Annotated in this window: 57 protein-coding genes and 1 riboswitch (2 of these 58 cut by a window edge); of the genes, 21 read left to right on the top strand and 36 right to left on the bottom strand. The window is 38.2% G+C overall.

Going from position 1 to position 57,671, the window contains the following annotated elements:
- The 3 genes in view from MHH44_RS04950 to pdhA are tightly spaced (at most 18 nt apart) and all read right to left on the bottom strand, a layout consistent with a single transcriptional unit that may run on beyond the window.
- On the bottom strand, nucleotides 1-855 hold the 5' portion of the coding sequence (locus tag MHH44_RS04950) for a dihydrolipoamide acetyltransferase family protein (RefSeq protein WP_339263920.1). It extends 525 nt beyond the left edge of the window; 855 of the gene's 1,380 nt are visible here — the first part of the coding sequence; its start codon is at nucleotides 853-855; its stop codon lies off the left edge, out of view.
- Between the two features lie 18 nt (nucleotides 856-873).
- Nucleotides 874-1,851, bottom strand: a complete 978-nt coding sequence (locus tag MHH44_RS04945) for an alpha-ketoacid dehydrogenase subunit beta (protein WP_008403467.1) — start codon at nucleotides 1,849-1,851, stop codon at nucleotides 874-876.
- 3 nt (nucleotides 1,852-1,854) lie between these two features.
- Nucleotides 1,855-2,970 (bottom strand): pyruvate dehydrogenase (acetyl-transferring) E1 component subunit alpha, encoded by a 1,116-nt coding sequence (gene pdhA / locus MHH44_RS04940; protein WP_008403469.1) that lies wholly within the window; start codon nucleotides 2,968-2,970, stop codon nucleotides 1,855-1,857.
- 383 nt (nucleotides 2,971-3,353) lie between these two features.
- Between pdhA and def the strand changes: the two genes are divergently transcribed.
- Nucleotides 3,354-3,911 carry a peptide deformylase gene (def, locus tag MHH44_RS04935; protein ID WP_008403471.1) on the top strand — a complete coding sequence of 186 codons (558 nt, stop codon included), beginning with the start codon at nucleotides 3,354-3,356 and terminating at the stop codon, nucleotides 3,909-3,911.
- A gap of 332 nt (nucleotides 3,912-4,243) precedes the next feature.
- Here the strand turns inward: def and MHH44_RS04930 are convergent, their stop codons facing one another.
- Nucleotides 4,244-5,014, bottom strand: coding sequence for a Cof-type HAD-IIB family hydrolase (locus tag MHH44_RS04930; protein ID WP_340797964.1), 771 nt, complete (start codon nucleotides 5,012-5,014; stop codon nucleotides 4,244-4,246).
- A gap of 340 nt (nucleotides 5,015-5,354) precedes the next feature.
- Between MHH44_RS04930 and MHH44_RS04925 the strand changes: the two genes are divergently transcribed.
- Together MHH44_RS04925 and rnjA are read left to right on the top strand one after the other, a co-directional pair.
- Complete coding sequence (locus MHH44_RS04925) at nucleotides 5,355-5,564, top strand: DNA-dependent RNA polymerase subunit epsilon (protein WP_008403475.1); 210 nt, start codon at nucleotides 5,355-5,357, stop codon at nucleotides 5,562-5,564.
- 5 nt (nucleotides 5,565-5,569) lie between these two features.
- Entirely contained in the window at nucleotides 5,570-7,237 is a 1,668-nt protein-coding gene (gene rnjA, locus MHH44_RS04920) for a ribonuclease J1 (RefSeq protein WP_008403476.1), read from the top strand.
- Nucleotides 7,238-7,336: 99 nt separating this feature from the next.
- Here rnjA and MHH44_RS04915 read toward each other — a convergent pair whose 3' ends face one another.
- Complete coding sequence (locus tag MHH44_RS04915; protein WP_008403478.1) at nucleotides 7,337-7,999, bottom strand: potassium channel family protein; 663 nt, start codon at nucleotides 7,997-7,999, stop codon at nucleotides 7,337-7,339.
- A 60-nt stretch (nucleotides 8,000-8,059) separates the two neighbouring features.
- Complete coding sequence (locus MHH44_RS04910; protein ID WP_039966277.1) at nucleotides 8,060-8,488, bottom strand: TlpA family protein disulfide reductase; 429 nt, start codon at nucleotides 8,486-8,488, stop codon at nucleotides 8,060-8,062.
- A 226-nt stretch (nucleotides 8,489-8,714) separates the two neighbouring features.
- Here MHH44_RS04910 and MHH44_RS04905 point away from each other — a divergent pair, with 226 nt between their 5' ends.
- From MHH44_RS04905 to MHH44_RS04885, 5 genes are read left to right on the top strand one after another with little or no spacing between them, the layout of a single operon-like run.
- The gene (locus MHH44_RS04905) at nucleotides 8,715-9,257 is read left to right on the top strand and encodes a helix-turn-helix domain-containing protein (protein WP_008403480.1); all 543 of its coding nucleotides are present in this window, start codon (nucleotides 8,715-8,717) and stop codon (nucleotides 9,255-9,257) included.
- A gap of 16 nt (nucleotides 9,258-9,273) precedes the next feature.
- A complete protein-coding gene (locus tag MHH44_RS04900) occupies nucleotides 9,274-10,374 on the top strand; it encodes an ABC transporter ATP-binding protein (protein ID WP_340797963.1) in 1,101 nt (366 codons plus the stop codon).
- On the top strand, nucleotides 10,367-11,170 hold the full coding sequence (locus MHH44_RS04895; RefSeq protein WP_014824570.1) for an ABC transporter permease: 804 nt from the start codon (nucleotides 10,367-10,369) through the stop codon (nucleotides 11,168-11,170). Before MHH44_RS04900 ends, MHH44_RS04895 begins: the two co-directional genes overlap by 8 nt.
- Nucleotides 11,170-11,970, top strand: coding sequence for an ABC transporter permease (locus MHH44_RS04890; RefSeq protein ID WP_014824571.1), 801 nt, complete (start codon nucleotides 11,170-11,172; stop codon nucleotides 11,968-11,970). The genes MHH44_RS04895 and MHH44_RS04890 overlap by 1 nt, the downstream gene beginning before the upstream one ends.
- Complete coding sequence (locus tag MHH44_RS04885) at nucleotides 11,967-13,043, top strand: ABC transporter substrate-binding protein (protein ID WP_014824572.1); 1,077 nt, start codon at nucleotides 11,967-11,969, stop codon at nucleotides 13,041-13,043. The genes MHH44_RS04890 and MHH44_RS04885 overlap by 4 nt, the downstream gene beginning before the upstream one ends.
- Before the next feature lie 36 nt (nucleotides 13,044-13,079).
- Here the strand turns inward: MHH44_RS04885 and MHH44_RS04880 are convergent, their stop codons facing one another.
- Nucleotides 13,080-13,541, bottom strand: coding sequence for an 8-oxo-dGTP diphosphatase (locus tag MHH44_RS04880; protein WP_008403489.1), 462 nt, complete (start codon nucleotides 13,539-13,541; stop codon nucleotides 13,080-13,082).
- 14 nt (nucleotides 13,542-13,555) lie between these two features.
- The gene (locus MHH44_RS04875) at nucleotides 13,556-14,116 is read right to left on the bottom strand and encodes a TetR/AcrR family transcriptional regulator (protein WP_340797962.1); all 561 of its coding nucleotides are present in this window, start codon (nucleotides 14,114-14,116) and stop codon (nucleotides 13,556-13,558) included.
- A gap of 141 nt (nucleotides 14,117-14,257) precedes the next feature.
- On the opposite strand from MHH44_RS04875, the gene MHH44_RS04870 reads away from it, so the two are divergent.
- Nucleotides 14,258-15,187 carry a DsbA family protein gene (locus MHH44_RS04870; RefSeq protein WP_340797961.1) on the top strand — a complete coding sequence of 310 codons (930 nt, stop codon included), beginning with the start codon at nucleotides 14,258-14,260 and terminating at the stop codon, nucleotides 15,185-15,187.
- A gap of 181 nt (nucleotides 15,188-15,368) precedes the next feature.
- Nucleotides 15,369-16,556 carry an MFS transporter gene (locus MHH44_RS04865; RefSeq protein WP_008403494.1) on the top strand — a complete coding sequence of 396 codons (1,188 nt, stop codon included), beginning with the start codon at nucleotides 15,369-15,371 and terminating at the stop codon, nucleotides 16,554-16,556.
- A 50-nt stretch (nucleotides 16,557-16,606) separates the two neighbouring features.
- Here the strand turns inward: MHH44_RS04865 and MHH44_RS04860 are convergent, their stop codons facing one another.
- The 12 genes from MHH44_RS04860 to MHH44_RS04805 all read right to left on the bottom strand — a co-directional run bounded on the left by MHH44_RS04860 (nucleotide 16,607) and on the right by MHH44_RS04805 (nucleotide 28,258).
- Complete coding sequence (locus MHH44_RS04860; RefSeq protein ID WP_340797960.1) at nucleotides 16,607-17,728, bottom strand: N-acetyldiaminopimelate deacetylase; 1,122 nt, start codon at nucleotides 17,726-17,728, stop codon at nucleotides 16,607-16,609.
- A gap of 15 nt (nucleotides 17,729-17,743) precedes the next feature.
- Nucleotides 17,744-18,457, bottom strand: a complete 714-nt coding sequence (gene dapD, locus MHH44_RS04855; protein WP_008403496.1) for a 2,3,4,5-tetrahydropyridine-2,6-dicarboxylate N-acetyltransferase — start codon at nucleotides 18,455-18,457, stop codon at nucleotides 17,744-17,746.
- 75 nt (nucleotides 18,458-18,532) lie between these two features.
- Nucleotides 18,533-19,432: a LysR family transcriptional regulator gene (locus MHH44_RS04850; protein ID WP_008403497.1), complete on the bottom strand. Its 900-nt coding sequence runs from the start codon at nucleotides 19,430-19,432 to the stop codon at nucleotides 18,533-18,535.
- Nucleotides 19,433-19,505: 73 nt separating this feature from the next.
- The gene (gene cbpB / locus MHH44_RS04845) at nucleotides 19,506-19,949 is read right to left on the bottom strand and encodes a cyclic-di-AMP-binding protein CbpB (protein WP_008403498.1); all 444 of its coding nucleotides are present in this window, start codon (nucleotides 19,947-19,949) and stop codon (nucleotides 19,506-19,508) included.
- Nucleotides 19,950-20,163: 214 nt separating this feature from the next.
- The gene (locus MHH44_RS04840) at nucleotides 20,164-20,442 is read right to left on the bottom strand and encodes a short-chain dehydrogenase (protein WP_340797959.1); all 279 of its coding nucleotides are present in this window, start codon (nucleotides 20,440-20,442) and stop codon (nucleotides 20,164-20,166) included.
- A 40-nt stretch (nucleotides 20,443-20,482) separates the two neighbouring features.
- Nucleotides 20,483-21,250: a 2,4-dienoyl-CoA reductase gene (gene fadH, locus MHH44_RS04835; RefSeq protein ID WP_340797958.1), complete on the bottom strand. Its 768-nt coding sequence runs from the start codon at nucleotides 21,248-21,250 to the stop codon at nucleotides 20,483-20,485.
- Between the two features lie 423 nt (nucleotides 21,251-21,673).
- A complete protein-coding gene (locus MHH44_RS04830; RefSeq protein ID WP_065216492.1) occupies nucleotides 21,674-23,848 on the bottom strand; it encodes an RNA degradosome polyphosphate kinase in 2,175 nt (724 codons plus the stop codon).
- 1 nt (nucleotide 23,849) lies between these two features.
- Entirely contained in the window at nucleotides 23,850-25,391 is a 1,542-nt protein-coding gene (locus MHH44_RS04825) for a Ppx/GppA family phosphatase (protein ID WP_340797957.1), read from the bottom strand.
- Nucleotides 25,392-25,581: 190 nt separating this feature from the next.
- Nucleotides 25,582-26,487 carry a chemotaxis protein gene (locus tag MHH44_RS04820; protein WP_008403503.1) on the bottom strand — a complete coding sequence of 302 codons (906 nt, stop codon included), beginning with the start codon at nucleotides 26,485-26,487 and terminating at the stop codon, nucleotides 25,582-25,584.
- A gap of 93 nt (nucleotides 26,488-26,580) precedes the next feature.
- Nucleotides 26,581-27,447, bottom strand: a complete 867-nt coding sequence (locus MHH44_RS04815) for an NAD(P)-dependent oxidoreductase (RefSeq protein ID WP_340797956.1) — start codon at nucleotides 27,445-27,447, stop codon at nucleotides 26,581-26,583.
- Between the two features lie 346 nt (nucleotides 27,448-27,793).
- Nucleotides 27,794-27,979 carry an aspartyl-phosphate phosphatase Spo0E family protein gene (locus MHH44_RS04810; protein WP_008403505.1) on the bottom strand — a complete coding sequence of 62 codons (186 nt, stop codon included), beginning with the start codon at nucleotides 27,977-27,979 and terminating at the stop codon, nucleotides 27,794-27,796.
- 90 nt (nucleotides 27,980-28,069) lie between these two features.
- Nucleotides 28,070-28,258 (bottom strand): hypothetical protein, encoded by a 189-nt coding sequence (locus MHH44_RS04805; RefSeq protein WP_008403507.1) that lies wholly within the window; start codon nucleotides 28,256-28,258, stop codon nucleotides 28,070-28,072.
- Between the two features lie 184 nt (nucleotides 28,259-28,442).
- Here MHH44_RS04805 and MHH44_RS04800 point away from each other — a divergent pair, with 184 nt between their 5' ends.
- The 3 genes from MHH44_RS04800 to MHH44_RS04790 all read left to right on the top strand — a co-directional run bounded on the left by MHH44_RS04800 (nucleotide 28,443) and on the right by MHH44_RS04790 (nucleotide 30,117).
- Nucleotides 28,443-28,628 (top strand): YkvS family protein, encoded by a 186-nt coding sequence (locus tag MHH44_RS04800; protein ID WP_008403508.1) that lies wholly within the window; start codon nucleotides 28,443-28,445, stop codon nucleotides 28,626-28,628.
- Nucleotides 28,629-28,713: 85 nt separating this feature from the next.
- The gene (locus MHH44_RS04795; RefSeq protein ID WP_008403510.1) at nucleotides 28,714-29,325 is read left to right on the top strand and encodes a CPBP family intramembrane glutamic endopeptidase; all 612 of its coding nucleotides are present in this window, start codon (nucleotides 28,714-28,716) and stop codon (nucleotides 29,323-29,325) included.
- 63 nt (nucleotides 29,326-29,388) lie between these two features.
- The gene (locus MHH44_RS04790; RefSeq protein WP_340797955.1) at nucleotides 29,389-30,117 is read left to right on the top strand and encodes a chemotaxis protein; all 729 of its coding nucleotides are present in this window, start codon (nucleotides 29,389-29,391) and stop codon (nucleotides 30,115-30,117) included.
- A 44-nt stretch (nucleotides 30,118-30,161) separates the two neighbouring features.
- Here the strand turns inward: MHH44_RS04790 and MHH44_RS04785 are convergent, their stop codons facing one another.
- Entirely contained in the window at nucleotides 30,162-30,608 is a 447-nt protein-coding gene (locus MHH44_RS04785; protein ID WP_014824582.1) for a MarR family winged helix-turn-helix transcriptional regulator, read from the bottom strand.
- A gap of 308 nt (nucleotides 30,609-30,916) precedes the next feature.
- A complete protein-coding gene (locus MHH44_RS04780; protein WP_065216495.1) occupies nucleotides 30,917-32,377 on the bottom strand; it encodes an ATP-binding protein in 1,461 nt (486 codons plus the stop codon).
- Nucleotides 32,378-32,542: 165 nt separating this feature from the next.
- Between MHH44_RS04780 and MHH44_RS04775 the strand changes: the two genes are divergently transcribed.
- Nucleotides 32,543-34,276, top strand: a complete 1,734-nt coding sequence (locus tag MHH44_RS04775) for a B12-binding domain-containing radical SAM protein (RefSeq protein WP_339263904.1) — start codon at nucleotides 32,543-32,545, stop codon at nucleotides 34,274-34,276.
- Between the two features lie 59 nt (nucleotides 34,277-34,335).
- Here the strand turns inward: MHH44_RS04775 and MHH44_RS04770 are convergent, their stop codons facing one another.
- Nucleotides 34,336-34,503 carry a hypothetical protein gene (locus tag MHH44_RS04770; RefSeq protein WP_008403517.1) on the bottom strand — a complete coding sequence of 56 codons (168 nt, stop codon included), beginning with the start codon at nucleotides 34,501-34,503 and terminating at the stop codon, nucleotides 34,336-34,338.
- Between the two features lie 125 nt (nucleotides 34,504-34,628).
- On the opposite strand from MHH44_RS04770, the gene MHH44_RS04765 reads away from it, so the two are divergent.
- The 3 genes from MHH44_RS04765 (at nucleotide 34,629) to MHH44_RS04755 (ending at nucleotide 35,918) form a co-directional block, all read left to right on the top strand.
- Complete coding sequence (locus MHH44_RS04765; protein WP_014824585.1) at nucleotides 34,629-34,916, top strand: hypothetical protein; 288 nt, start codon at nucleotides 34,629-34,631, stop codon at nucleotides 34,914-34,916.
- 205 nt (nucleotides 34,917-35,121) lie between these two features.
- Nucleotides 35,122-35,379 (top strand): hypothetical protein, encoded by a 258-nt coding sequence (locus tag MHH44_RS04760; RefSeq protein WP_008403520.1) that lies wholly within the window; start codon nucleotides 35,122-35,124, stop codon nucleotides 35,377-35,379.
- A gap of 116 nt (nucleotides 35,380-35,495) precedes the next feature.
- A complete protein-coding gene (locus MHH44_RS04755) occupies nucleotides 35,496-35,918 on the top strand; it encodes a ferritin-like domain-containing protein (RefSeq protein ID WP_008403521.1) in 423 nt (140 codons plus the stop codon).
- 581 nt (nucleotides 35,919-36,499) lie between these two features.
- Here MHH44_RS04755 and MHH44_RS04750 read toward each other — a convergent pair.
- The 5 genes from MHH44_RS04750 to MHH44_RS04730 form a co-directional block, all read right to left on the bottom strand.
- On the bottom strand, nucleotides 36,500-37,156 hold the full coding sequence (locus MHH44_RS04750; protein ID WP_014824586.1) for a potassium channel family protein: 657 nt from the start codon (nucleotides 37,154-37,156) through the stop codon (nucleotides 36,500-36,502).
- A 23-nt stretch (nucleotides 37,157-37,179) separates the two neighbouring features.
- The gene (locus tag MHH44_RS04745) at nucleotides 37,180-38,517 is read right to left on the bottom strand and encodes a TrkH family potassium uptake protein (RefSeq protein ID WP_340797954.1); all 1,338 of its coding nucleotides are present in this window, start codon (nucleotides 38,515-38,517) and stop codon (nucleotides 37,180-37,182) included.
- A gap of 180 nt (nucleotides 38,518-38,697) precedes the next feature.
- Nucleotides 38,698-38,838, bottom strand: a riboswitch (cyclic di-AMP (ydaO/yuaA leader).
- Between the two features lie 226 nt (nucleotides 38,839-39,064).
- A complete protein-coding gene (locus tag MHH44_RS04740; protein ID WP_008403524.1) occupies nucleotides 39,065-40,414 on the bottom strand; it encodes a TrkH family potassium uptake protein in 1,350 nt (449 codons plus the stop codon).
- Between the two features lie 104 nt (nucleotides 40,415-40,518).
- Entirely contained in the window at nucleotides 40,519-41,283 is a 765-nt protein-coding gene (locus tag MHH44_RS04735; RefSeq protein WP_014824588.1) for a TerC family protein, read from the bottom strand.
- A gap of 386 nt (nucleotides 41,284-41,669) precedes the next feature.
- Nucleotides 41,670-44,717 (bottom strand): efflux RND transporter permease subunit, encoded by a 3,048-nt coding sequence (locus tag MHH44_RS04730; protein ID WP_340797953.1) that lies wholly within the window; start codon nucleotides 44,715-44,717, stop codon nucleotides 41,670-41,672.
- A 202-nt stretch (nucleotides 44,718-44,919) separates the two neighbouring features.
- On the opposite strand from MHH44_RS04730, the gene MHH44_RS04725 reads away from it, so the two are divergent.
- A complete protein-coding gene (locus MHH44_RS04725; RefSeq protein ID WP_008403527.1) occupies nucleotides 44,920-45,684 on the top strand; it encodes an NRDE family protein in 765 nt (254 codons plus the stop codon).
- A gap of 634 nt (nucleotides 45,685-46,318) precedes the next feature.
- On the opposite strand, the gene MHH44_RS04720 is transcribed toward MHH44_RS04725, so the two are convergent.
- The 3 genes from MHH44_RS04720 to MHH44_RS04710 all read right to left on the bottom strand — a co-directional run bounded on the left by MHH44_RS04720 (nucleotide 46,319) and on the right by MHH44_RS04710 (nucleotide 50,063).
- Nucleotides 46,319-47,890 (bottom strand): peptide chain release factor 3, encoded by a 1,572-nt coding sequence (locus MHH44_RS04720; protein ID WP_014824591.1) that lies wholly within the window; start codon nucleotides 47,888-47,890, stop codon nucleotides 46,319-46,321.
- Nucleotides 47,891-47,956: 66 nt separating this feature from the next.
- The gene (locus MHH44_RS04715) at nucleotides 47,957-48,517 is read right to left on the bottom strand and encodes a VanZ family protein (protein ID WP_340797952.1); all 561 of its coding nucleotides are present in this window, start codon (nucleotides 48,515-48,517) and stop codon (nucleotides 47,957-47,959) included.
- A gap of 76 nt (nucleotides 48,518-48,593) precedes the next feature.
- Entirely contained in the window at nucleotides 48,594-50,063 is a 1,470-nt protein-coding gene (locus MHH44_RS04710; protein ID WP_340797951.1) for a UDP-N-acetylmuramoyl-L-alanyl-D-glutamate--2,6-diaminopimelate ligase, read from the bottom strand.
- 353 nt (nucleotides 50,064-50,416) lie between these two features.
- On the opposite strand from MHH44_RS04710, the gene MHH44_RS04705 reads away from it, so the two are divergent.
- Entirely contained in the window at nucleotides 50,417-51,994 is a 1,578-nt protein-coding gene (locus tag MHH44_RS04705) for a two-component system sensor histidine kinase NtrB (RefSeq protein ID WP_340797950.1), read from the top strand.
- 46 nt (nucleotides 51,995-52,040) lie between these two features.
- Here MHH44_RS04705 and MHH44_RS04700 read toward each other — a convergent pair whose 3' ends face one another.
- Nucleotides 52,041-53,429, bottom strand: a complete 1,389-nt coding sequence (locus MHH44_RS04700; RefSeq protein ID WP_340797949.1) for an aldehyde dehydrogenase — start codon at nucleotides 53,427-53,429, stop codon at nucleotides 52,041-52,043.
- Between the two features lie 319 nt (nucleotides 53,430-53,748).
- Here MHH44_RS04700 and MHH44_RS04695 point away from each other — a divergent pair, with 319 nt between their 5' ends.
- Together MHH44_RS04695 and MHH44_RS04690 are read left to right on the top strand one after the other, a co-directional pair.
- Nucleotides 53,749-53,901 (top strand): hypothetical protein, encoded by a 153-nt coding sequence (locus tag MHH44_RS04695; protein WP_008403534.1) that lies wholly within the window; start codon nucleotides 53,749-53,751, stop codon nucleotides 53,899-53,901.
- Nucleotides 53,902-54,150: 249 nt separating this feature from the next.
- Entirely contained in the window at nucleotides 54,151-54,516 is a 366-nt protein-coding gene (locus MHH44_RS04690; RefSeq protein ID WP_340797948.1) for a hypothetical protein, read from the top strand.
- A gap of 133 nt (nucleotides 54,517-54,649) precedes the next feature.
- Here the strand turns inward: MHH44_RS04690 and MHH44_RS04685 are convergent, their stop codons facing one another.
- The 4 genes in view from MHH44_RS04685 to MHH44_RS04670 are tightly spaced (at most 13 nt apart) and all read right to left on the bottom strand, a layout consistent with a single transcriptional unit that may run on beyond the window.
- Nucleotides 54,650-55,474 (bottom strand): EfeM/EfeO family lipoprotein, encoded by an 825-nt coding sequence (locus MHH44_RS04685; protein WP_340797947.1) that lies wholly within the window; start codon nucleotides 55,472-55,474, stop codon nucleotides 54,650-54,652.
- Nucleotides 55,475-55,487: 13 nt separating this feature from the next.
- On the bottom strand, nucleotides 55,488-56,171 hold the full coding sequence (srtB, locus tag MHH44_RS04680) for a class B sortase (RefSeq protein WP_065216505.1): 684 nt from the start codon (nucleotides 56,169-56,171) through the stop codon (nucleotides 55,488-55,490).
- A gap of 1 nt (nucleotide 56,172) precedes the next feature.
- Nucleotides 56,173-56,943 carry an ABC transporter ATP-binding protein gene (locus tag MHH44_RS04675; RefSeq protein ID WP_340797946.1) on the bottom strand — a complete coding sequence of 257 codons (771 nt, stop codon included), beginning with the start codon at nucleotides 56,941-56,943 and terminating at the stop codon, nucleotides 56,173-56,175.
- 8 nt (nucleotides 56,944-56,951) lie between these two features.
- Nucleotides 56,952-57,671, bottom strand: the 3' portion of a protein-coding gene (locus MHH44_RS04670; RefSeq protein ID WP_008403539.1) for a FecCD family ABC transporter permease. It continues 234 nt past the right edge of the window; 720 of the gene's 954 nt are visible here — the last part of the coding sequence; its start codon lies off the right edge, out of view; its stop codon occupies nucleotides 56,952-56,954.

Raw genomic sequence — 57,671 nt, 5'->3', positions numbered from 1 at the left:
CGTTAATTTAACACCTTGCTCTGCTGCAATATCTTTGAATTGCTTACGATGTGCAACAAGTTCTGTTACGTCCACTTCATCCATTAACGTTACGTGCGGAGCCGTATGTTTTGAATGAACCATCGCTTTTGCAATTGCCTTGCGGATACCGCTCATTTTTTCGCGTGTTTCAGGGAATTCGCCTTCAAGTGCAACTGGTGCAGCTTGTTTTGTTGCTGCTTGTTTTTCTTCTGCTTGTGTCTCTTTCACTTCTTCTGTTTCAGAAGCAGACTGTTGACCTCCATTTAGGAAGCTTTCAATATCTTCTTTAAGCACACGGCCATTTTTGCCTGTGCCAGAAACTTGCTGAATCTCGACACCTTTTTCACGAGCATACTTACGTACAGAAGGCATTGCGATAATGCGTTTGCCTGAAGGTTCTGATTCAGATGGTGATGCAGCTTTTTCCGTTTCAGCTGGAGCTTCCGGCTGAGCAGTGTCTGCATTTTTATCCGATTTAGTTTCTTCTTTTTTCACATCCTGGCCAGCCTCAGCAGTAGACTGTACTTGTGCTTCTGTTTTATTTGATTCATTTGATTCGTGGTGGTCATCACCTTTTAGTTTTAAATCTTCATAGCCTGGTGCATCAAAGCGGATTAAGGCATCCCCGACAATCGCCACCGTTCCTTCTTCTACGAAAATTTCTTCTACTGTACCATCAACTGGTGACGGAATTTCTACGACTGCTTTATCATTTTGAACTTCTGCTAAAATATCGTCTTCTTTTACTTGATCGCCAGGTTTAACGAACCATTTGACGATTTCACCTTCATGAATACCTTCTCCGATATCTGGTAAACGAAACGTAAATGCCATTTATCTCACCCTCAATTCTTAGAATGTTAAGACTTTCTTTGCAGTTTCCATTACATTTTTATACGTCGGTAACCATACACCTTCTGCTTGCGGGAATGAATAGATTGTATCTGGTGCAGCTACACGTAATACCGGCGCTTCCAATGATAGAATCGCACGTTCTGTAATTTCTGCGACAACATTTGCCGCAATACCTGCCTGCTTTTGAGCTTCCTGAACAACAATTGCGCGGCCTGTTTTTTCAACAGATGCAATAATCGTTTCGATATCTAACGGCTGAATTGTACGTAAATCGATGACTTCTACTGAGTAGCCTTCTTTCTCCAACTCTTCTGCCGCTTTTAGACTTTCGTGTACCATTAAGCCGTAAGCAATGATAGAAAGGTCTTTTCCTTCACGCTTCACATCTGCTTTACCCAATTCAATTGTATATGACTCCTCCGGAACTTCTTCACGGAATGAACGGTAAAGTTTTAAATGCTCTAAGAAAATAACTGGATTATCATCACGAATAGAAGCTATTAGCAATCCTTTTGCATCATACGGTGTTGATGGAACAACTACTTTTAATCCAGGTGATTGAGCCATTAACCCTTCTAAAGAATCCGAGTGCATTTCCGGTGTATGAACACCACCGCCAAATGGGGAACGGATTGTTACTGGTGCATTATACGTACCGCCTGAACGATATTTCATACGTGCCATTTGCCCGCTGATTGAATCCATTACTTCGAATACGAAGCCGAAAAATTGAATTTCAGGTACTGGACGGTATCCAGTTAACGCTAAACCAATTGCTAAACCACCGATTCCTGATTCTGCAAGTGGCGTATCAAATACACGATCAACGCCGAATTCTTTTTGAAGACCTTCTGTTGCGCGGAAAACCCCGCCGTTTACACCAACGTCTTCACCGAATACTAAAACGTTCTCGTCATTTTTTAATTCGCAACGTAATGCATCTGTAATTGCTTGAATCATTGTCATTTGTGCCATGGCTTATTTCGACTCCTTCTCTTTATAAATCGCATACTGTTCTTTTAAGTTTGCCGGCATTTCTCCAGCGTACATATTTTCCATTAATTCCGTAACTTTTTGTTTTGGTGCTTGATCTGCTTGTTTAATCGCATCTTTAATCTCTTCTTTAGCACGTTCGATTACTGCTTCTTCTTTTTGCTCATCCCATAGACCTTTTCCTTCAAGGAATGTTCGGAAGCGTACTAATGGATCTTTCGCAGCCCACTCATTGTCGATATCTGTAGTACGGTAACGTGTCGGGTCATCCCCTGCCATCGTATGAGGCCCATATCGGTAACACATTGTTTCGATTAAAGTCGGCCCTTCACCGCGAACTGCACGGTCACGCGCATCCTTTGTTGCTGCATATACTGCTAATGGGTCCATTCCATCTACCAATATACTTGGAATACCTGCTGCTATACCTTTTTGTGCAATTGTTTTAGCGGCCGTCTGTAATTCACGTGGTGTCGAAATTGCATATTGGTTGTTTTGTACGATGAAAATCGCCGGAGATTTGAAAGCACCTGCAAAGTTAATACCTTCGTAGAAATCCCCTTGTGATGAACCACCATCACCTGTGTAAGTAATCGCAACTGTTTTTGAACCACGTTTTTGTAAACCAAGTGCTACACCGGCTGTTTGGATATATTGTGCACCAATAATAATTTGTGGTGCCAATACATTCACGCCTTCCGGTACTTGGTTACCGATGAAGTGGCCGCGGCTGAATAAAAATGCTTTCCATAATGGTAAACCGTGCATAACGATTTGTGGCACATCACGGTAACCCGGCAAAATCCAGTCTTCTTTTTCCAGCGCATAATGCGAAGCTAACTGAGAAGCTTCCTGACCCGCAGTCGGTGCATAGAAACCTAGGCGTCCTTGACGATTTAACGAAATCGAACGTTGATCTAAAATACGTACATATACCATACGTTCCATCAATTCAACTAATTGCTCGTCTGTTAAGTCCGGCATTGCCGCTTCGTTTACTATTTCACCCTGCTCGTTTAAAATTTGGAACATCTCAAACTTACTTTCAATATCCTGTAACGTTCCAGCTGGGTCCAATTGATTTTTCATTTTTTCTGCCATTGTTTACATCCCCTTTGAACTGTATTAAAAAAATTTCGTTTTTTACTAGTACAACGTTTCTATATCCCGAGTATAAAGAATAAAATTCTATCGGTCAATCATTGTTTATCATCTTAATTAAAGATTTTTCCTCACATTCGCCCAAACTAATACAGTTACATTACCTGTATCACACTTGAATCACCTCTGTACTATAATAGAAAAAACAGCTTATAAATATTGTTATTTAATTTATAACTCCTTATCATTTATTCATTCCCTTATAATGAATTGTTAAATCGGAATTTATGATAATTTTCTTTTCGAGAAGGTTTTTTCTTACTTCGATTCCGGAGAGTCGTGTATACTTACACATATAAGTTTGAACTGAAAGGAAGTTTCACATGATTTTAATGGAACATATTATCCGTGAAGGACACCCTACTTTACGCACCCGCGCGGAGGAAGTAACTTTTCCGTTATCAGCAGAAGATCGAAAGCTCGCAGATGATATGCTGCAATATTTAATTAATAGCCAAAATCCTGAAATTGCTGAAAAATATAATTTACGCGGCGGCATCGGCTTAGCTGCAAACCAGGTAAACAGTTTAAAACGCATGTTTGCATTGCATTTGGAAGATGAAAATGGTGAACTGATCAGCTTTGTGGCGGTTAACCCTAAAATTGTAAGCCATTCCGTTGAACAGACTTATATAACAAGTGGTGAGGGCTGCTTATCTGTAGACCGCGCCATTCCCGGTTATGTCTATCGCTATGCACGTATCACTGTGAAATTTATGACAGTGGACGGAGAAGAAAAGAAAATGCGTTTATCTGGTCTTCCTGCAATCGCATTCCAGCACGAATTAGATCATTTAAACGGAGTTATGTTTTACGATCGTATCGATGAAAAAGACCCGTTTGTCCAATTGGAAAACAGTATTCCATTCGGAAGAGACTGACTTCTGCAGATCCCGTTTACGTTAGTAGCGAAAATGGGGTCTTTTTTTGACCTGTTACTATAGAAGAAAGTAGCCACAGCTTTTAAAAGTTCTAATAAAATTGCAACTGTTCTAATATCCTTTTAACCTGTCTAATAAAATTAAAATTTTCTAATATACTTGCCAATTGTTCTAAAACGGCTGCTACATATTTTAAAATCCTTTCTCTATTTTCTAATGTCTGCTTCCGATTTTCCAATAAGCATTCACATTGTTCTAATAAAATCACGTCCATCTTTCAAAACAAAAAAACGCTGCGAAAAGATCCTCTCACAACGCTTTTTCCAACCTGCCTATATCAATTTCAACTTCTTCATTGCGTCAGCTAAACCGTCATTATCCACATGTCCTGTAATCATTGAAGCTACTTCCTTCGCTCGCTCATGTCCATTTTCCATTGCAACACTATAGCCAAACTCTGAAAGCATCTCAATATCATTTAATCCATCGCCAAATGTAATAACATCCTCTACCGGCACATCAATATGTTCCAGCAATTTTCGAATGCCATTTGCCTTTGAACCACCGTCTGGCAGCACATCGCATGAGAAAGGATGCCAACGGATAAATTGGACTTGAGGGAATTGCTGTTCATAAATCGGCTGCTCTTTTTCTTCTATAAATACAAGCGTTTGATAAACCGGTGTATGCAAATAGTATTGCGGATCAATTTGCGGATATGGATATTGAAGTGTTGCTAAACTGCTTTCCACAGTTTCATAATCGCTTTCACTAGCGATCATTTCCTTTTCATTCAGGAAAACTAACGGATGATTTCGCTGTGCACCAAATTCCAGAATTTCCGTTAACGTTTCATTGTCGATTTGATCTGTATAAACGACTTTACCTTTATAAACGACATATTGCCCGTTAAATGTCACATATGTATCGATTTGCAGTTCTTCCATTATATCTTTTATCATAAATGGTGCTCGTCCAGTTGCAATCGCAATTTCGTGACCATTTTCTCGTGCTTTAAATATAGCATCCTTTGCTGAAGCAGGTAATTTTTTATCTGAATTGTATAGTGTGCCGTCTACATCAAAAAATAATATTTTCTTCAATTTATAACACTCCTTTTATTTTATAGCCCTTTACAAAAATCTGAATATTTAGTATAATGAGTGTGAGGAGTGATGACCTATGTTAAAGCGTCTCAAAAAGAAATGGCGGAAACGATTAAATGGCATCCTCGGAAAAAAATTAATTGCCTAACACTTCATTTACAATGGCACGCCCGATTATAGGACGTGCCATTTTTTTTGATTCGTGAACACGTTGATGTTGACGAAATTTGAATGGCTTTTCTTTATTTTAAAGGAGTCCCGTGATAATATAAAGGAAATGCATTTTTCTACAAGTTAGAAGTGCAGTAATAATGTTCGTACTTAAAGGAGAGTAACTATGATTTACAAAGTCTATTATCAAGAAAACATTTCTGAGATTCCAGTTCGCGAAAACACAAAAACACTTTATTTAGAGGCGTCATCTGAACGTGAAGTACGTCACTATTTAAAAGACCGTAACTACAATATTGAACTTGTTCAACTTCTAGAAGGCAACTATTTAGAATATGAACAAAATAGCCCGAATTTCCGTCTGGAGAACGCTTAACAGTTATGAAATTCGTTAAGAATGATCAAGCGGCTGTATTCGCACTCGGCGGACTGGGCGAAATCGGCAAAAACACATATGCAGTACAATTCCAAGATGAAATCATACTAATAGATGCAGGTATTAAGTTCCCTGAAGACGATTTGCTTGGCATTGACTATGTAATTCCAGACTATACGTATTTAGTTCGAAACGTAGACAAAATCAAAGGCTTATTTATAACACATGGTCACGAAGATCATATCGGTGGTATTCCTTATTTATTACGTCAAGTTAACATTCCTGTATATGGAGGGAAACTTGCACTAGGTCTACTTCGCAACAAATTAGAAGAGCATGGCTTATTACGTACAACAAAACTGATTGAATTTAAAGAAAATGATGTCATTAAATTCCGTAAAACAGCTGTTAGCTTCTTCCGTACAACACATAGTATTCCAGATGCATATGGTATTGTCATCAAGACACCACCGGGTAATATTGTGCATACTGGTGACTTTAAGTTTGACTTTACTCCAGTAGGCGAGCCTGCTAACTTGACGAAAATGGCGGAAATCGGCCGCGATGGCGTTCTTTGTTTACTATCGGATAGTACAAACGCCGAAAAACCTGATTTCACAATGTCTGAGCGTACAGTTGGGAAAAGCATTGACGAAATCTTCCGTAAAGTTGATGGACGTATTATATTTGCAACATTCGCTTCCAATATCCACCGTTTACAACAGGCAACAGATGCAGCTGTAAAATATGGCCGTAAAGTTGCTGTGTTTGGTCGATCAATGGATAATGCGATTACAATCGGCCGTGAATTAGGCTATATTACAGCTCCTAAAGAAACATTTGTCGATATTCAAAGCTTAAACCGCTTACCTGCAAATGAAGTGATGATTTTATGTACTGGTTCTCAAGGTGAACCAATGGCTGCTTTATCACGTATTGCTAACGGTACACACCGTCAAATTCAAATCCAGCCTGGTGATACGGTTGTCTTCTCATCTTCTCCGGTTCCTGGTAACACGATGAGCGTAAACAAAATTATCAACTTATTATTCCGTGCTGGTGCAGAAGTTATCCACGGTGCGTTAAACAATATTCATACATCAGGTCACGGTTCTCAACAAGAACAAAAGCTTATGCTTCGTTTAATGAAACCGAAATTCTTTATGCCGATTCATGGTGAATATCGCATGTTGAAAATTCACACTGAATTAGCTGAGGCTTGTGAAGTTCCATTGGAAAACTCATTCGTTATGGAAAATGGGGATGTTCTTGCATTAAGTGCAAATGAAGCACATGTTGCAGGACGAATTCCTTCAGGCGATGTATATATCGATGGTAATGGAATCGGGGATATCGGTAATATCGTATTACGCGATCGTCGAATTCTATCAGAAGAAGGGTTAGTCATCGTTGTCGTAAGTGTCGATATGGCTAAAAACAAAATTGTTTCTGGGCCGGATATTATTTCTCGCGGCTTTGTGTATATGCGTGAATCGGGCATGATGATTAATGAAGCGCAAAAAATGCTGAACCATCATTTAAACAGCACGATTCAGGAAAAAGATACACAATGGAATGATTTGAAAAATGAAATTACCGATGTATTAGGCCCATATTTATACGAAAAAACGAAACGTCGTCCAATGATTTTACCGATCATTATGGAAGTATAAAACGGCACTAGTCCTCAATATAAAGAATCCATCATTTTGCCTTCGCAAGATGATGGATTTTTTTATGTTTGCATTTAATTTCTTCAACAACAGTCTAACTTACTTCTGAATGACCTTCTTTACAAACCGGTTAATATCGACATCTGCGCCGATAATGAGCAGGACATCCCCTACTTGAATGCGTTCTGTTGCATTTGGGGAAATCATAATTTCCTCTCCGCGCGTAATGCCGACGATATTCAAGCCGTATTTTGCACGTACATCGAGTTCAATGAGCGACTGGCCGGCAATACTTTCGTTTGCCTTAACTTCCATGATGGAATGTTCACCCGAAATCTCCAAGTAGTCAAGAACACTATTTGACATCATGTTATTGGCGATCCGGATTCCCATATCACGTTCAGGATGCACAACAAAGTCCGCACCGATTTTCAGCAATACTTTTTCATGGTAGTCGTTTTGCGCCTTCACTGTAATTTGCGGAACGCCGAGCTCTTTTAAAATAAGCGTCGTTAAAATACTCGACTGGATATCTTCTCCAATGGCTACAATGACATGTTCGAAATTCCATAAACCGAGTGATTTGATCGTTTCCTCTTCTGTCGTATCTGCTACTACAGCCTGTGTGGCAATCCGTGCATATTCATCGACACGTTCACTATCTGTATCAATGGCCATTACATTGGCTCCCTGTTTAACGAGTTCACGTACAATACTTCCTCCAAAACGACCAAGACCTATTACTACGAATTCTTTTTTCATACTATTCTCCTCCGAACATCCAGTTGCCACTAGTTTAACGCATACATTCAGTTATTGTCATTAAATTATGCGTTCTATTTTCTGTTGCAATAATTTCAATGCAAAATAGCCCGCCTTAAAAAAGCGCAATTGCTGCTGCTGATCAAATATATAGAATGCAGGTACAAATTTGTTTCCAAACCTGTCGCTTATTTTTAGTTCATTATCCAGATAAACAGGGTATATTATATCCAGTTGCTTTATTTTTTCTTTTACAAGGGTTTCCGAATAGTCCTCTTTCTCTCTGGGCATATGGATTGCGTGAACAGTTAACCGATCCCCAAATATACGTTCCAGTTCCTTCAAATTCTTTATAGACTGGGCACATTCCGAACAGCTCATTGACCAAAAATACACCAATGTTGCTTTAGCACTTTCCTCGTAAGTATTTTTCCGATTTAATATTCTTGTCGCGCCACTTAACGATGGCATTAATGTGCGAATCCTCAATTATACTCACCTCGTTGTAACATATGTATTGACGGTTTTATCGGTACCACAAAAATTATCCCTTACGTATTTCCATACATATTTGGCTTAGACCCTTGAAAATACAGCGATATTATGTATAATTATTAATGCTTTCGTAAACTTAAAGTAATGTAAAAGTAAACTTCCTTACTCAAGGTTTATCAATAGTAAACTATTTGAGAACTAAAATAAAGGGTGTGACTATATGCAAATTGGTTCAAAAATTAAAGCCTTGCGCATAAAAAAGGGGTTAACCCAGGAAGAGCTCGGAGAACGTACCGATTTATCGAAGGGCTATATTTCTCAACTTGAGCGAGACTTAAATTCCCCTTCCATTGAAACATTGTTTAACTTACTGGAAGTTCTCGGGTGTACACCGCGAGACTTTTTTGATGATACGCAAGAAAATGAAAAAATTGTTTTCACAAAAGATGATCAAACATGCTTCATTGATCAGGATAAAAAATATGAAATTGAATGGCTTATTCCTACTTCTAACGAGAAAGAAATGGAGCCTGTTTTCATTACATTGCAAAAAGATGCAGAATTTAAAGCATTTGAGCCGTCACTGGCAGAGACCTTCATCTATGTGCAAAATGGACGGATTCGAGTCGTTTTGGGCAATGATGAATACATAGCAAGTGAAGGTGATGCCGTATATTACGAAGCATCTTCCAACCATCAAATTTTCAATGCGCACAGTGGCATAACAAAATTGCTCCTTGTCGCGACACAATCATATTTATAAATTAGGAGGATGCAAAATGGATAACACAATTATTCGCTTTGAAAATGTCACAAAATCATATGATGACGGAACAGTGGTATTAAAAAATATTAACTTTGAATTGGAACGAGGCAAGTTCTACACATTACTCGGACCATCAGGGTGCGGAAAGACGACAATTTTACGTATTATCGCTGGGTTTACCGAAGCTTCTACGGGGGATGTTTTCTTCAACGGGAAACGAATTAATGATGTACCTGCAAATGAACGCCAAGTAAACACAGTATTTCAGGATTATGCGCTCTTCCCTCACTTGAATGTTTTTGAAAATGTAGCATTCGGCTTACGTATTAAAAAAGTGAAAGAAGTAGAAGTGAAGGAACGTGTGCAGGAAGCACTGAAGTTTGTTAACTTGGCAGGCTACGGCAGCCGCGAAATTTCAGAAATGTCTGGTGGTCAGCGTCAGCGTGTTGCGATTGCCCGTGCGATTGTAAATGATCCGGATGTAATTTTACTCGATGAGCCTTTATCTGCACTTGATTTAAAATTACGTACAGAAATGCAGTATGAGCTTCGCGAACTGCAGCAGCGTCTTGGCAAAACATTTATATTTGTTACGCATGACCAGGAAGAAGCGCTTGCGATGAGTGATGAAATATTTGTTCTTTCTCAAGGTGAAATTAAACAATCCGGTACACCTGTTGATATTTATGATGAGCCAATCAACCGTTTTGTTGCGGACTTTATCGGTGAATCCAATATTGTGGACGGCATCATGATTGAAGATTACCGTGTTAAATTTGCCGGAAAAGAGTTTGAATGTGTCGATGCAGGGATGAAGCCGAATGAAAAAATCGATATTGTCATTCGTCCTGAAGACTTGGAAATAACAACACCTGAAAACGGCAAGCTGATCGTAACAGTAGATACACAGTTGTTCCGTGGCGTGCACTACGAATTATCGACATATGATAAAGACGGCAATGAATGGCTTGTCCATTCATTGAAAAAAGCGGAAGTTGGAGCGGAAATTGGGCTGGACTTTGATCCGGAAGCAATTCACGTAATGCGTTTAAACGAAACGGAAGAAGATTTTGATAAACGTCTGGAAGCGTATGGGGATGAAGAACATGAATAAAACAGCTAAAGGACCGTTAATCCCCTACGTATTTTGGATAATTTTATTCGTTATCGCACCAATTGCGTTAATCGTCTATTATTCTGTTCTTGATTTGAACGGGAACTTTACATTGGCCAACTATGCGAAGTTCTTTACACCGGTTTATTTGAAAATGACATTGAGCAGTTTCTGGTATGCGTTTTTAATAACATTATTCACATTATTATTTGCCTACCCTACTGCCTACTTACTGACAAAAACGAAGCATAAACAGCTATGGCTTATGCTGATTATTATCCCTTCTTGGATTAACCTGCTGTTAAAAACATACGCATTTATCGGCATTTTCGGTTTATACGGTCCGATCAATGCACTGATCGAAGTGTTTGGTTTTGATCCAAAGCAAATTTTATTTACAGACTTTAGTTTCGTATTTGTATCGGTCTATATTTTCATTCCGTTTATGATTATTCCGATTTTCAATTCATTGGACAAAATGAATCCTTCACTTATTTATGCTTCACGTGACTTAGGGGCAAATGCATGGACAACTTTCCGCCGTGTCATTTTCCCGCTGACAATCGACGGCGTAAAATCAGGTATTCAAGTAACGTTCATTCCGGCACTGTCACTGTTTATGATTACACGTTTAATCGCCGGAAACCAGGTCATTACTTTAGGGACGGCGATCGAGCAACAATTCCTCGTTTCCCAAAACTGGGGTATGGGTTCGACAATTGCCGTGTTCTTAATTTTATTCATGGTGCTCACAATGCTGTTCACGAAACAAAAATCTAAAGGAGGACGTGTCTGATGAAAAAGTTGTCCGCTATGTCGAAAGTATATTTACTTTTCGTATTCGCGATCCTTTACGCACCCATATTTTATTTAATTTTCTACTCCTTTAATAGTGGCGGCAGCATGAATAATTTCGAATCATTCACACTTGAGCACTATGCGGCTGTATTTGATGATTCACGATTAATTATTATTTTGCTGAATACAGTACTCGTTGCCCTTTTATCAGGTTTAATTGCAACGATTATCGGAACGCTCGGAGCAGTCGGTATTGTATCATTGAAAGACAAAAAGATGCGCAATACATTGCTTTCGTTAAATAATGTTTTGATTGTTTCACCTGACGTTGTCATCGGTGCAAGCTTCTTAATTTTATTTACGATGATCGGTGTAAAACTAGGATTCGCTTCTGTACTTGTATCGCATATTGCGTTCAGTGTACCAATCGTTGTACTCATGGTTTTACCTAAATTGCTTGAAATGAACACTTCCCTAATTGATGCTGCACGAGACTTAGGTGCAACGAAACGCGATGTCTTAACACGTGTTATTTTACCGTATATTTCACCAGGGATTTTTGCCGGATTCTTTATGGCGTTGACTTATTCTCTAGATGATTTCGCGGTTACATTTTTCGTAACAGGAAATGGCTTCAGTACATTATCTGTAGAAATTTACTCAATGGCCCGTGCCGGCATTTCGTTAACAATCAATGCCATTTCCGGGTTAGTATTTGCTGTAACGGTATTAATAGTAATCGGTTACTACTTTATTAACAAACGTTCAAAATCAGTAGCAACGGGGGGACAACGATGAGAGAATTAGTACAAGCAACGGCTGCCATTGTCATTGTATGTGCCCTACTGTTTTTTACAGTTGACCGTATGCAATCAGCTGGTTCTGCAGGAAGTAAAGATACTTTAACGGTTTATAACTGGGGGGAATATATCGACCCGGAATTAATCGATAAGTTTGAAGAAGAAACAGGAATTAAAGTAACATATGAAACATTTGATTCAAATGAAGCGATGTTGACGAAAGTACAGCAAGGCGGTTCTGCCTATGATATTGCGGTCCCTTCTGAATATACAATCGAATCGATGAAGGAAGATGACCTGCTCATTCCGATTGATCACGGTTTAGTGCCCAATCTGAAAAATATTAATGCAGACTTTATGGATCTGCCGTTCGATCCGGGCAATGAATACTCCATTCCTTATTTCTGGGGAACAGTTGGAGTTGTCTATAATCCGAATTTAATCGAAGACCATTTAACATTCGAAACTTGGGAAGACTTATGGGATCCTTCATTAAAACGAAAAGTATTTCTAGTTGATGGTTCACGTGAAGTAATTGGGATGGGACTGAACTCAATCGGCGAATCGCTTAATGTGAAAGATGAAGATTTATTGCGTGAAGCGACAGATCACTTAATTGAGCTTTCACCAAATATTAAAGCGATTATCGGCGATGAGATTACTCCGCTTATGATAAACAATGAAGCATCTGTAGCATTAACATTCTCCGGTCAGGCCGCAGATATGATGTGGGAAAATGAAGAATTGGAGTTTGCCGTACCGCAAGAAGGCTCCAACTTATGGTTTGATAATATGGTCATTCCAAAAACTTCACAAAATATTGAAGGTGCCCATAAATTTATCAACTTTATGCTTGATCCTGAAAATGCTGCGCAAAACGCGGACTATGTCGGCTATTCAACACCGAATGAAGCAGCATGGGAACTCATGGACGAGGAAGTTATTAACGACGAACGTTTCTATCCGTCACATGACCAACGTGAAACATTGGAAGTTTATGAAAACCTTGGCCTTGAATGGTTAGGTAAATATAACGAATACTTCCTTGAATTTAAGATGAGTTTGAGATAGAACAAAAGCGTGACCAAAATTTTTGGTCACGCTTTTTTATAGCTTATGTATGATTCGCTTATCGATTTGGTTGTTTCGTTCATCCCACATTGTATGAATTTCAAATGTCCCTGGCTCAAAGAATAAATCGAAGCGCACTTGAATGTCTTCCTGCATCGGGTAATTCCTGGCTTCGCTTATTTTTACCCACTCCAGCTCCCCTTCATTGCAGGAGCCTAAAACTTCGCCCGTAAAATGATCCGTCCAATAGTTATAAATAATAAAATGATCGTGCAGTTCCGGATTTGTATAATGGGAGATTCCTTTAAATACTAAAGACTGTACATCCAGTCCTGTCTCTTCTTTTACTTCCCGGATTGCCCCTTCAGCAAAGCCTTCAGGAAAGTCCACTTTACCACCTGGTGGAATATAGCCTTTGAAATGATCATGCTGGCGGTTGAGCAATAACACACGATCCTCTTTTTGTATCATTACAACAGTCCAAAATTTATAATTCATCCATACCTCCCCTTTCACATGCCGCTAATTCCAGACATGATATATGGTATTACTGATTTAATATAGGTTTCCGGTTCAACTTTTTCACCGCTTCTTTTCCACTCCACAGAAGCTCCGTATATCCCCCAGCTCAACATGAGTGCTGTAAGCTTTAATGCTTGCATATCTTCATTGGCACGCTGTTTAAGGAGCATTTGATAAAAAATAATTTCAAGCTGTTCCCTGATAATTCGAGCAATCGTATCTTCATACCCCCGATGGCAGCGAGTAGATAGTGACATTTGGAAATCGGTGATCACTTTGAAAATACTGCTTAACACTTCTTCATTTAATTCACTGCTTTTGTACGTATCACAATCTAAATTAACTAATAGTACTTCCGATAATGATTTATCCAACAGATCATAAATATCTTCAAAATGATAATAGAAAGTGGCACGGTTAATCATAGCTTCAGCTGTAATATCCTTCACCGTTATATCCTTAAATTCCTTCTGACTTGAAAGCTCTATAAAAGCATCCATGATCAGTTTACGTGTACGGCGTATTCTAGGGTCTACTTTTACTTCCTTCATTGTTATCCCTCCTACTTTTTATACAGATTGCCGAATGTGTTGAATATACAACATATCTCCGGAACTATTGGTATTCAATGTATTGAGTATCTTTTACAATTCATTATAGAACAAAGATATCACTTGAGGGAGGAATAAACAGTGAAAAAAAATAATATGGTTTGCGATTTAGAGACAGGGATTTGTGGTGTTGCCGAAGAAAATGAATTGGAACTAATTGATTTTAACAAAACAGAAAAATCTGTTGATCTTTATTATGTAACGGACCCTATTTGCTCACATTGCTGGGCAATTGAACCTGTAATCGGACGTTTTGTAAAACAGTATGGAAAGCATTTCAACTTCCATACAGTAATGGGGGGCTTGCTGGAAAAATGGCATGATGGACCTATTGATCCTGCAAACGGAATATATAAGCCAGCTGACGTTGCAGGGCATTGGCGTGAAGTAGGGCAGTATTCAAGAATGCCGATTGATGGATCTTTAATGGTAGACAATCCTGTTCAATCATCCTATCCGCCATCTCATGTTTTTAAAATACTTCAAAAAAATTATAACGAGAAAATCGCATCTGAATATTTGCGTCGTGCAAGAGAAGCACTTTTTGTATTTAACGAGAATATTTCTGAAAGGTCCGTTTTAGTGGAACTTGTCAATCAGGTTGGCCTTGATGGCGAAATAATTGTAAGTGAAGCAGAGCAACCGATCGGACAACAGTTATTAAATGAAGATTTTGATCTTGTTAAAACACTCGGTGTTAGAGGATTCCCAACGATCATCATAGTGAATAAGGAAAATAAAGGAGTCAAAATTGTTGGTGGTCAGCCATTACAGGCGTATATTGACGGATTAAAACAAGTTATTATTACAGAAGAACTTCGACCAGCAGAACAGCCATCCTTACCAGCGTTTCTAGAAACAGAAAAACTGATATTTTCTAAAGAAATTGAAGTGATGTACGATTTAGATAAATCGGATGTTCATTCTTTTATTGAACAGCAGCTTTCCGCAGATCAATACGAGTTAAAAGAAATTCTTGGCGAAACTTATTTAGTTGCAGCGAATAAATAAATTAATTCGGAATAATGGACCCCCTGCATAAATGAATTATGTGCAGGGGGTTTACTCGTAATCACAAAATGGGAATTATATTCGGTATGAATAAATGCAATTTCAAAAATTTTAGAGTATGATATTCATTATAAATATATATTTCTATTATCGAATTATCTAAAAGGAAGGCTGGCATTATATGACAGAAAAATCCAATAAGTTAGCGCTTTATTTATTAATGTTTAATATGTTCATTACAATGGGCGGTATCGGGATTATTGTTCCTGTTATGCCTTCCTATTTACAAGTATTTGGTGTCGGTGGGCAGGTGCTGGGCTTCTTAGTTGCAGGCTTCGCACTCGCACAGTTCTTATTTTCTCCGATTGCAGGAGACTTATCGGACCGTCACGGACGAAAAATGTTTATTATTTGCGGGCTAATTGTCTATGGTTCTGCACAAATATTATTCGGTCTCGCTTCGGAAGTATGGATATTGTTTTTAGCGAGATTTTTAAGCGGAACAGGTGCGGCATTTATTATGGCTCCGATAATGGCATTTGTAGCTGATATTACGACATATGAAGAACGTGGAAAAGGGATGGGCATGATCGGTGCTGCGATGTCTTTAGGCTTTATGGTCGGTCCGGGTATCGGCGGATTTCTAGCTGAAGTCAACCTGACGTTTCCTTTCTATTTAGCGGGGGTTGTAGCATATATTGCAGCCATTTTATCTGCCATTTACTTACCTAATATAAAAAATGTTCGTGAGGTTATCGCACCAAGGGAAAAATTAGCAAGGCAATTGGCCAAGTCCGTGAAGACATCTTATTTTGTCTTTTTAATCATCGTCTTTACATTCAGTTTTGGTATTTCCAATTTCCAAGCAACTTTAACACTTTATTTAGACCATAAATTCGGTTATTCTCCATCAGAAATCGCCATAATTTTAACAGTCGGAGGGTTTGCGGGTGTAGTGCTGCAAATGTTTGTCGTGAACAAATTGTTTAAACGCTTCGGGGAAATGAAGGTTATTTTAGTCAACTTATTGTTGGCGGCCGCAATGATGCTGCTCGTTATTTACATTAGTGGCTTCTTCATCATTTTAGTTGTCGCTACACTGTTCTCGATTGCCACAACATTTATACGTCCTGCAGTAAATACACTCATTTCTAAGCTTGCTGGTAATGAACAAGGCTTTGCTGCCGGTATGAACAATGCTTATATGAGTCTTGGCAATATGTTCGGTCCAGCACTTGCCGGTGTACTATTTGACTGGAATCCTGATTCGCCATACATTTTAGGTACTTGTGTACTTGTCGGCTGTTTCATGCTTGCCTATTCATGGACAGTCAAAAAAGCACCCCATTTAATGAAAGCTGCTTCTTAAAAATCAAAAAGGGCTATCCAAAATTTAAATTGGATAGCCCTTTTCATATGTTAAACAAGTTGGCGGATAAATTGTTCGATGAAGCGGCAATTAAGAGGAATGAGCGACTCATCCGGTGCCATTTTTGCATGGTGGAGGCCGTAGTTGGAATTGGCTCCTGTCCAGAACATAGCGCCTGGCAAGTCCTTAATGAAATAGCCAAAGTCTTCCCCTGTCATTGCAGCAGGACATTCATAAGCGGTAGTCCCGTCAAACTGTTCAGCAAACTCCAGCAGCGCATTGGCACAATTTGCATTATTATTTACCTCATAATACATCGAGCCGTAATCGATAGCGGTAGCGCATTCAAATGCGGCTTCAATGCCCTTGCAAATTGCTTCAATACGTCGTTTTACCTCTGCCATCGCCTGTGCATTCAACGTCCGAATGGTTCCTTCAAGACGCGCATTTTCCGCGATGACATTTTGAACCGTACCGGAAGTCATTTTCCCGATTGTAATGACTGCACTATCCAATGGATCAACATTCCGGCTAATAATTGTTTGCAGCTGCATAACTAAATTGGCTGCTGCAATAGTCATATCTCTCGTTTTATGTGGATAGGCTGCATGTCCGCCAATCCCTTTCAAGTCAATAAACAGCTCGGAAGTATTGGCGAACAGTAGTCCTGGTCTCGTTGCGATCGTACCTACCGGATATTCCGGGGCAATATGCAATGCATAAATCTCATCTGCAACAAGATGCGGCTGTTCTTCTTTTAGCCATTCCAGCATCGGCTCTGCTCCACCCGGACCTTCTTCGGCTGGCTGAAAGTAGACAACGACATTGTGAACAGGCGGCTGTTTTGAAAACGTCTCGACAAGGCCAAGCGCAATGGCCATATGACAATCATGACCACATGCATGCATAAATCCGTCAACTTCCGATTCAAACGGGAGTCCCGTCTCTTCTTGTACAGGAAGCGCATCTATATCTGTACGCCAACCGATCAGCTTTGACGGATTCGTGCCTTTTATCAATACAACAATACCTGTTTTCCAAGTCGTTATTTGCAAATGCTGCTGATCAAGATTTGATATGAATTGGAGTAAATAGCTTTGTGTTTTAAATTCATTAAAGCCTACTTCAGGAATTTTATGTAGGTCTCGTCTTACTTCAATAAGATGCCTCATGTCGTTCCCGCCTTTTTATAGATTACGCAGTGAATCGATAATCTCTGTTTTCGACTTTGTTTTTTCATCCAATACTTTAATTTGACGAGCTGGTACGCCTGCAACGACTGTATATGGCTCAACATCTTTAATAACGATTGCTCCGGCCGCTACTACCGCGCCTTTACCGATGCGAACACCTTCCAATACAACAGCATTTGCACCGATGACAACATCATCTTCCACAACAACCGGCAACGCACTCGGTGGCTCAACTACACCCGCTAGAACCGTTCCCGCACCAATATGGCAATTTTCTCCTACTGTTGCACGACCACCTAATACCGCGCCCATATCAATCATTGATTTTGCACCAATTTCAGCACCAATATTAATAATGGCACCCATCATAATGACTGCATTGTCACCGATTGTAACTTGATCACGGATAATCGCACCTGGTTCGATTCGCGCATTTACTTTTTTTGTATCCAAAAGCGGTACACCTGAATGACGGCGATCACTTTCTACTACATAGTCTTCAATAAGATCTGCATATTTTTTCAACGATGCTTCAATTTCCGACCATTCGCCAAACACTACCGCATTATTACCTTCACCAAACACTTTGCTTTCGGTACCAAATGATAAATCCGCAACACCAATTCCCTTTACATAAACTTTTACTGGTGTAACCTTTTTCGCTTCTGAAATAAAATCAATAATTTGCTGTGCATTTAATTTTTCCATATGACACCTCGCTGCGTGTTAGATTTTTTAACATGAATAATTGTACTAAATTTTCAGTAATATTAAAACTATTTTTTAGTTCGTTTCGTTCGAATAATCATACAGACAGCGTGCATGATCCTGTACTAAATCGACAAAAGCCTCCACTTGGCGTAATTCGAATGTTGATTCATATCCGATCAGCCATGTATCCCGTGTTAGTCCATCGTCATTTCCATTATTCGCCAATGGTATTTTATGAACATTTTCCTCACCGTTCAGTGTGATGGATGGTAAAATCGCATATCCGATACCATTTACCGCCATCTGCTTGCATGTCTCAATTTGATCCACAATAATTTGGTGTCTTGGATTGTAGTTGAAATGACGTTGCCACCATTGCTGAATTTCCTGATAATAATTTGAATCACTTTTAAATTGGATAAATGGGCGGTCTGATGTCAATATATCTTCCATATCCTGAATTTCTTTATCAACTAAATACATCGTATCGCGGAACAAATGAATTTTCTTCCCCTTCCATTCTGCCTGCCCGCGGACGATGCCAATATGCGCTTCCCCATCATACAGGGCTTTAATGATTTCCGAGCTCCATCCAGTAATTAATGAAATTTTCGTATCCGGATATTTTGTTACATAGTCTTTTAATACTTTCGGAAGCCAATTTTGACCGACAATCGATGCACAGGCAATTTTTAATGTGCCATGCACTTTTGTATTTAACGAATGAATCGTTTCAAAAATTTCTTCACGCTTCACAAGCAAATCGTTCGAATACTGAATGACCAGTTCACCCGCGGGAGTTGGTGTTAATCCTTTCTGGGAACGAATAAACAATTGTACACCCCACTCTTTTTCGATTGATTGAAGTCGCTGTGACAGTGCCGGCTGCGTTAAAAAAAGGCGCTCTGCCGCTTTTCGCATATTTCCTTCCTCTGCCAACACTTTAATAATTTCTGCTTCTGTTATTGTCACTGACAATCCTCCCTTTCCGACCGAACGGTTAAAAAAACGACAAAATCCCTTTAGGACTTTGTCGACTTTTATTTTAAGCGTTGTGTTGGTAAATATATTTCTTTAATTGTTTTAAAATAATTCTTCGTGTCATAATACCGACAAAAGTGCCTTCTTCATCGACTACACATAAAAAGGCATGGTTAATTACTAGATCGAGTGCACGTTGGAATGTATCCGTAATTTTTAAATATACAACTTCCTGATTCATGACCTCATCCACACGAATGTCTGCTAATCTATCATATTCAATTCGCTCTAAGCCTAAAATAGACTCTGTTATCATTTTGGTACTTAACAAACCTTTTAAACGATACTTTACATCAAGTACAGGAATAGAAGAATACCCCGTTTTTGTTAAAACTAATAATGCATGTTCAGCGTTATTTCCACTTTGTACATGGGCTACCTTCTCAGATGAAATAATAAAATCTTTTATAGGCATATCTAGTAAAGCTCTGTTGTTCGTTGAAATCATGACATTCTACTCCTTTATCCCGCTAATAACGGGCAGCACCATACTAAAAAAGCCGAAACTTACTGCCGTTATTCTTTGCTCTGTCATTCGACAAAACAGTTTCTCTAATCTCTATAATACCATATGGAGCATTTTTCTGACTATGAAAGGCGCCTATGATTGCAAAAGAAAAAGCATAATAAGACGAGAAAATTCGTCCCATTATGCATTAATTTCAGTAACCCCTTGCCCAATAATAAAAAATAATGATACCCGTAAATGTGCCAAAAACTGCATACGATAAAATGATCGGATTAAGAAGGAAAGGATGCTCCTGAATTTCTTCAGGCACTTCCGAATCACGTTCCTGACCGCTGTCCTCTATATTATGTCCAATACGTACAGTTAGATAATAACCTATAAAACATAGTAGGATGACAACAAAAATTGTTGGATAAAGCCAAATTCCGATTGCAATCGCCTCCTTTAAACAGTTAGCGATAGTATGCAGCAATAATTTGGAATTTATTCTTTTTTGATATCATTTGACAAAGTTAGAACGGATGCTGATTTAGCCATTGTCCGCCATCTAAAGTAATACATTCCCCGTTTAAATAGCCTGCCTTATCCGATAGCATAAATGCAGCAAGACCAGCTATTTCCTCAGGTGTGCCAAGACGCTTTAACGGAACAGAATCCAATGTGCGTTTCGCTTGTTCTTCGGATTCCCATAGTTTATCTGCTCCGCCTGTTCGCTCAATCGGCCCTGGTGCAACGGCATTTACGCGAATGCCATATTGACTGCCCCATTCAACCGCAAGCGAACGTGTCAACGAGAGCACGCCGGCTTTTGCTGCAGCTGAATGAATGACACCTGCTCCTGCGCCCCAAGCATATGTAGCCACCATATTGATAATCGAACCTTTTATACCGTTTTCAATCCAATAGCGACCAATTGCAGAAGTACAATAAAATGTTCCATTCAACACAATATCAATAACGGCCTTCCATCCATTCGGCGACAATTTTTCTGCATGCACTAAAAAGTTCCCTGCCGCATTGTTCACTAAGCCATCTACTTGACCAAATTTTTCAGCTGCATATGCAACCATTGCCTGAGCATGTTCCGGTTCTCGAACATCCATTTGAAATGTTTCGATTGAAGACCCAAATTCCTCGATTTCCTTTTTTGCATTGGCCAAACGCTCTAAGTCACGACCGGTAATGACAACATTCGCTCCTTCTTTCACGAACTGCTTTGCCATACCAAGCCCCATCCCGCTAGAGCCACCTGTAATAATAATCGTTTTGCCTTGTAACATTCCATACATCCCCTTTGCATATAAAATGAACAGCCATTCATAAATAGAGTTTACTATAACAGGAGGGAAATAAATACTAAAATATAAAATATTTCTCACTTACACTGAATTTTAAATGATTTTATAGTGTTTTTTCTCCTTCGAAGGGAATGGAGTGAGCGATGAATTCTGATTTTCTAATATATCATTTAATCGTCTAATATAAATTTATTTGTTCTAATAAAATTATGATGTTCTAATATATCTTCAACATGTTTTAAAATGTATGCGCTTTGTTCTAATATCACCTTCAGATCTTCTAAAATCATAGTTCTTTATTCTAATATCCTACACAATTGTTCTAATAAAATCCCACCGTCCCTAGCCCGCTCTATGCAAAATTAAAAAGCTATGAACATTTCGTCCATAGCTTTAATTTTTCTACTATTCTTCAATAATTGGACCGAGTGATTCAGCTAAAAAGATTTCCTGACTGTTGATTCGGAGATCACTTTGATGGCCTTCTTTATAATGGTATTTTCCATTTGAATCCTGAATGCGCACTTTTTGATTATCTTTAATTTGGAGCAGCATAATACGCTTGATGCGGTATTTTATTTCCGGTGAATAGATGGGAAACAGTATCTCCACACGTTTAATCATGTTCCGGGTCATCATATCTGCAGAAGATAAGTATAGATTATCCTCCCCGTTATGATGGAACCAGAAAATCCGGGAATGCTCCAGGAAACGGCCAACAATGCTCAAAACAGTTATATTTTCTGAAATCCCCGGGATGCCGGGACGCAGACAGCAAATACCACGAATAATCAGCTCGATTTTCACCCCTGCAATCGACGCTTCATATAGTTTCATCATTAATTCCTTGTCGGTTAAAGAATTCATTTTTGCCCGGATAAACCCGTTTCCATATTTTTTATGTAACGCAATTTCCTTATCGATTAAATCTAGGAATTCATCCCGAATATCAAAAGGCGCGACTACAATATGATGAAATTCAGGTTTTTCAGTATAACCGCTTAAATAATTAAAGAAATTTGTCGCATCAATTCCGAATTCCTTATGCGATGTAATAATCCCCATATCCGTATAAATCTTTGCCGTTGCATCATTGTAATTGCCCGTCCCTAAATGAACAAAGCGTTCAATTTTCCCATTGCGTCGGCGAACAACAAGTGTAATTTTCGAATGGGTTTTTAAATTATTCATCCCATAAATGACGAGGCAACCTGCTTGTTCAAGCTGTTTCGCCCAATGCACATTATTTTCCTCATCAAAGCGTGCTTTTAACTCTACTAAAACCGTCACCTGTTTACCATTCTCCGCCGCCTGCTTTAAAGCTTGAATAATCGGCGAATTTCCGCTCACCCTGTATAGTGTTTGCTTAATGGCCAAAACGCTCGGATCTTCCGCTGCTTCTGCAATAAAATCAACAATCGGGCCAAATGATTCATAAGGATGATGGAAAAATATATCTTGGGTTAACGCTTTTTCAAAAATATTTTCGTCCGACTGTAAATCATGAGGCGGCTGCGGAATAAAACTTTCGTATTCCAAATGTTCCCGCCCTGCGGAAATCTCTTTGACAAAGCCGAACATTGCCGTTAAGTCGAGCGGGCCATCAATTTTGAAAACATCGGACTCTCCCAGTTCAAATTCATTTAGTAAATAATCCAGCACGTCGTCATTCATCTCACCGTCTCGCACTTCCAAACGTGAACCGACGCCCCATTTGCGCTTTTTCAGCTCCTTTTCAATTTCCACTAACAGGTCTTGGGCACCTTCCTCATGAATGGTCAAATCTGCATTTCTCGTTAACCGGAAAGCTTGTGTCGATTTCACTTTATAACCTAAAAATAAACGGTCGATATTACTTGAAATGACATCTTCCAATAATACAAACAACGTTTCCTTACTTTTTGATGGTATTTTAATAAAACGATTCAATACAGAAGGCACTTGAACAATTGCGACCTTATCCATAGTATTTTCTAAATCCTCATTGCTGTTTTCCAGCATGACAAATAAATTGAGCGTACGGCCTAATAATGTAGGAAACGGACGGTAGGCATCGACCGCAACAGGTGTAAGGACAGGAAAAATCGTTTCTTCAAAGAATTCATTAATATAACTTTTTTCTTGCTCATTCAGCATTTTCAAATCAAGTATATGCACGCTTTCTTTCGGTAAAAGTTCATACACTAAATGGCGATATACTTCTGTTTGGCGTCTTACCAATGCTTGCGTACGTTCAGCAATTTTAGCTAGCTGCTCTTTCGGTGTTAAACCCGATTTATTTTCGGGTTTATGATAGCCAGCACGAATTTGGTCTTGCAAACCCGCAACCCGGACCATAAAAAATTCATCCAAATTGGAACTGAATATTGCCAAAAATTTCATCCGTTCCAACAACGGGTTATTTGTATCTTCCGCTTCTTCCAATACCCGTTCATTAAAAGCGAGCCAGCTCAGTTCACGGTTATTGTAGTACTGGGGCTTTGCGATTTCCTCAAGCAGCTCGTTGCTGTAACTTGTACTATTTTCGAATTCCTCATGTTCCGGATCAAAAAACGGATCCTTTTCCATATTCATTGTCATATCAACCCTGCCTTTCTTCGTTGAACTTAAGTTTTACCTCGCCTTTGAAAACACGTTCAATATGCTTTTTTTGTTTTTCTGCCTGAGCCAGTTCCGCTATTGCCCGTTCAGAAGTCAGTACTTCTATTTGAAAATGATTGTTTACTTTTTCAAGCGCAATATTTTTTACGACATTGCGCTTTGTCATATTTAAGGCGTAAACAAATTTTAAAATTGCGCCAAAATCACGCAGCTTTTTGAATTCTTCTTTTGAAATCCATGAATCGAATGGTCGTGCGAAACGCAAAAAGTAGTCACGGTTTTTATACGATGCCAGCAGTGCCAGTTTAACCCGATCTATATGGGACAAGCCCGGTATTGATTGATTGGAAATTAAATAAAATGTATGCTGGCTGGAGGAATCCAGCTCAATATATTCCCCGATTCCATAAACTTTTGCGGCTTTCTTTAATAGCTGTAAATCTACTTCACTATATTCAAATAGCTTTAAATTAATGCAGCCCCGGTATAACTGTTCTGTCAATGATTCCAGTGTGTGTACTTCCTCCTCCGTACGTCCATAAGCTAACGCAAGCTGCCGGCCACTTTCTTCAAAAACGTTGTATTTATCATTGGCCTGGGGATTTCCTTGTAAGACACGGCTAATAATGAGCCCTTCCCGCAACCCTTTTTTACTGACCTGGAAAGAATTCGAATTTACAGTAGACAGAAGCTCCATAAATACTTCCAATGCCGGAACGATAATATCTGCCCGGTCTGACGAAAGACCATCTAGCTGTCTCAAATTATCGTACGAAAATTCCGTCAAATAGTCGCGCAATTGTTGTAAGTCGCTCACAGTCATTTCGTATTGATGAACACCCGATAGCGGATAGCCAACTTTTTGCTGATGAACTTGTGCGATATTACGTGCACTTCCTCCAATTGCAATAACCGGTAATCCTACATCAACTATCCATTTTAGTGACGAAAATTGTTCCTTTAAAAACGTACGTAGCTTTTCACGTTCGATTTTATCAATAATCGGACCGCTTACAAACTTTTGCTTTAAAGAAACCGTACCGAATGGGAAACTGATCGTTTTTTGGAGTTTTTTGTTGATGAATAATGTAATTTCAGTTGAACCACCACCAATATCTATCGTTACTGCAGACGGGGTATCCATTGAATGGGCTACTGCAACAAAGCCGTAGTATGCCTCTTCTTCTTCCGTTAAAATATCAATCAGAATACCTGTTTCTTCTTTCATACGGGCGATGATTTTATCATTATTGATCGCTTGTCGTACGGCAGCAGTTGCGGCCGCTTTTACGTCTGTTACATGATAGTCCGCCAATATTAAGCGGAACGATCTTAACGTCTCACCAAGTAGCTGAATGCCCTCTTCGGACATTTCTCCGTTTGGCAATAAGTATGTGCGCAGGCGGGCAACGGTTTTAATATTTCCAAATTCCTTTAGCCCTTCGTTTTTATTATAGGAATATAGTACAAGTCGAATCGTGTTAGAACCAATATCAATGATGGCTGTCTTAATTTTTTTCATAATACGCTTCACTTCCTTCTGAATACCTTTGTATTCGATTACACTCTTTTAAGCGCCTTCAAGAAAATTTGCATAATACATCATTTCATTTTCAGTTTACAAAAAAAGCCGGAATTACTTTTTCAAGTATCCGGCTTTCCCATTATTCTATACAATTTAAAACGATGCATCAATTATTAGATAAGTTTTTTTACAGAATCAACTTATCCATCTGTAAAATTAATTCCGCAATTTCAGGTTTCGAAATTTGCTCTTCCGCTCCTACCTGCTCACCTTTATGACGTAAATCATCGGTAATTAGACTTGAGAAAATAATGACCGGAAGTTTTTTAAGATCAGGATGTGATTTAATTTTCTTAGTTAAGTGATGACCGTCCATTTGGGGCATTTCAATATCTGTAATCACGAGCTGTACATGGTTTTCGATCTGTTTATCTGCTTTAGCCAGCGCTTCCAGATAATCGTATGCATCACGGCCGTTTTCAAAAAACTCCGTATTTGCATAGCCTGCTTCATTCATCGTATCGAATAACAATTTGCGCAATAATGGCGAATCTTCCGCAATAATTACTTTTTTTTCGGTACGTTCACGCTTGCCAAGCTTTTTAACATCGTCCACACTTATGCTGGATTCAGGATTAATGTCAACCATGATTCGTTCAAAGTCCAGTAGTAGAATCATTTCATCTTGAGACTTGATGACGCCAATCACCTGAGATGATCCGCCTTGATACATGTCTGAAGGTTTTTCAATCTGATCCCAGGAAATACGGTGAATTTGTGTAACATTATCCACATGGAATACAACACGTTGCTTATTAAATTCTGCCACGATGTATTTTTGCTGTGGGTTTCGGTTTTCTGTAGGGATCCCTAATACTTTTAACATATCTACAACCGGCAATACTTCCCCACGTAATTGAATAATACCTTCAACATGTGGATGTACATGTGGAATAAATGTCACTGGTATTGGCTGAATAATCTCTTTTACTTTAATTACATTTATACCGAACTTATTATTCGCAACCTCAAATTCAACAATCTCAAGCTCATTTGTTCCACTTTCTAGTAAAATCCCTTTCTGATTTTCCACTACTTGTCTCTCCTTCCAAACTGCCACGCTTACAATAATCCCATTGTATCATAAGAACTATTTAACTACTATCTATTATTGTGCCCTTTGTACTTATTCGTAATACTTGATTAATGCTTGCGTCCCGTTGTCCCCATAGCCTTCTGCAAGTAACTGATCGTACATAGATTTCGCTAAAGTTAAGCCTGGCAATTGGAGATTCATACGCTCTGCTTCATCAAGCGCAATCTTTATATCCTTAATAATATGTTTAATGTAAAAGCCAGGCTCCAGATTCCCCTTCAACATACGTGGAGCAAGATTGGATAGCGACCAGGACCCTGCTGCCCCTGCTGTAATCGAACGAAGAACTTCCTCCATCGTCAACCCAGCTTTTAAACCATAAGCCATCGATTCGCAAACACCGATCATGCCGGATGCAATCGCAATCTGATTGCACATTTTCGTATGTTGCCCACTGCCCGCAACACCTTGGTAAACAATATTTTGTCCAAACAGTTCGAAAATAGGATAAAGTTTTTCAAATACATCTTTGTCGCCGCCAATCATAAGCGATAATGTACCATTTTTTGCACCAATGTCTCCTCCAGATACTGGTGCATCAAGACTATGCAAACCACGTTCCCTTGCTTCATGATAAAGCTTTTTGGCAAGCGTCGGTTCAGATGTCGTCATATCGATGACAATTGTACCTTCTTTCGCAGCAGAAAAAATTCCTTCCTCACCAATGTAAACTTCTTCAACATCTTTTGGGTAGCCAACCATTGTAAAGATAATCTCCTGCTCTTTACTTGCTTCTGCTGGTGTTTCCGCCCATTTCGCGCCTGCAGAAATAAGATCTGCCGCTTTGCTTTTAGTTCTTGTATAAATTGTTACATCATGTCCGGCATTCAGCAAATGCATAACAATGCTTGCCCCCATTACACCAGTACCGATAAACCCTATTTTTTTTGATTCCATATGTATGCCCCTTTAGTATTTTCTTTTTATTTTAACAAACTCAGGGAGAACTTCAATGTCAGTGTTTTTTAATAATTCTAAAAATAACACCCACACTAGGATAGTTTCCAATATGCTTATCCCATAGGAGTGGCCTCTTAAAGAAAGATCTTCTCATGATATATTTTATTAGTTGGATTTAAGAAAATGTATGAATAAATTAAAATTTCCTGCATATATAAAAAAAGAGAGCAGTAGCGTTGGTCCGCTTCTACTCTAAAGGGGGAAATGAGAATGTTGCTGTGTTCAAAATTACTCTTCCCTTCTCATCACTGTTTTAAACATAAAATATATAATTATTTTCAATTTAATGTTTAAATAACAGATGTGCACTTCTCGATTGATTAAAAGCATTCATTAGATTGTCTACTTGGACGCTTAGCTGTATCGTTTTAGCACTTCGTAAACCATTTTCTAAACCTGATTGAATCATTTGTTTGCGCTTTTCTTCAATTTCCAATAGTAGTGCCTCATTCGAGATAGGTCTACCCAAACTGTTTCCTCCTTTTTTAGCCATTTACCATTATTATACCCATTTTGTAATCTTCTTACAAAAATTTCATCATTCAAAATTCGACAATAATTACGCTCTTGAATTTTCTGAAAATGTATACACTACATCCCCACCTTGTTTTGCCTCACCACGGAAGTTTTTAAATTGTTCATCCTTAATAAGGTGTTCACGAAACTGAAGAAATTCCTCCTTCTTTATAATCACAGATTGTAATTCGCCATTGCGTAATTGATCGAGAACTGTTTTATAGTCTGTCATATGGTACCCTCTTTCCATTTTTATATGTATAAATCCAATATATCAGACTATTAATTGAAAAGGAAAATTAAATATATTCCAAATATGTCCTAGTAAATTAATAAAATTATTCAAACTAATTGAATTTTGTAGTATAATTTCAAGCAAACTGTTAATTAGTAGTCGATGAAGGGACTGACTGTGTATGAAAATTGCGGAAGTTGGAAATATAATCGAGTTTAAAGACGGCTTAAAAGGAGTCGTTGAAAAAGTGAATGAGAATTCCGTTATCGTTGATATAACGATTATGGATAATTTTCATGATTTAGAAATGGAAGAAAAAACAGTTGTTAATCACAAACGGTATAAAATATTAGCTAATAACGAATAATTTAATGCAAATTACCCTTTTTAACATTGAGATGATGATAAAAAGGGTAATTTTTGTTACGATACGTAAGGGGAGGTTGAAGCTATTGAAAAACAAAAAACAAATCATTACACTCCTTCTGGCATTAGTTTTTATTTTCAGCATGATGTTTTTTACATTTTATGAAAAGACGATATTCTGGTATTTATATGCCTTTACCTTACTAGTTGGAATTGCCATCAGCTTAGTGGCAGGTAAATTTGAAGACCGTATTCCGACATGGCAATATTTGATATACGGAATTGGGTACGGGACAATTACGTATGGAATTGTAAAACTCGGTTATATGATAATGCCTTATCTCGATAAAAACGCATCAAAGGATATATCGAAATTTTTAGATGTATATGGTCCACAAAATATTTTCCATTATTTAATGCTCATTTTTATCGTAGTTGTAGGAGAAGAAATGTTTTGGCGAGGCTATGTTCAGCAGCAGTTAAAACAATACACAACGCCTTTCTGGGCTGTCGTAATCACTTCTATGCTATTTTCACTGTCTCTAGCAATTAGCGGGTTCCTGCCAGGTGCACTTGCAGCTATTATCGCTGGTTTGCTTTGGGGAGCGTTATATGAATGGAAAAAAAGTTTACCGTTAATTATCGTTACCCATATTGTCTTTGTTTTACTATTATTTTTAGTTTTACCATTATTCTGATACAATTAAAGCAGAAACTTATCTTTCTAAATTTTCGTCTATACATGTTAAAGGGGGATCCATATGAAGAAAACAATTTATCAAGTCGGTGCCGTAGTTATTTTATCTGCATTTTTAGCAGCTTGTAATACGGATACAGACGAGGCTACAACAACAAATGCAGCAAAAGAAGAGCCTACTGAAACAGAAGAAGTGCAAAATGAGGAAGAACAAGAAACAAACGAAACGAGCGAGACAAGCGAGGCCGATGAATCTTCTTCAGCTCAGCAAGAAGAAACTACTGAGTCATCAGAAGAAACAAAAGCTGAACAAGAAGATAAAAGTGATACTACTACATTGACATACATTTCAAATGGCCAGCCGTTTGAAGAAAAAGTAGTAACTTCAAAAAGTGATGAAATGAATTACACGATTCAACATTTAGAAAACTATACACTGACTTCAGAAGAACCAGGTGTCGACAGTTTACTAAATAATGCTGATGAAGCAACGTCAATGCAAATTGAAGTTGTAAAAAAAGAAGATGTAACTTTTGATCAGTTAAAAGAATCTGCAAAGGAAACAATTTCTGCCATTGCTCCTGAAAACACGAAAGATCTGGATTTAGCTTCAACTTTGACAGAGCGTAAAGAAATTTTAAATATTGTTGGATATGAAGCTTTATTAGAAGATGAAAAGGTTGTAAAAGTTGTAATTGAGCGCGAAAACCTGTTTGTTACGTTAACAATTTACGATAATGTCCAAGCAGACTTAACAGATGCCTTTTTACAAATGGGTTTAACAATTCAATAATGAGCAAAAAGGACGCCCGTAAATTTTGGGCGTCCTTTTCTTGATTAATAGGATAAATCTTTAATAGATAATCCTAATTTTTTTAATAACTCTATTGCTGTCTGTTTTTCTTCGGCTGATAATGCCCCTAAAAGTTCATGAATTTTCTGTTCATGCTCAGGAAACAGCTTGTCCATAAATTCGGAACCTAGATCGGTAATTTCCGCATATGTGACACGACGATCGGTTGGGCACGAAACACGCGCTAAAAAATTCCGTTTTTCCAACTTATCAACTACATAAGTAATCGATCCGCTTGCTAACAGAATTTTGTTTCCGATTTGCTGCAGTGGCTGGCGACCTTTATGATATAAAAGTTCTAAAACCGCAAATTCTGTGGGATTTAAACCATTTGTTTGTATAAATTGATTCGTAGCTTCACTTATCGCTTTATGTGCTCTTGATAAAACGATAAATAATTTCAACGATTGCTTTACTTCCTCTGAAGCCATAAAAACCATCCTCTATTTTAAATAATCAATTACGCTGTGCGCAATTGCGTAGGATTTAAGGAGGCCCACAAGACGGGACAGACTTCTGTTGTCCATAATGGAACACTTTAAGCTAACTTCCTCTTTAAATCCCCTTTAATAATCTGTGACATCTGCAAGAAGCTTGGCTCACACGAGATTCGTACTCATTCATTACTTCACGGAAGCGGTGCTCTTACACTGATTTGCTAAGATTTCAGCTAGTGTTTGCTAAATCTGCTAAATGAAGATGTACATATTATAGCGATGGATTGGAAGTTTTGTCAAAATCACTTCGAAATTGCCGCCATTCTTGCAACTCTCATTGAATAAGAAGGAGAAGAATTTAAATATTCAATTTCATTTCTTAAATCAAAATCAATTAAAAACTTAGATCCTGCACCTTGCTCACTTTCAATGTGAAGAGTCCCATTATGTTCTTTAATGACAGATTGTACAAGCAATAGTCCCAGTCCAGATCCTGTTTCTTTCGTTGTATAAAAAGGGTTTAACGCATTTTCAATATCAACCGCATTCATCCCTTTTCCACTATCCTGAACTGAAAGCTGCAGCGTATTTTTGCCGCGGTAAAGTAAACGTACAACGATGTAATTATTCGTATCCATGGCTTCGATAGCATTTTTCAGCAAGTTAATGATCATTTGCATCAGGCGATTATAGTCCCCATTAATTCTGTATTCTACTTGTTCGTCATATTCAAACAAAATCATTGCATTTGTTTTCATTGCGAGAGGCTGCATACGCTGAATTGACTGGTCTACAACATCCTTCAAATCAAGCATTTGAAATACTTGTTTCTTTGGTTTTGAAATGTTCAGAAGGTCTCCAAGCAAATCATCCATACGTTTTAACTCAGATTCTAGAATTTTGAAGTAAGGATATTCCTGCTCATTTAAGCTGCTTTTAATCATCTGAATAAAGCCTTGGATCGATGTCATAGGATTGCGTATTTCATGGGCAATCGACGCAATATTTTGACCAATAAACGACAAAGATTGCTGATGCTCAATCCTTTTTAGCAACATCATCTCTTCCGTCTGGTCAATAATCGTTGTTACTAATATCCCTAAATTTTCATCTACTTTACTAATGAAGTTTAAATAGACCGGAGTGCCATCTCCGTTTTCTCTTTTAACAAAAATACTCGCCATTTCCCGATTTGAAATTTTTTTATAATATTGGATGATGACTTCAGAATCGTACTGGCAATCTTCAAATAGATAATCATAGCTTCTATTTTCTATTTGAGCGGCTTTTCGATCAAGTAAATGCAATGCCATTGCATTGCCGGATAATATTTTTCCGTTCAACGTTGTTAATATTACCCCTTGTGCCATTCCATCAATTAAATTCTGAAACATAAGTGTTTTGCTTTTTTCTTCAAATGAAATAACATTGGATGGGTTAACTTGTATTCTAGTAAAGATCAGTTGTTTATGTTCAAGAAAATGCCCCCAAACCTGGACCGGTATTTTCTGATGATATTTATTAATTAATACAAATGTAGTAGTAGATGGTGATTTTTCATTGACGGAATGGATAAACCTCTCCCACTCACCACTAAGTTTGTCCGTACTTTCCCAAAAACATTTAGGTAAATGGGTTGACTGTAATATTTCCTCTGCTTTACTATTCATAAATTCAATCTTACCTTGGCGGTTTAATATAATAATTTGTTCATTGGATTGCTGAAAGAGATCTTCTAACATAAAATTCAATTGACCTTCCACTACAATTACAACCCCCCATTTTTAGATATTATAGAATTTTCAGAATTGTATACTTATGGTATATTATTTCACATTACTATTTGGAATAAAATGGGCAAATTCTCCCATATTGTTTGTATCTGTTTACACTGCTACAATATACTTTATGAAGAGGAGAATAAAATTATGAAAATTATATTAAGTACACTCAATGCAAAATATATTCATACAAATTTAGCGATCCGCTATTTAAAAGCAGCAGCACTACCTGAATTCGACTGTGAGCTTGCTGAATATACTATTAAAGACCCCGCTTTCAACATTGTATCAGACCTTTTCCAAAAGAAACCGGATGTTGTCGGATTCAGCTGTTATATTTGGAATATTAATGAGACGATTGCGGTAATTCGTATGCTAAAAACGGTATTGCCTAATGTCAAAATTGTATTAGGCGGTCCGGAAGTTTCCTATGATGTCCATGAATGGATTCGTAAACATGAAGAAATCGACTTCATTATTATGGGTGAAGGCGAAGTTTCATTTAAAGAAATGCTTCGCTACTTCAATGGTGAGATCCCACTCGAAAAGGTGCCGGGTATTTGCTATTTAGAAGAAGGAAAATTAAAAATTCATGCACAGCCACCGAAAATCGATTTGCGAGAAATTGCTACCCCTTTCCGATTTGAAGAAGATTTACCTCATCTAGGTAAACGGATTCAATATATTGAAACAAGCCGCGGCTGTCCTTTCAGCTGTCAATTCTGCTTATCATCTATAGAAGTCGGGGTTCGTTATTTCAATCGTGAGAAGATTAAAGAAGATATTCGTTACTTAATGAATAACGGGGCAAAAACGATTAAATTCGTAGACCGTACCTTTAATATTAGCCGCAGCTATGCGATGGAAATGTTCCAATTTTTAATTGATGAACATCAGCCAGGTGTCGTATTCCAGTTTGAAATTACAGCGGACATTATGCGTCCTGAGGTCATTCAATTTTTAAATGACAACGCACCGAAAGGGCTGTTCCGTTTTGAAATCGGTGTCCAGTCAACTAATGACCTAACAAACGATCTTGTAAAGCGTCGTCAAAACTTCGAAAAACTTACTCGTACTGTCACAATGGTAAAAGAAGGCGGCAAAATTGACCAGCACCTGGATTTAATTGCCGGATTGCCTGAAGAGGATTATGCGTCTTTCCGCAAAACATTTAATGATGTATTTGCGATGCGTCCAGAAGAGCTGCAGCTTGGCTTCTTGAAACTGCTGCGCGGGACAGGCTTACGGTTGGAAGCCGAAAAGTACGGCTACACATATGTTGATATTTCGCCTTATGAAATTTTTTCAAATAATGTATTAACATTCGATGATATTGTTCGTATTAAACATGCGGAAGACGTACTGGAAAAGTATTGGAATGCACATCGTATGGACAATACGATTGAATATTTAGTAACAAAAGTATTTGAAACGCCATTCGATTTCTTCCAAAGTTTCGGCACATACTGGGAAACAAAAGGCTGGTCACGTATTGGACATCAGCTTGAAGATTTATTCCGCCGTTTACTAGAATTCCTTCAAACGGTCGAGCATGCTGACTTAGAAGTGATTACAAGCTTAATGAAGTACGATTTCCTGCAAGGTCAGCAGTTCCAGCCGCGTAAACTTTGGTGGGATGATCGTCTTTCTGATGAAGAGATGAAAGATGTCTATACGCGTATTAAAGAAGGCCCTTCCCTTGTAGGTGAGGAATTTGAAGCAATGCAAATTACTGAACGCGAATTATTCAAGCATTCATTAATTATTCCGTTCCACATCGATTTAGAAAATTACGAAGTCGGTGCACCAGAAAAGAAAACAGGCTATTTATTCACATACTTCCGCAATGGACAACAGCCTTACTTCAACACATTCAATTAATTCAAAAACGCTGCAAACTCTTAATATAGAGTGTGCAGCGTTTTTTCAAATTGAAAAATTTATCGATTATTTGATTTAGAACCATCCGATTGTTTCTTTTGAGGTCCATTTTTATATTGCTCTTCCGTTAAATCATTGTCTTCGCGAAGATCCAGATCATCCGGGTTTAACTCCGGTCCAACCTCTTCTTTCATATTTTGTCGGTCATTGCCTTTCTTCTTTTCCATAATGATCACCTCCATTCATAAATTAACCAATTAGCTATAATCTATTCTGCTGATTGCAGTCGGCCTACTCGTTTTATACCCCAAAAAAGAGGGCATAATTCAATTAATAGAAAGGAGTGCTATTTTTGAAATTTTTATTGGTTATTTCAAGCATTGTTGTTCCGCTTATTATGGTCCTTCTACGAAAGAAAATCAGCAAGTCAGCCTTTATTTTTAATATATTGGCTGTTATTTTTGTCATCATTTTCGGCAGTATTGCATCCACTTCAATTTATCAGATTATTATTGACGATGCTGTCTTTATGACAAAAATTCATGGTCTTTTTTTAAATGAACTCTTCTTAATTTCCGGCGCATATATCGGAGTATTTACTATTTACAGACTTATGATTCTCACATTGCATGAAAAATAGTTATGTTTTAAATACATTAAAGAACGCCCATTCCCTAAAAGGAAATGGACGTTTTTACGTATTGCCCGTTCTTCTTTAATTATCATTATTACTCCGTAAGAAAGTGATGTTATTTAAGCATTATTATTATTTCTAACTCACTAATATTTAAAAAATACATATTATGCAATTAGAGCCATTCTTTTTAGTAAGGAGGATATTAAAAGTGAATGCCAATAAAAAAGAACAGTCTCCAGACTCTCAAGAAATTCAAATTGCCAGGCTTGCTTTTATTGGTGCATCCATCGCTACATTAGGTGATGGTATAGCTGCGATTGCTGCCGGTCTAGCGTTGGAGGCATTAGAAAACTCAAGTAACCAAGGCACTCAAAAATCCGATTCATCTCCACAGTCAAAAGACATGCAAAAACAGCTTGACTATTTAATTAATGAATTGAAACAGATTAAAAAAATGATGAAATAAGTTTATTTGTATTAATTAGAGCCAAGTAGATACAATACGAATTTTTATGCCTAAAACTTCAAGACAAGTTTCGTTCTAATTTTAATCGAATATATTGGTTAAAAAGGAGTGTATTTTTGCAAAACTCTGCTTTTCCTTCACCAACCTCAAACTTAATTAGTAATTTAACAAAAGCGATCAATGGTGAATTCACGGCAATCCATTTTTATGAGCACTTAGCTAAACTCGCACCAACTCAAGAAATTCAAAACAGAATTCTTGAAATTCGAAATGATGAAATGAGACACTTTCAAGGCTTTTCTAATTCCTACTTCTCCATTACCGGCCATTATCCAACGCCTCAAATTACAGAAGAAATGCCAAATAACTTTAAACAAGGTGTATTAGGTGCATTTAAAGATGAACAAGAAGCTGTTGAATTTTACCATCTTGCTGCGAGACAAGCTGGGAATTCCTATATAGCACATCAATTTCAATCCAATGCATCAGATGAACAAAATCACGCAGTCTGGTTTTTATATTTCATGACCCATTATTAAGCCATATAAATAAGCCAACCTATTCTTCCATGATACCAGCAGCTCAACTAACCTTTTGGCGAGATTTTGGGGTGTTATGTGGTTTGACGTCCTTCCTATCCTCAAAAAGTTGGTCTCCCCGATTCTTGTACCGATCCCAATAAAGGGTAAAATTCGTATATAGCTAATCCGATTAAAAATCCGTTGGTTAACATTTCCGAGAAGGTGTTTTATTACAATACTACGTATGAAAAAAAAGAGGGTGGGAAATAACCCAAAAATGCCATTTTTCTCTTAGAGAAAAGTGGCATTTTTTTGCTGAGCGTAAAAATTGATTTCCATTCCGGGACGCTTTCCGCGGGCGTGGCCTGAGCCTGTAGTCTCAGGCGTCACGCTATTCCCGCAGGAAGCTTGCTTGTAGCGAAAGGCATAGCCGTCAGCTACACTCGCCCTCCATTCCAATCAATTTTATAAAATATCCGTTTCTTAATAAGGTTTTTCTACTTAGTTTATGAAATTTCTACTTCTGTCCCAGCCTCATTAATGTATTTATGTGATTTAGTTTGTGCAATAACAGAGAATAAAAAGAATCATTTATACACTCATTCTAAACTTGAGAATTTTGCCAGGTCTTTTCTACTCCCTATGGTGACCAGTAAATCTTCTGGTTGAAGCAACTCTTCTGGAGAAGGAGAAACAATGATATCATCATTCCTAACAATCGCAATAATACTGACATTAAATTTAGCACGAATATCAAGTTCTTTTAGATTTTTACCGGCCATCCTTAAAGGAATTGTAATTTCCTCAATATTGTAATTTTTCGAGAGTTCAATATAGTTAAGTAACTTTGGTGAGAGGAGTTGATTGGCTACTCGTTCCCCCATATCTCTTTCCGGATAAATGACCCAATCAGCGCCGATCGCCTCTAATACCTGGCCATGCCTTTTACCAAGTGCCTTAGCAATAATTTTTGGAATTCCTAAATTTTTTAGGAGTACCACCGTTAAAATACTGGATTGAATATCATTTCCTATCGCTACAATTACACAATCAAAGTCTGTGATACCTAATGAAGTAAGAGCCTTTTCTTCCGTCGAATCAGCAATCACCGCATCTGTTACGTAACCTTCAGCAGCTTCGACTTTTTCTTCAACTAAATCGATTCCTAATACTTCTTGCCCAGCTTCATGCAGTCTTCTAGCAACACTCGTTCCAAATCTCCCTAAACCTATCACAGCATATTGTTTTATTGCCATTTTGTATCCCTTTCCTTTGTTAATTAACCAATCATTATGTTCCTTTTTATATAGTGATATGCTTCTTTTTTACGTCGTTTGGAAATAGCAAATCCAAGTGTTAACGGACCTAATCTCCCTACGAACATTGTTAAGATAATTAGAACGCGTCCAAATGGAGATAGCTCTGGTGTTAATCCCATAGAAAGTCCCACGGTACCAAATGCTGAAGTTGCTTCAAATAAATATAGAATAAAGTCATGACCTGGTTCTGTGATGCTTAGCAAAAAGGTGACGATTACAACGATCATGATGCCGCTCATCGCAACAGTAAGTGCCTTTAGAATACTTTGCATAACAATACGACGTTTAAATAAAACCACATCTTCTCTCCCTTTAAGCTGGGAAAAAGCTGTTGCCATTAAAACTGCAAAAGTAGATACTTTAATACCTCCAGCAGTCGAGCCTGAACCTCCCCCGATAAACATTAGGAAAATGGTTAAGAATAGCGTGGCATGAGTCAAATCTGCCATTGGTAATGTATTTGCTCCCGCCGTTCTTGGCGTTATACTATGGAACAAGGCACCTAGAGCTTTTCCTGTGGAAGACAACGGTCCCAATGTTTTATCATTACTATATTCAAACAGGAAAATTAAGATGGATGCTCCAACGATAAGCATTAGTGTTGTAAACAATACAACTTTTGAATGTAATGAAATTTTATGTGTAACAGGGTATTCATATAATTCATGTATTACAATGAAACCTAAGCCACCTATAACGATCAGAGAGCAAACAGTTAATACTACAAATGGATCGTCAACGTATTCAGTAAGACTTTTAAATCCCCCCATTAAATCAAAGCCTGCATTATTAAAAATTGAAATTGAATGAAAAAAACCAAAATAAATTGCTTTGCCAATCGTCATATCAAATGAAAATCTGATCGATAATATGATAGCTCCAATACCCTCTACTATCACAGTAAAAATTAGTATTCTTTTAACTATTTTGACGATATCAAGAGTCGAAGCAGCATTAAAAGCTTCTTTTAATAAAATTCTTTCTTTTAAAGAGATTTTTTTTCCTAATAGAGTAAATAAAAAGGTTGCAAACGTCATAAATCCTAAACCGCCAATTTGAATAAGCGACAAGATCACTAATTCACCAAACAGTGAAAATGCCTCCTCTGTATCTACAACAACTAGACCTGTTACACAGGTAGCAGAAGTAGCTGTAAATAACGCATCTAGGAATGGAAGTCCTTTACCATCTGTTGTAGCTACCGGGAAAGTCAATAAAAATGCACCTACAAGGATTAAAATGGCAAATCCCATAACAAGTATTTTTGATGGATTAAGGCTCTCTTTGAAAATTTTCATTGCTCCCTCCTAACAATAAGTTAAAAGTTATTTACCCATGTACCAAGTCTAGGTATCTACTAAGCTCTTATTCTAAAATAATTAATAAAGTTTTATGAACGCAAAAAGACCGATTTAAACAAGCATTAACTTTGCGGTAAACGACAAAAGGAATACTTGAATAAGGCGGTCTATTATATGACCTCCTCCGCATTAGCCGACGAAGTTAGCTGACGGGTTAGGATGGCGAAAGAGTATATATCATCCCTTCTGCAATGCAGAATTAACCCCAAATGATCGGGTCCTCCGTTCTCAATGATTGAGATTTGGCTTTGTTAGTTTTCTTAATTACGAGCTTATTTTACTCCTGTGCATAACACTTGTAAACTGGTTAAAAAAATTTATTTTTAAGTTTGTTTGTAATGTCAAAATGACTCAAGAACAAAAATCACTCGAAAAATTTATAAACTTTCTCAAAATTAGAGCTTAGAGGATCTAAAAGGGGGTGAAATAACTTCACCCCCTCGAAAACCCTTATAAAGCCTTGTTTTAAGCCACTTTTGAAAAACTACCCAATAATGATCCGTTCCTTCGGGTAATGGTACTTCTTCTTCTTGGCAGATCCTCCGATTGAATACAGGAAAGAAATGAGCCCTACTCGCCCTACAAACATGAGCACCATAATGACCATTTTTCCGAATGCCGTTAAGTCCCCCGTTATGCCGAGCGACATCCCGCACGTTCCGAAAGCTGATGTAATTTCAAATATGACTTCCATCATAGAGGCGCTGGATTCTGTGATAAACAGCACCATCGCAGCGCCGAGCACCATAATAATCGCAAAAATAAGCACCGCAAACGAACGGTATACATCGATTAAATGAATCTCCCGGTTAAAAATTTGAATTTCCGACTGCCCGCGGGAAAATGCAATTAAAAACAAAATAACGATCGCAAATGTCGTGGTACGAATTCCCCCACCGACAGAGCTTGGTGATGCCCCAATAAACATTAGTGCACTCATAAAGAGCTGTGTCGCCTCGTTGAATGAAGTGACATCATAGGTTGTTAAACCAGCCGACCTCGTGGAAATCGATTGGAACATAGCCGAAAAAGCAGCCTCATGCCATCGCATCCCTTTAAAGGACTGAAAAGATTCGATAATAAAAATTACGACCGAACCAAAAACAAATAAGGCAACATACGTAAACGTCGTAACCTTTGTAAATAAGCTAAAGCGAAATGCCGGATCCTTTTTCGTTAAATAGGCCTTCACTTCAATTAATACGGGAAAACCGATCGCTCCGAGGAAGATTAAAATCATACAAACAAATTGTATGAAATAGTCGTGATGAAACGGCTGCAAACTCATTCCCGTAATATCAAAGCCTCCATTTGTTGTCGCAGAAATAGACGCAAACAATCCATTAATCGCCGATTCTTCCCATGTCGCAAAATAACGCTTAAAATGTACCGTTAATATAAGGGCACCTGTAAATTCAATGATAAACAGCAGCTTTGCTATTTGACGAATCAAGGCAACAACACCCGATAAATTATATTGATTATGGTCAATCATGATAAGCTGACGTTCACGCATGCCGATTTTCTTTCCAAACAGCAGCCATAAAAACGTACCGATGGACATAATCCCAATCGCACCGAATTGCAGAATAAGCAAAATCATGGCAAGTCCAAAGCTACTGTATGTTTCTGCAACAGTAACGGTCGTTAAACCCGTTACACTAACCGCACTAACCGCCGTAAATAGACTGTCTAAAAATGATACATGTACACCTTCCAAATGGACTCCCGGAAGTCGCAGCAATAAAAACGAAATTAAAATGGCTACAGAATAATAAGTGATTAAAATTTGGAAAGGCGTAATTTTACGCTTTTCGAATTTTTTAAAAGGCATAGATTGGCCTCCGATAATTGATTACATTTTTACTAGTATAATGAATATCATGGAAAATGAAAAGAAGATACTTCTAATAGTTGAAGTATCTCCTAAAACATATATTATTCTGCTTTTGCTTTTTTGTTTTTGTATACACTTACTAAATAGCCGCCTACTGCAAGTCCAAGCAGTACTACCCAGAAGATGGCTTTCCATGTTGTCGAATGCGGGAAATGCGGGTCGATAATGGCCAAGTTCTCATGTCCTAACGCCAATACCGCCAGTTTGACACCTACCCAGCCTACAATTAAAAAGGCTGCAGTTTCCAATGTTGGATAGTCGTTTAACAGCTTAACAAACATTTGGGCCGCAAAACGCATAATGACAAGCCCTATAAAGCCACCAAGGAACATAACAGCAAATGGACCGGCATTAATTCCGCCGATATGGTAATCACTAATGTGCGGTAATGTCATAGCAATAGCTACGGCTGCAAGCATTGAGTCGATTGCAAACGCAATATCCGCAAGCTCTACTTTTAATACCGTCATCCAGAAACCAGAACCTTTGCTCTCTTTCAATTCCAAATCTTCATCCTGCTTTTTAAAGTGATTATCGTATAGATGTTTTATGGATATGAATAATAGATAAGCCGCACCAAGCGCCTGAATTTCCCAGTATTTCGCTAAGAATGTAATTAGGAACAGCGCGATGAATCGGAATACGAACGCACCGAATAATCCGTAAAATAATGCCTTTTTCTGTTGTTCTTTCGGTAAGTGTTTAACCATTACTGCCATTACAACTGCATTATCTGCAGCTAACAGCCCTTCAAGGAAAACTAATACAAGTAAGACCCATGCATATTCTAATAAAATTGCTTCCATGAAATTTCTCCTCCTTATTATTTACTTGTACCCAATAAATTAGGCGTTAATAATGTGAATTTGAAAAAATACCCTTTTTGGCCAAAAAAGAAAAGACCTCTGCCTATGTAAATAGGCAAAGGTCTTGCTAAGCACATAATGCTATCACACCCGATGGCTCCTAACCATGTAATGACGAATGTGAAGTAAGTACATTTAAAAATAGCGCTTATCTAAAATGACAGGCTGCTACTTAAATCTCTTATAGCTACTCCCCTTTGACAAATGTCAATTGGATATTCAATTCAATTATATTGCTATTTTACCGATAACGTCCCGAAAAATCAAACATTCTTTTATAATTCATCAAAATTTTACATTGTCGTGCGGTAAATAGTTTTTTCAATCTATTCTTTTGCTTCCTTTTCAATCAGGCTGTAAATGATCGGTACGATAAATAATGTTAAAACTGTTGAACTAACCAGCCCTCCAATAACGACAATGGCCATTGGCTGATTCATTTCTGTACCTTCACCAATTCCCAATGCCAATGGTACCAAACCTAAAATAGTCGTTAAAGCCGTCATCAAAATTGGTCTCATTCGATCCTGGGCACCCGTAATAATGGCATCGGTTATATTTAATCCGAGCTGTCGTTTCTGATTAATATAATCAATAAGAACAATGCCGTTATTTACAACAATCCCCACTAATATAAGGATGCCGATAATGGCTGTAACACCGAGCAATGTATTAGTTACAAACAGAGAAACAGCGACACCGATAACCGTAAGCGGAACACTGAACATCATCACAAACGGCAGCTTAAAGGATTCAAATTGAGCGCCCATTACTAGATAAATAAGAATAACAGCCAGCAGAATGGCCAGTATCATATCTTGTTTTGCACTGTCGAAAAGCTCACGGTCGCCACCAAAAACAACTTTCGATGTTGCAGGAATACCCTCTTCTTCAATCGCATTATCCACTTTCTTAGAAATGCCGCTAAGGGACTCCGATGTATTGTATTTTACAAACACGGCTACGGCCGATGCCTGATCCGATCTTCGAATAGCCGTTTGGGTTTCTTTTATTTCAACCGATGCCAGCTGCTGCAGTTCGACAAACACCCCCGCATTTGTTCGAAGCTTCATTGTTTTAAGTGCTTCTACATCTTCACGGTATGCTTTTCCGAATCCAGTATATACACCTAGCACTTCACCATCTTCGGCAATGATCTGTGTTGTAAATGCGCCTCGTGTCATCATATTGACGGTTTGAGCAATTTGTGCGGGCATTAACCCATATTGAAGTGCATTATCACGATTTACTTCAATTTGAATTTCCTCTTGAACTTCATCCAAATCAGTCGTTACCTCGGTAACCGAATCAACCTTTGCAATACGTTGCTGGATGGAAGCGACCGTTTCTTTCAGCTGAGACTCATTGCTGTCTGTCACGCGAAATGTTAATGAGTTCGGTGTTGAACCTGAAGAAGATGAAAGCGAGAAATTCACTTCTGCACGCTCTCCGATCTGCTGTTGCACTTGTTTTTCAAAAAGCTCAACAAACTCGAATATGGAGCGATCTCGTTCCGATAATTCAACGAGCTTAACTGAAATCTCCCCTTCATTTTGTTCACTAGTACCCCGCGATAAAGATTGCTGATTCCCTCCAATTAAACTGACCACTACATCAACTTCTTCATATTGCTTTGCCATCTCCTCGATTTCTGAAACAATTTGTTCTGTTTTTTCAACTGTTGCACTGTTTGGAAGCTCAACGGACAAAGATACGAATCCTTCATCAGTCGGCGGCAAAAACTCTGTACCTGTTTTATATACCATAAAGCCGGATATACCGACTAAGACGATGGTAATTGATAAAATAAGGGCTCTTCTCGATAAGCCCCATTTAAGTATCTTCGTATAATTTCGGTACACCCATGAATCTTGGCGCTTCTTTACTACATTCGAAGGCTTTGTACGTAAGAAGCGGCTTGCCAGCATCGGTACAACCGTCAGTGCCACAAATAGTGAGGCAATTAAGCTAAATGAAATCGTTAACGCGAATTCCACAAAAATTTGACCAATTAACCCACTTATAAAAATGACCGGTACGAAAACTGCAATCGTCGTGACAGTAGAAGCGGTAATGGCTAAAGCTACTTCCTTCGTTCCATTGGCTGCCGCTTCTTTCGGATTCTCACCAAGCTCTAAATGTCGCTCAATATTTTCTATAACAACAATGGCATTATCCACTAGCATCCCGATTCCAAGGGCAAGGGCACCAAGTGTCATAATGTTCAAAGAAAAGTCCGCAAAAAACATAAGTACAAAGGTTACGATAACCGAATACGGAATCGCAATGCCAATAATAAGCGGACTTTTTATTCCGGATAAAAAGACGAAAAGCACAAGCATCGCAAATAGCCCGCCAAAAATAAGCGAGGAGCTAATATTACCAATTGCTAAGCGAACATAATCCCCCTGGTCAAATAAAATTGTTGCTTCAACTCCATCATACTGGGGTTCATCCAATAATTGACCAAGTTCCTTCTGAAAAGTTTCGGAAACATTTGCAGTATTTGCCCCGGACTCCTGCAAAACCGAAATGAGGACAGCCTGTTGGTCATTTGCTCGAGTAATTGTGTTCGTTTCCTGTTCTTTGCGTTCTACAGTTGCTATATCTTTAACTTTTATTGCTTCGCCTGTTAATGGGTTGACCGAAAGCGCAACATTCGCTATTTCTTCCGGACTTGTAAATAAACTGACTACTCGAGTCGTTAACAGTTGATTCTCATTTGTACTTAGCTCAGCTCCCGGCATCGAAATATTGCTTGCCTGGATAATTTGCATCACATCATTTTGCGTCAAATTATTCTGCTCAAGCTTCCGGGCATCAAGTTCAATCTGTACTTCTTCTACAATTTCACCTGAAACGGTTACACTAGCCACCCCTTCAGTCCGCTGCAATTCCTGTTCAAGTGATTCAGCGATTTGACGGATATCGACTTCTTCATTTTCTGCTGCGAGCGCCATTTGGATGACCGGAAATTGCGAAGGATCAAATTTCAAAAAGCTTGGTTTCCCCGCATCTTCAGGAAGTGGAACAAGATCAATTCGCTGTAATATGTCGGTTTGCACATCATCCATACTTGTTGACCAATCAAATTCCAAAATAATCAGGTTCGAGCTTTCCAGCGATGTCGACTGCACTCGTTTAATCCCCGGCAATGTCGCCAGCGAAGCTTCAAGCGGCTTTGTCACTTTTTCGTTTACTTCAATCGGACTTGCACCCGGATAGCTTGTCACAACAACTCCAATCGGCGGATTTAAATCAGGTATTAACGTAACTGGAATTTTAAATAATGAAACTGCGCCGAGTATTAATACAAAAATCATTGAAACAATTGTAAAAACCGGGCGTTTTATAGAAAACTTACTTATATTCATCGGTGGAAAGTCCTTTCAATTTATCTTCATATTAATTAAAATTCGTGTAGAGCTATCTATTTCCCTTTAATATTTGACAGAAACTATGTTACTACAGCAAAATGTTACAAAAAATCATACAAGGTAGGCAGGAGTTAAGCACTCGATCTAGTGAATTCCAGTGAATTTTTCTTGCCTGCTATTCAAGAAACGGGGTCCATCTATGTGTTTAATTGCATTTTCTTATAAAGTTCATCCAGCATATCCGCTCATCATTGTTGCAAATCGTGACGAATTTTATGACCGTCCGACAGCCGCCGCCCATTTTTGGGAAGATGAATCTGACATATTAGCCGGACGGGATTTACGTCAGCAAGGAAGCTGGATGGGGCTGTCGAAAAGTGGTCGTTTTGCTGCAATTACAAATTACCGTGACCCGCGCCTTCCTGAAACCGGCCAATTGTCACGCGGCGAAATTGTACGGCTGTTTTTAACTTCAACGGAATCGACAGACTCATTTATTCAGTCTCTTCGTTCAAAAAGAGATTTGTACGGCGGCTTTAATGTCCTGCTTTACGACGGCGAAGACATGCATCATTACAATAATATTTACGATGAACACCGCATTGTAGAAAGCGGCATTCACGGTGTCAGTAACGCTACTTTCAATACACCATGGCCAAAAGTAGAAACCGCAAAGCACATATTGGAAAAAGCAACCGATAAAGACACAATTGAAGTAAACAGTTTAATACCGTTATTGGCAAATGATGAAATCGCACAAGATGAAGTATTGCCAAATACTGGTGTAGGTATCCATCTAGAAAGGTCCTTATCCGCTCAATTTGTTAAAATTCCTAATTATGGTACTCGCTGCTCGACAGCCATTGTTTATCACAATAATGGGGAGATCGATTTTCTTGAACGTACATATGAGAACGGTAATTATAAATTTGACCGGTCTTACCATATTGATGCGGAGGAATGAGCATATGAAGAGGAGTTTGGGGATGGCGATAAGTTCTACTTTCTTGCGCTTTCATTCAACATTCCGGGTGATTCTTTCTACTTTCTCCCGGAAATGTTCTACTTTTCTCGTTCTAGTTTCTACATTTCAGCTGGAAAGTTCTAATTAATTTCCCGGGTTCTACTTTTCTCCCGCTTTTGTTCTACATTCCGGGTGATTTGTTCTACTTTCTCCCGGAAATATTCTACTTTTCTCGTTCTAATTTCTACATTTTAGCACAAAAGTTCTAGTTAATTTCCGGGTTCTACTTTCTCGCGCTTTTGTTCTACATTCCGGGTGAATCGCTCTACTTTCTCCCGGAAATGTTCTACTTTTCCCGTTCTAATTTCTACATTTCAACCCGAAACTTCTAATTATTTTCCGGGTTCTCCTTTCTCCCACTTTCTTTCCACTTTCCCAATAAATCGTTCTACTTTCTCCCGGAAATGTTCTACTTCCCCCGTCCACCGTTCTACATTTCAGCTCTAAACTTCTAATAAACACCACGCCCAGCCCAAATCAGCTCACCCATCCCCATATCCTAAAGCATAGCTTCAAACACAAAAAACCCGGCAATTTTCCTTCGCAGAAAATTACCGGGGCTTTTAATATCAAATTATAACAAGCTGTATAACTGAATGTTTTCGTTCTTCTCTGAGAACCAACGCATTGCAAATTCATTTTCGAATAAGAATACTTTATTATCGAAACGGTCTTTTACAAGCATTGAACGTTGAGAGTGCATTGAATCTTTCACATCTTCTTCATTTTCAATCCAACGTGCAATCTTACTGCCAATCGGCTGCATAATTACTTCCACGTTGTATTCGTTAATCATTCGGTGCTGGAATACTTCAAACTGTAATTGACCAACCGCACCAAGGATTACTTCTTCAGTATGCATTGTTTTGAAATACTGAATTGCACCTTCTTGTACTAATTGAAGCACACCTTTTTGGAATTGCTTCCCTTTCATTACGTTTTTCGCCGAAACTTTCATGAAAATTTCAGGTGTGAATTGAGGTAGTTTTTCAAAGTTAAATGTTTTCTTACCGCCGACTACTGTATCCCCAATTTGATACGTCCCTGTATCATAAAGACCGATAATGTCACCTGCAACCGCTTCATTTACTGTTTCACGATCATCTGCAAGGAACTGTGTTGACTGTGTTACTTTGAAAGATTTACCTGTACGTGAAAGTGTCATATTCATACCGCGCTCAAATTTACCCGATACGATACGTACGAATGCGATACGGTCACGGTGAGCCGGATTCATATTCGCTTGAATTTTAAAAATGAAGCCAGAAAACTCGCCATGCTCTACTGGATCGATAAATTGCTCATCTTCTGTAATACGAGGCTGAGGAATCGGTGCAAATTTTAAATACGTATCAAGGAATGTCTGAACACCGAAGTTCGTTAATGCAGAACCGAAAAATACAGGTGTCAATTCACCACGTGCAATTTTATCCTCTGAATACGCATTACCAGCTTCATTTAAAAGTTCGATATCATCGATAGCTTGTGAATAGTACGATGTTTTTTTCATATCGTTGTCAATAGCTAAATGCCCTTCTTCATCAAGTGGTAAGTAGCGGTCACCTTCTTCTACACGGAACTGTTCGATACGTTTGTTGTAACGGTCGTAAATTCCAAGGAATTCTTTCCCCATACCAATTGGCCAGTTCATTGGGTACGCATTAATGCCAAGCACTTCTTCTAATTCTTCGATAAGCTCTAATGGCTCTTTCCCTTGACGGTCCAATTTGTTGATAAACGTAAAAATAGGAATACCGCGCATTTTACAAACTTTGAATAGCTTTAATGTTTGTGCCTCGATCCCTTTAGCTGCATCAACTACCATGACAGCCGAGTCTACAGCCATTAACGTACGGTACGTATCTTCCGAGAAGTCTTGGTGTCCAGGTGTATCCAGAATGTTTACACGGCAATCTGAATAATCGAACTGCATTACAGAAGATGTAACCGAAATCCCACGTTGTTTCTCGATTTCCATCCAGTCAGATGTTGCAAACTTCCCTGATTTTTTACCTTTTACTGTTCCTGCGTCACGAATCGCACCACCGAATAATAGTAGCTTTTCTGTAATCGTCGTTTTACCGGCATCCGGGTGACTGATGATGGCGAATGTACGACGCGCTAATATATCTTGTTCTAAAGTCATTAATTTCGTCTCCTTTTTTCATACTTTCTTATTTTAAAAGACAACGGTCAGTTGTTACAACCTTTTTTACTTTGGCACGCTCATTTTACTTAATCTCCGGTATATTTTGAAGAGCACAAATCCTATCACGATGGCAATTGCATTTAATAATACATCATCGACATCTATACTACGACCAATAAAATATTGGGTACCTTCAATAAATAAGGGAATTGCGAATGCAACGATATGCATGATGCGCCATCCTCTAAATTTTTTCCATAACAGCGGAATAAAGAAGCCAAAAGGAATAAACAGAACAATATTGCCTGCCAAATTATAAAATGCGATATTTGCCAATGGTCCATTCAATTGATCATAATACAGCATAATTGTTTGTAATGGGGTGAAATTACTGCGCACATATGCGCTGGAAGTATCAAAAATGATCTGTCCATTTGAGATTTGGAAGCTTGGGATAATCGTTTGTGAAAAAATACTGATACTGTAAAAGAAGAATAGGAGCATCACCAACTCGCGCCTTGTACTTTTTGATTTATTTTTCATATAAAACATTCGCAATATGCAATAAATCGGGAAGCTCACAGTGCAATAAGCAATCATACTAAGTAAAAATGAATGGATCATTTTTGTCACCTCCAAAAAAATCCACCGTTAACGCTATTACGTTAACACGGTGGATTCGAAAAAATTATAGCATAATCTATACAAATTTTAACTTTCCAGCTTCAATCGCAATTTTCGCATCACTATGAGGGTATTTCGTATTTTCAATAATTTGGTAATCTTCATGACCTTTACCTGCGAAAATAATAATATCGCCAGGATTTGCAACGCTTACCGCATGTCTAACCGCTTCTGCACGGTCACCGATGCAGGCATAATTTTTATGTTTCATGCCTTTTGCCAAATCACCCGTAATACTGTCGAACTCTTCATAGCGAGGATCATCTGTCGTCAAGATAACATAATCGGCAACAGATGCTTTTTCTGCCATCGTCGGGCGTTTCGTTTTATCGCGACCGCCACCTGTTCCTACAAGGAAAATCAGTTTATTTTCCGGTTTTTTATAGGGCATTGCCGCATTGATCGCTTTTTCGATAGCATCCGGTGTATGTGCATAGTCGATGAACATTTGAATCGGTAAATCCGAATCTACTTTCTCCATACGACCTTTCACCGGTGGCAGCATTTCAATTTGTTCAATAATGACTTCAATAGGGAAACCGCGTGCATAGAATACGGCTGTTGCTGCAAGGACGTTGTAAATATTAAATTCACCAAGTAAATGCATTGACACGGGGAATGTACCCTCCGGCGTTTCCATATCAAATTGCGTCATTCCATTACCATAATTGCAGTTTACTGCCCGGAAAATTGCATTATTATGCAATCCGTAAGTCCAAATTGGATATGGTGTCATTCCCGCATAGCGCTCAGACCAAGGATCATCCGCATTTAAAACGACATGCTTGTTCTTTTCCAAGTCTTGTCCAAGTTGAGAAAACAGTAAACCTTTTGTATTACCGTAGTTTTCCATCGTACCGTGGAAATCTAAATGATCATGTGTTAAATTCGTAAATACCGCCACATCATAGTCGACACCTGCTAAACGGCCTAACGCTAACCCGTGTGATGACACTTCCATCACCATTGCACGGCAGCCTTCGCTTTTCGCACGGAAAATCATCTGTTGTGTATTCAATGAATCACTTGTTGTATTTGCCGACTCGTATAACACACCATTTAAATTAAAACCGATTGTTCCGGACAATGCCGATTTTTCGCCAAGCCCGATTAATATATTGTGGATAATTCCAGATACACTTGTTTTGCCGTTTGTACCTGTTACCCCAATCATCATAATATCCTTTGATGGATAATCAAAAAACTTTGCCGCTAAAATACCAAGTGTACGTGTCGTATTTTTTACGATTACTTGTGCAATTTCTCCATCTAACTGTAAAAGACGTTCTGTAACAATTACAGTTGCACCTGCATCAACTGCCTTTTGAGCATAATCATGCCCGTCCACCGTAAAACCTTTTATACAAATAAATAAACTGTTTGGCTGTACACTGCGCGAGTCAATCGCAATATCGGTAATCAGTTTCGGTAGTTGACCTACTACTTTTTTTTGCATCAGTGTACTTAAAAGTTCTTCTGCATACATAATTCTTTCCCCCACACTTGCAATATAATTGCGAATGATAATTTCCTTCTATGTACTAATCATCATACTGTGCATAGATCGAAATTTCCACGCTTTTCATTAACTGTAATGTTTTCGTATAAAATAAACATGTTTGCAAAATAAGGACTTTGGACATATAATACATAAGTTCATTTTTCTCATTATTGAATCAATATACAGAAAAGAACTAAAAGTATATTAAGATAAAGACTCCACTTTGTTTACTTATTTTTTTTATTTATACGATATATCTATCATATCAAAATTCGTCATTTATCGACATCATGAATTACTGTATCATTATAGTTAATATTACTTATCCGAGGTGTTTTATGCAGCAACATGAAATTCTAAATAAGCGAAACCTGCTTATGATTATTACTTTTTTTTTCTCGACGCTTATTTTTACTACTGTCATTGTTACACAGCTGTTCAAGCATCCTTATTCATTTTTAGTTATTAATATTGGAAGTTTCGTTATACTCATTGCTTTGTATTATTTAAAAACGCCTCCAAAAATACTTCAAATTATTTTGATTTGTACATGGCATTTAATCGTATTCCTTTTTAATTATCAAAATGTAAATATAATTTCGTTTTATACTTTTATATGGCTTATAGCGATTTTAACCATTTACCGTTCATATATTATTACTTTAATCAATATTTGCCTTGTATTTATTGAAATTTTTATTTTAGATAAATTATCAATGATTCCCTACCATAGCTTTAAATCAGAAGATCACCTTTTACTTTTCAGTTTTTTAATTACCGTTATCATCATGAGTATTGGTCAAAGTCTTTTTATAAAACAGATTTGGTTAAAGTTAGAAAAAAATGCAATTGACCGGGAGTATTATTTGAATTCCAAGCATGCATATTTACATTTGTTTTTCGAGCAGGCTAATGATGCAATTGCTGTATTTGATTTGGAGGACCGTGTCATTGCGGTCAATCCTGCATTCGAAAAATTGTATGGTTGGTCCAAAGAGGAGGCATTAGGCCGTATTTTACCGCTCATTCCCCCGGAAAGGGTGGAAGAGTCAAAGAAAAGAATAGAAGATTTAAAGCTTGGAAAGAAATATCATCTTCATGAAACGATCGATATGAGAAAAGACGGCACTTTTTTTGATGCACAACTTTCGTTATCGCCTATTTTGAGCCCGCATGGCGAAATTATCGGATCGTCCGTAATTTCACGGGACATTTCCTATATTAAAGAAAATGAAAATCTAATATTGCAATCGGAAAAACTAAAGCTTGTTGGAGAGCTTGCTGCGGGTGTAGCCCATGAAATCCGCAATCCGATGACGGTCATTTCCGGCTATGTACAAATGATGAACGAAGACCCAAACTCACCTTACTATGAGTATACAAAGCTTATTCAAAATGAAACAGAGCGTATCGAATTAATTTTATCGGAGTTTCTTGTATTATCTAAACCTCAAGCAAATCAGTATGCTCCGATTAATTTGGCGGAAGCATTATCGGAAGTCGTCCAGTTTCTTCAATATGAGTTCCAGTCAAAAGCGATTTCCTTGAATATTATTAATGAATTTTTGAACATTACAATTTTAGGTAACAAAAATCAACTGAAGCAAGTTTTCATCAATTTATTTAAAAATGCAATTGAAGCAATTAATGAAGACGGTTCAATTACATTGCAAGTATGCAAAAGTAAGGATGGGAAGGAAATCTATATCCAGATGATTGATACGGGATGCGGTATTCCGCCACATGTACTGGAGCGGATATTTGAACCTTTCTATACGACGAAAACAAAAGGGACCGGGCTCGGCATGATGATTATCAATAAAATTGTGCAAGATCATCAAGGATCCATCCAAATTAAAAGCAAGCAGCATGTCGGTACTGAAATCTTATTAACATTCCCGATCATGACAGAATAATAGAAGAAGGCTTTCCTGATTTTTGCGGGAAAGCCTTCTTCTTATTTTATTTCATTATTGTTCGAACAAGCTTTACTTTTTGTTTATATGGTGGGTATAGCAAACTATTTGCCAGTTTATTAGAACGATGCATAATTGATTTCGGATGTGTGAAGTTTTCGAAACTTGCTTTCCCGTGATATGCCTTCACACCTGAAGGCCCCACTCCGCCAAACGGTAAATGCGTATTGCCAACATGTGTAATGACGTCATTTATACAGCCCCCCCCAAACGGAAGTTCCTCTAAAAAGTACGCGATGGCTTTTTCATTTTCCGAGAACAAATACGCACTTAATGGTTTTGGCAATTGACGAATTTCATGAATTGCTTTTGGTAAATTTTCATACGTCATAATCGGCAAAATCGGTCCAAACAGCTCATCTTCCATCGAAGGTCGATCCCACGTAATACTTTCCAGCACTGTCGGTTCCATATATAAATCCTCACGGTCAGTTCGCCCGCCAAATGTGACAGTATCCCGTTCCTTATCTAAAATCGTCTGTAGACGGTCGAATTGGCGTTCATTAATAATACGCCCGTAGTCCTGACTTTGCTGTGGATCATGACCATAAAATTCTTTGATTGCTTTCTTTAGGAGACGAGTAAATTTTTTCGCAACACTTGTATGGACAAGAACATAATCAGGCGCCACACATGTTTGCCCTGTATTGTTGAATTTCCCCCACACGATTCGCTTCGCTGCTACATCCAAATCTGCTGTTTGGTCGACAATCGCCGGACTTTTTCCACCCAATTCCAACGCAATCGGCGTAAGACGTTCTGATGCCGCTTTTGCAACAACCTTCCCTACCGCGACACTTCCCGTGAAGAAAATATAATCAAAAGATGCATGGATTAAAGCCGTAACTTCATCCTTTTCTCCCTCTACAACACGTACATATTCAGGCTGGAATACTTCTCCGAGAATTTTTTTAACAATAAATGCTGTATGTTCTGCGGATTCCGATGGTTTTACGATCGCCGTATTTCCTCCGATAATCGCTCCGATCAGTGGCTCCATAATTAATTGGAAAGGATAATTGAACGGCCCAATGATTAATGCCACTCCATATGGTTCACGCACAACATAGCTTTTTGCAGGTTGGAAATGAAGCGGTGTTTTGACAGGCTGCGGTTCCATCCAGCTATTTATATTTTTTAAAAAGTAAGAAATACTATCATATACAATACCGATTTCAGTTGTGAATGCTTCAAACTCACTTTTTCTTAAATCCAATGCTAGAGCTTCTATTACTTGTTCTTCGTATTTTTTTATTGTGTCCTTTAATTTTAAGAGCTGTTCTTTACGAAATTCTACATCTTTTGTTGCGCCAGTAAAATAAAAAGCGCGCTGATTCTCAATCATTAGTTCAACATCATTTGCAGTAAAATTCATTTTTTTCATCCTTCCCAAAATTAATATCCGTGACATATACAGAGATTCAGCTTCATTCATCACGACTAAAGAAAATGGCCATTTTTTCTGAATGAAGATAAATGTATGCATAAATTATAGCTGTTCACACATATTAACTATAGTAATAACTACTACAAAGTTAATAAATTTTCCTGCAAATAAAAGGAGGCTTGATGATAAATTTGTCTTAATTTTTAAAGAAAGGTTTATAAATAAAGGCATATGGGAATTTCATAATTAAATAAATAATCGAACATAATAAGTAATGTAAAACAATCGTACAAGGAGGCTATATAAAATGATTATTACTGAAACTTGGTGGGGCGAGATTTTTTCGGGGCCATTATCTATTGGATTAAACGAACAGAAAGTTAAACAACTTGAGGATGAATCATTTTTATACTTTGACGAATTTGTTGCTACAATTCCTAATGAAGAACAAAATACTTAATTTTTAAAAGGACTGTCACAATTGGCAGTCCTTTTTAGTATTTTTTTGTGGCATAATGACTATATAATAGTGATTATTACGCTAGGTTCATAGGAGGTTATCCTTATTTTAAATAAATTACTGAAATTTATGTTAATCGCCTTACTTATTTTTGTTTGCGTCGTTTCAGTACAATATATTATAAAAATGCAGAATTCCGAAGAGGAGGAAACAATCATTGAAGCTAAGGCATCAATGACCCAGGAGCAATTGAAAACTCACACTATGCTTATGATGACAGAAATTGTGCTGAAGCAGTTTGTCGAAAATATAATGCTGAATATCGAAATCGTACCGGTTGACGACAAGCAAAATGTCATCGTCTCATTGCGGGCATCAGAATTTCTTAAAGAAAGTACACTCTTGAAAGATAGCTACAACTTATTAAAAGAAATTCAGCATGTGGAAGAAATAAATGATATTACATTAAAGTGGTTTATGCCTGTAAAGAACAATAATACTGAAATTCTCACTGTCACTTTTGATGACGAGGCGTTGGCTGCTATCAACGAAATTTCGTATAAAGACATTCCTCAAGCAGCCACTCAATATATAAAGCATGAACATTTAGATTAAAGTCCATTTACTAAATAAAAAGCGGTTCAAACTTTACGTGTCGTAGAATTTGAACCGCTTTAATTTATGTCTCAAGATTTATCTGTAACTTGCTTATGCAAATAAAATTTTTTCGTTTATTCATCAGCATCAGCTATTTTATTGATTCATTCATTTGCTGTAATGCCGCTTCCACATTTGTTACCGCTGTAATTAGCTCTTGTTCTTGTTTTGTCGTGAAGAGATTATAGTTTACGTAATCTTCTTTTCCCACTTCGTAGTACGCCACAATTTCGTTTAGTTTTGTAATAGCATTTGATGCAGCTTCGGCGCTTTCAGTAGAAACACGTGGAACAAACACTTCCATTAAATCTTCTGCTGCATCCGTTTGTGCTTTCACTGCATATACTTCATTTCCAGCAATGCTCGGCGAAGTTAATCGGGTATTTTCCATATCCTGAAACATTGTTACTGCTGAAGCAAGTACATTAGTTTCAGAAACGTCAATTGTCGCAAAATCGGCTTGAAGTGACTTCACATCAGCAACAAGTTCCTCAGCAATTCCTTCGTAACCTGCTGTCTTCTTCTCACCAAATAATCCATATGCTATACGCTGAAAACCTGTCGTGTCCGTTTCTTTACCTTCAACAATATCACCGTTTATTTTTTCGTCAAGCTCCTGGAAACTCGGGGCAAGCGGCTGTAATCGTTCATAATACATCGTTACTAGCGGATACAGTTTCTGTGCGTCTTCCAGCTTTCCTTCGTTAATAGCAGTCGCTAAAAGTTCGGTATCTGTTACAAAGCTGTCCATTTCCCCTGCTAAAAGTGATTTGAACTGCTCTGCTTCTGCACTCACATCGATTACTGCTTCCTGCTGTTCCACAGGCTCTGCTTTCTGTTCTTCTTCTTTTTGCCCACATGCTGCCAATACGGAAACAGCAAGTAATGCCGTCATTATTTTTTTACTGTTTTTCATCTTACTTCACCTCTTATTTTTCTAGTTCGACTACTTTTGCATGAACGACGAAACGTTCCTTATCGTTTTGTGATGTCGTGCATGTTGACAATGTAACTATTTTATCAGCAGCCGTTATATGAACCGGCAATTTTATATTGGAACGTTGCTGTATTTTCTCTAAAAACTGCGTATACGTGTTGTCTGTAAATTGTGTTTCAATATAATAAAAGTCGGTTGTCGTTTCATATGCAGCAAACACTTGCAATGCAAAGCGCTTGTCATTCGTTTCATAATAAAATACAGGATGGGCTTCTGCATATACCTGCTCGCTAAACTTAGGCAAATCTCCGAACATCGTACCATTGCGTAAAACATGCCCGTAAAAAATCGTATGACGATCTTCCATTACCTCATTGCGAAAATCGGCAAATATGCTTCCGCCACGACTTTTCTCGTCTAAATAATTATGTTTTAAGTAAAATTCATTATTATCCCTTTGCATAACAGGGTTATTAAGACGGGTATTTTCCAATGTGAGCCAGCCGATGATATGATCGTTTTGCTGTTGAATTGCGGCAAGCTCACTTTGTTCGACAATTTGCCGCGCATCTTCCAGCTTGTTTTCCACTTCCTGATAGCTGAAAAAATACCGGATAATAATCGCCGCGCAAATAATCATAACAATGCCGCTTACAATTTGAATAATTTTACGCATTTTAAATACTTAACGGCATCATATATAACCCGAGCTGCTCATCTTCATGAAACACGGAATTGACCCCGTATACTTCCTTAATTACTTCTTTTGTAATAACATCGCGCGGTGCACCTTCAGCAATGATTTTACCGGCTTTCATCAAAATAATGTGGTCACTATAGCGGATTGCCTGATTAATGTCGTGGAGTACCATGACTATCGTCAAGCCATACTGTTCATTCAGTTGCTTAACGAGCTCCAGCAGTTCCAGCTGATAGTATATATCCAAATACGTTGTCGGCTCGTCCAGGCACAATATTTCCGATTTTTGTGCAAGTGCCATTGCAATCCATACACGCTGCCGTTCTCCGCCGGAAAGTGCGGACAAATCATTTTGCCGTTTTTCAAGCAGATTCGTACATGTAAGCGCCCATGTAACGGCCTCCTCATCTTCTTCAGCTCGCTTCTTGAATAATGAAGTATGCGGCATCCGACCGTACATAACAAGCTTCTCCACCGTCAAATCTGAAGGAATATCGTTTTGCTGATAGACAATCGCCAATTTCTTTGCAAACTCTTTCGACTTATATTCCACTAAATCCCGATTTTCGAGCGTTGCCTGACCTTCAAGCGGTTTTTTGTTCCGTGACATAACACTTAGCAATGTGGATTTCCCGCACCCATTCGGCCCTATGATTGTCGTCACTTTCCCTTTTGGAATGGCGGTCGATACTGCATTTAAATGGCGGGTCGCCCCATCATGGGAAACGACTACTTGTTTAATTTCCATATTGGTTGTCACTCTTTTCTAAGTAGGAATATGAGGAAAGGTCCTCCGATAATGGCCATAATCGTTGATGCCGGTACTTCCATCGGGCTGAACATTGTACGACCAAGGGTATCTGCCAACAAAATAATAAATGCACCGAGCAGTGCCGTAAATGGAATCAACACTTTATGATCATAACCAACAAGTCGACGCGCAATATGCGGCACTAAAATTCCAACAAATGAAATGACTCCTGCCACCACGACGGATGCTGCAGCTAGCAGCACGGCTACCGCTGCAATAAGGATGCGTGCACCTGTAACATTAAAACCGACACTTTTGGCAGTTTTATCGGATAACACGAGCACATTGCAGGAAGCGTATAAAATAAAAGCAAGAAGTAAACCGATTGAGCCATATGTAACAATTAACGATACATCATCCCATGTTTTTAAGGACAGGTTCGATGTAATTGCGCCTGTTGCCGATGCGCCAAAACTGATCATCGCTTCCGTTAGTCCCGAGAACATCGCATTGATTGCAATCCCGACTAAAATTAACTTTAATGGATTCAGCCCTGACTTCCAGGAAAGCAGGAAAACGAAGAAACATGCAAGTGCACCCCCGATAAATGCTGCAATCGGGGTGAAGAAGAATAATGTCGGTACAAAGCTTACGATAAATAATTTTGTAAATGCAGCTCCCGCGGATATTCCGATAAATCCGGCATCTGCCAATGGATTTCGCAT

Origin of the sequence: Solibacillus sp. FSL K6-1126, from assembly GCF_038003445.1 — a bacterium.
Lineage (GTDB): Bacteria > Bacillota > Bacilli > Bacillales_A > Planococcaceae > Solibacillus > Solibacillus silvestris.
The sequence above is the reverse complement of the archived record's forward strand: the minus strand, read 5'-3'. Positions and strand labels throughout refer to the sequence as shown.

What these genes read in the sequence shown, in the direction of transcription:
- pdhA (WP_008403469.1), bottom strand. Translation starts at nt 2,970, where the DNA reads ATGGCAGAAAAAATGAAAAATCAATTGGACCCAGCTGGAACGTTACAG.
- MHH44_RS04890 (WP_014824571.1), top strand. Translation starts at nt 11,170, where the DNA reads ATGAAAAAGTTGTCCGCTATGTCGAAAGTATATTTACTTTTCGTATTC.
- MHH44_RS04720 (WP_014824591.1), bottom strand. Translation starts at nt 47,890, where the DNA reads ATGACTTTAGAACAAGATATATTAGCGCGTCGTACATTCGCCATCATC.
- MHH44_RS04875 (WP_340797962.1), bottom strand. Translation starts at nt 14,116, where the DNA reads ATGAAGGAAGTAAAAGTAGACCCTAGAATACGCCGTACACGTAAACTG.
- MHH44_RS04860 (WP_340797960.1), bottom strand. Translation starts at nt 17,728, where the DNA reads ATGAGGCATCTTATTGAAGTAAGACGAGACCTACATAAAATTCCTGAA.
- MHH44_RS04710 (WP_340797951.1), bottom strand. Translation starts at nt 50,063, where the DNA reads ATGTATGCAGAAGAACTTTTAAGTACACTGATGCAAAAAAAAGTAGTA.
- MHH44_RS04815 (WP_340797956.1), bottom strand. Translation starts at nt 27,447, where the DNA reads ATGGAATCAAAAAAAATAGGGTTTATCGGTACTGGTGTAATGGGGGCA.
- MHH44_RS04735 (WP_014824588.1), bottom strand. Translation starts at nt 41,283, where the DNA reads ATGGAAGCAATTTTATTAGAATATGCATGGGTCTTACTTGTATTAGTT.
- MHH44_RS04705 (WP_340797950.1), top strand. Translation starts at nt 50,417, where the DNA reads ATGCAGCAACATGAAATTCTAAATAAGCGAAACCTGCTTATGATTATT.
- MHH44_RS04905 (WP_008403480.1), top strand. Translation starts at nt 8,715, where the DNA reads ATGCAAATTGGTTCAAAAATTAAAGCCTTGCGCATAAAAAAGGGGTTA.
- fadH (WP_340797958.1), bottom strand. Translation starts at nt 21,250, where the DNA reads ATGTTACAAGGCAAAACGATTATTATTACAGGTGGCTCTAGCGGGATG.
- MHH44_RS04700 (WP_340797949.1), bottom strand. Translation starts at nt 53,429, where the DNA reads ATGAATTTTACTGCAAATGATGTTGAACTAATGATTGAGAATCAGCGC.
- MHH44_RS04725 (WP_008403527.1), top strand. Translation starts at nt 44,920, where the DNA reads ATGTGTTTAATTGCATTTTCTTATAAAGTTCATCCAGCATATCCGCTC.
- MHH44_RS04695 (WP_008403534.1), top strand. Translation starts at nt 53,749, where the DNA reads ATGATTATTACTGAAACTTGGTGGGGCGAGATTTTTTCGGGGCCATTA.
- MHH44_RS04800 (WP_008403508.1), top strand. Translation starts at nt 28,443, where the DNA reads ATGAAAATTGCGGAAGTTGGAAATATAATCGAGTTTAAAGACGGCTTA.
- MHH44_RS04715 (WP_340797952.1), bottom strand. Translation starts at nt 48,517, where the DNA reads ATGATCCATTCATTTTTACTTAGTATGATTGCTTATTGCACTGTGAGC.
- MHH44_RS04865 (WP_008403494.1), top strand. Translation starts at nt 15,369, where the DNA reads ATGACAGAAAAATCCAATAAGTTAGCGCTTTATTTATTAATGTTTAAT.
- MHH44_RS04675 (WP_340797946.1), bottom strand. Translation starts at nt 56,943, where the DNA reads ATGGAAATTAAACAAGTAGTCGTTTCCCATGATGGGGCGACCCGCCAT.
- def (WP_008403471.1), top strand. Translation starts at nt 3,354, where the DNA reads ATGATTTTAATGGAACATATTATCCGTGAAGGACACCCTACTTTACGC.
- MHH44_RS04885 (WP_014824572.1), top strand. Translation starts at nt 11,967, where the DNA reads ATGAGAGAATTAGTACAAGCAACGGCTGCCATTGTCATTGTATGTGCC.
- MHH44_RS04730 (WP_340797953.1), bottom strand. Translation starts at nt 44,717, where the DNA reads ATGAATATAAGTAAGTTTTCTATAAAACGCCCGGTTTTTACAATTGTT.
- MHH44_RS04830 (WP_065216492.1), bottom strand. Translation starts at nt 23,848, where the DNA reads ATGACAATGAATATGGAAAAGGATCCGTTTTTTGATCCGGAACATGAG.
- MHH44_RS04825 (WP_340797957.1), bottom strand. Translation starts at nt 25,391, where the DNA reads ATGAAAAAAATTAAGACAGCCATCATTGATATTGGTTCTAACACGATT.
- MHH44_RS04945 (WP_008403467.1), bottom strand. Translation starts at nt 1,851, where the DNA reads ATGGCACAAATGACAATGATTCAAGCAATTACAGATGCATTACGTTGC.
- MHH44_RS04775 (WP_339263904.1), top strand. Translation starts at nt 32,543, where the DNA reads ATGAAAATTATATTAAGTACACTCAATGCAAAATATATTCATACAAAT.
- MHH44_RS04895 (WP_014824570.1), top strand. Translation starts at nt 10,367, where the DNA reads ATGAATAAAACAGCTAAAGGACCGTTAATCCCCTACGTATTTTGGATA.
- MHH44_RS04900 (WP_340797963.1), top strand. Translation starts at nt 9,274, where the DNA reads ATGGATAACACAATTATTCGCTTTGAAAATGTCACAAAATCATATGAT.
- MHH44_RS04745 (WP_340797954.1), bottom strand. Translation starts at nt 38,517, where the DNA reads ATGAAAATTTTCAAAGAGAGCCTTAATCCATCAAAAATACTTGTTATG.
- rnjA (WP_008403476.1), top strand. Translation starts at nt 5,570, where the DNA reads ATGAAATTCGTTAAGAATGATCAAGCGGCTGTATTCGCACTCGGCGGA.
- MHH44_RS04805 (WP_008403507.1), bottom strand. Translation starts at nt 28,258, where the DNA reads ATGACAGACTATAAAACAGTTCTCGATCAATTACGCAATGGCGAATTA.
- cbpB (WP_008403498.1), bottom strand. Translation starts at nt 19,949, where the DNA reads ATGATTTCAACGAACAACAGAGCTTTACTAGATATGCCTATAAAAGAT.
- MHH44_RS04925 (WP_008403475.1), top strand. Translation starts at nt 5,355, where the DNA reads ATGATTTACAAAGTCTATTATCAAGAAAACATTTCTGAGATTCCAGTT.
- MHH44_RS04770 (WP_008403517.1), bottom strand. Translation starts at nt 34,503, where the DNA reads ATGGAAAAGAAGAAAGGCAATGACCGACAAAATATGAAAGAAGAGGTT.
- srtB (WP_065216505.1), bottom strand. Translation starts at nt 56,171, where the DNA reads ATGCGTAAAATTATTCAAATTGTAAGCGGCATTGTTATGATTATTTGC.
- MHH44_RS04740 (WP_008403524.1), bottom strand. Translation starts at nt 40,414, where the DNA reads ATGCCTTTTAAAAAATTCGAAAAGCGTAAAATTACGCCTTTCCAAATT.
- MHH44_RS04915 (WP_008403478.1), bottom strand. Translation starts at nt 7,999, where the DNA reads ATGAAAAAAGAATTCGTAGTAATAGGTCTTGGTCGTTTTGGAGGAAGT.
- MHH44_RS04790 (WP_340797955.1), top strand. Translation starts at nt 29,389, where the DNA reads ATGAAGAAAACAATTTATCAAGTCGGTGCCGTAGTTATTTTATCTGCA.
- MHH44_RS04880 (WP_008403489.1), bottom strand. Translation starts at nt 13,541, where the DNA reads ATGAATTATAAATTTTGGACTGTTGTAATGATACAAAAAGAGGATCGT.
- MHH44_RS04685 (WP_340797947.1), bottom strand. Translation starts at nt 55,474, where the DNA reads ATGAAAAACAGTAAAAAAATAATGACGGCATTACTTGCTGTTTCCGTA.
- MHH44_RS04785 (WP_014824582.1), bottom strand. Translation starts at nt 30,608, where the DNA reads ATGGCTTCAGAGGAAGTAAAGCAATCGTTGAAATTATTTATCGTTTTA.
- MHH44_RS04750 (WP_014824586.1), bottom strand. Translation starts at nt 37,156, where the DNA reads ATGGCAATAAAACAATATGCTGTGATAGGTTTAGGGAGATTTGGAACG.
- dapD (WP_008403496.1), bottom strand. Translation starts at nt 18,457, where the DNA reads ATGGAAAAATTAAATGCACAGCAAATTATTGATTTTATTTCAGAAGCG.